At 61.7% G+C, this 55,766-nt stretch carries 57 protein-coding genes, 7 pseudogenes and 1 riboswitch (1 of these 65 running past the window's edge); of the genes and pseudogenes, 34 read left to right on the top strand and 30 right to left on the bottom strand.

Features of this window, described 5'->3' with window-relative positions; translation table 11 throughout:
* Together MLD63_RS03825 and MLD63_RS03820 are read left to right on the top strand one after the other, a co-directional pair.
* Positions 1 to 230, top strand: partial view of an amino acid ABC transporter permease gene (locus MLD63_RS03825; RefSeq protein WP_255328562.1) — the end only. Its footprint begins 445 nt before the window's first position; 230 of the gene's 675 nt are visible here — the last part of the coding sequence; the start codon falls outside the window, past its left edge; the stop codon is at positions 228 to 230.
* The gene (locus MLD63_RS03820; protein ID WP_255328561.1) at positions 227 to 958 is read left to right on the top strand and encodes an amino acid ABC transporter ATP-binding protein; all 732 of its coding nucleotides are present in this window, start codon (positions 227 to 229) and stop codon (positions 956 to 958) included. Before MLD63_RS03825 ends, MLD63_RS03820 begins: the two co-directional genes overlap by 4 nt.
* A gap of 142 nt (positions 959 to 1,100) precedes the next feature.
* Here the strand turns inward: MLD63_RS03820 and MLD63_RS03815 are convergent.
* Positions 1,101 to 1,411 (bottom strand): annotated as a pseudogene (locus MLD63_RS03815) (tyrosine-type recombinase/integrase); the annotation flags it as partial.
* Between the two features lie 117 nt (positions 1,412 to 1,528).
* On the opposite strand from MLD63_RS03815, the gene MLD63_RS03810 reads away from it, so the two are divergent.
* Complete coding sequence (locus MLD63_RS03810; RefSeq protein WP_255328560.1) at positions 1,529 to 3,136, top strand: TonB-dependent receptor domain-containing protein; 1,608 nt, start codon at positions 1,529 to 1,531, stop codon at positions 3,134 to 3,136.
* Between the two features lie 20 nt (positions 3,137 to 3,156).
* Here MLD63_RS03810 and MLD63_RS03805 read toward each other — a convergent pair whose 3' ends face one another.
* Positions 3,157 to 3,468 (bottom strand): DUF2218 domain-containing protein, encoded by a 312-nt coding sequence (locus tag MLD63_RS03805; RefSeq protein ID WP_255328559.1) that lies wholly within the window; start codon positions 3,466 to 3,468, stop codon positions 3,157 to 3,159.
* 113 nt (positions 3,469 to 3,581) lie between these two features.
* On the opposite strand from MLD63_RS03805, the gene MLD63_RS03800 reads away from it, so the two are divergent.
* The 4 genes from MLD63_RS03800 to MLD63_RS03785 are packed head-to-tail and all read left to right on the top strand — an operon-like array spanning position 3,582 to position 7,039.
* Positions 3,582 to 4,469 (top strand): siderophore ABC transporter substrate-binding protein, encoded by an 888-nt coding sequence (locus tag MLD63_RS03800; protein WP_255328558.1) that lies wholly within the window; start codon positions 3,582 to 3,584, stop codon positions 4,467 to 4,469.
* Between the two features lie 2 nt (positions 4,470 to 4,471).
* Positions 4,472 to 5,425: an ABC transporter permease gene (locus MLD63_RS03795; RefSeq protein WP_255328557.1), complete on the top strand. Its 954-nt coding sequence runs from the start codon at positions 4,472 to 4,474 to the stop codon at positions 5,423 to 5,425.
* Entirely contained in the window at positions 5,415 to 6,359 is a 945-nt protein-coding gene (locus MLD63_RS03790; protein ID WP_255328556.1) for an iron chelate uptake ABC transporter family permease subunit, read from the top strand. Before MLD63_RS03795 ends, MLD63_RS03790 begins: the two co-directional genes overlap by 11 nt.
* A complete protein-coding gene (locus MLD63_RS03785) occupies positions 6,356 to 7,039 on the top strand; it encodes an ATP-binding cassette domain-containing protein (protein ID WP_439957623.1) in 684 nt (227 codons plus the stop codon). Before MLD63_RS03790 ends, MLD63_RS03785 begins: the two co-directional genes overlap by 4 nt.
* Positions 7,040 to 7,329: 290 nt before the next feature.
* Here MLD63_RS03785 and MLD63_RS03780 read toward each other — a convergent pair whose 3' ends face one another.
* From MLD63_RS03780 to MLD63_RS03735, 10 genes are all read right to left on the bottom strand, one after another.
* Positions 7,330 to 7,689, bottom strand: a complete 360-nt coding sequence (locus MLD63_RS03780) for a recombinase family protein (RefSeq protein WP_255328555.1) — start codon at positions 7,687 to 7,689, stop codon at positions 7,330 to 7,332.
* A gap of 126 nt (positions 7,690 to 7,815) precedes the next feature.
* A complete protein-coding gene (locus tag MLD63_RS03775) occupies positions 7,816 to 8,202 on the bottom strand; it encodes an EamA family transporter (protein WP_255328554.1) in 387 nt (128 codons plus the stop codon).
* Between the two features lie 69 nt (positions 8,203 to 8,271).
* Positions 8,272 to 8,688 (bottom strand): EamA family transporter, encoded by a 417-nt coding sequence (locus MLD63_RS03770; RefSeq protein ID WP_255328553.1) that lies wholly within the window; start codon positions 8,686 to 8,688, stop codon positions 8,272 to 8,274.
* Between the two features lie 552 nt (positions 8,689 to 9,240).
* Positions 9,241 to 10,446, bottom strand: a complete 1,206-nt coding sequence (locus tag MLD63_RS03765; RefSeq protein ID WP_255328552.1) for a hypothetical protein — start codon at positions 10,444 to 10,446, stop codon at positions 9,241 to 9,243.
* Entirely contained in the window at positions 10,440 to 11,093 is a 654-nt protein-coding gene (locus tag MLD63_RS03760) for a hypothetical protein (RefSeq protein ID WP_255328551.1), read from the bottom strand. Before MLD63_RS03760 ends, MLD63_RS03765 begins: the two co-directional genes overlap by 7 nt.
* On the bottom strand, positions 11,090 to 12,025 hold the full coding sequence (locus tag MLD63_RS03755; RefSeq protein ID WP_255328550.1) for a vWA domain-containing protein: 936 nt from the start codon (positions 12,023 to 12,025) through the stop codon (positions 11,090 to 11,092). The genes MLD63_RS03760 and MLD63_RS03755 overlap by 4 nt, the downstream gene beginning before the upstream one ends.
* Positions 12,022 to 12,978 carry a VWA domain-containing protein gene (locus MLD63_RS03750; RefSeq protein ID WP_255328549.1) on the bottom strand — a complete coding sequence of 319 codons (957 nt, stop codon included), beginning with the start codon at positions 12,976 to 12,978 and terminating at the stop codon, positions 12,022 to 12,024. Before MLD63_RS03750 ends, MLD63_RS03755 begins: the two co-directional genes overlap by 4 nt.
* Entirely contained in the window at positions 12,975 to 13,346 is a 372-nt protein-coding gene (locus MLD63_RS03745; protein WP_255328548.1) for a hypothetical protein, read from the bottom strand. The genes MLD63_RS03750 and MLD63_RS03745 overlap by 4 nt, the downstream gene beginning before the upstream one ends.
* On the bottom strand, positions 13,343 to 14,188 hold the full coding sequence (locus MLD63_RS03740; RefSeq protein ID WP_255328547.1) for a DUF58 domain-containing protein: 846 nt from the start codon (positions 14,186 to 14,188) through the stop codon (positions 13,343 to 13,345). Before MLD63_RS03740 ends, MLD63_RS03745 begins: the two co-directional genes overlap by 4 nt.
* Entirely contained in the window at positions 14,185 to 15,165 is a 981-nt protein-coding gene (locus tag MLD63_RS03735; RefSeq protein WP_255328545.1) for an AAA family ATPase, read from the bottom strand. The genes MLD63_RS03740 and MLD63_RS03735 overlap by 4 nt, the downstream gene beginning before the upstream one ends.
* Before the next feature lie 141 nt (positions 15,166 to 15,306).
* Here MLD63_RS03735 and MLD63_RS03730 point away from each other — a divergent pair, with 141 nt between their 5' ends.
* From MLD63_RS03730 to MLD63_RS03715, 4 genes are all read left to right on the top strand, one after another.
* Entirely contained in the window at positions 15,307 to 16,644 is a 1,338-nt protein-coding gene (locus MLD63_RS03730) for a HAMP domain-containing sensor histidine kinase (protein WP_255328544.1), read from the top strand.
* 14 nt (positions 16,645 to 16,658) lie between these two features.
* A complete protein-coding gene (locus MLD63_RS03725; protein ID WP_255328543.1) occupies positions 16,659 to 17,018 on the top strand; it encodes a response regulator in 360 nt (119 codons plus the stop codon).
* Positions 17,019 to 17,029: 11 nt separating this feature from the next.
* A complete protein-coding gene (locus MLD63_RS03720; protein WP_255328542.1) occupies positions 17,030 to 17,302 on the top strand; it encodes a response regulator transcription factor in 273 nt (90 codons plus the stop codon).
* Between the two features lie 706 nt (positions 17,303 to 18,008).
* Positions 18,009 to 18,353, top strand: coding sequence for a thermonuclease family protein (locus tag MLD63_RS03715; RefSeq protein WP_255328541.1), 345 nt, complete (start codon positions 18,009 to 18,011; stop codon positions 18,351 to 18,353).
* 177 nt (positions 18,354 to 18,530) lie between these two features.
* On the opposite strand, the gene MLD63_RS03710 is transcribed toward MLD63_RS03715, so the two are convergent.
* From MLD63_RS03710 to MLD63_RS03690, 5 genes are all read right to left on the bottom strand, one after another.
* On the bottom strand, positions 18,531 to 18,740 hold the full coding sequence (locus MLD63_RS03710; RefSeq protein WP_255328540.1) for a DUF4287 domain-containing protein: 210 nt from the start codon (positions 18,738 to 18,740) through the stop codon (positions 18,531 to 18,533).
* A gap of 246 nt (positions 18,741 to 18,986) precedes the next feature.
* A complete protein-coding gene (locus MLD63_RS03705) occupies positions 18,987 to 19,286 on the bottom strand; it encodes a hypothetical protein (protein WP_255328539.1) in 300 nt (99 codons plus the stop codon).
* Between the two features lie 170 nt (positions 19,287 to 19,456).
* Entirely contained in the window at positions 19,457 to 19,768 is a 312-nt protein-coding gene (locus tag MLD63_RS03700; RefSeq protein WP_255328538.1) for an H-NS histone family protein, read from the bottom strand.
* Between the two features lie 157 nt (positions 19,769 to 19,925).
* A complete protein-coding gene (locus MLD63_RS03695; RefSeq protein WP_255328537.1) occupies positions 19,926 to 20,096 on the bottom strand; it encodes a hypothetical protein in 171 nt (56 codons plus the stop codon).
* 475 nt (positions 20,097 to 20,571) lie between these two features.
* Positions 20,572 to 21,054, bottom strand: coding sequence for a hypothetical protein (locus tag MLD63_RS03690; protein ID WP_255328536.1), 483 nt, complete (start codon positions 21,052 to 21,054; stop codon positions 20,572 to 20,574).
* Between the two features lie 700 nt (positions 21,055 to 21,754).
* On the opposite strand from MLD63_RS03690, the gene MLD63_RS03680 reads away from it, so the two are divergent.
* Positions 21,755 to 21,979 carry a hypothetical protein gene (locus tag MLD63_RS03680; RefSeq protein ID WP_255328534.1) on the top strand — a complete coding sequence of 75 codons (225 nt, stop codon included), beginning with the start codon at positions 21,755 to 21,757 and terminating at the stop codon, positions 21,977 to 21,979.
* A gap of 144 nt (positions 21,980 to 22,123) precedes the next feature.
* Here MLD63_RS03680 and MLD63_RS03675 read toward each other — a convergent pair whose 3' ends face one another.
* Positions 22,124 to 22,939 (bottom strand): SDR family NAD(P)-dependent oxidoreductase, encoded by an 816-nt coding sequence (locus tag MLD63_RS03675; protein WP_255329492.1) that lies wholly within the window; start codon positions 22,937 to 22,939, stop codon positions 22,124 to 22,126.
* A 101-nt stretch (positions 22,940 to 23,040) separates the two neighbouring features.
* Here MLD63_RS03675 and MLD63_RS03670 point away from each other — a divergent pair, with 101 nt between their 5' ends.
* On the top strand, positions 23,041 to 23,967 hold the full coding sequence (locus MLD63_RS03670; protein WP_255328533.1) for a LysR family transcriptional regulator: 927 nt from the start codon (positions 23,041 to 23,043) through the stop codon (positions 23,965 to 23,967).
* 615 nt (positions 23,968 to 24,582) lie between these two features.
* Here the strand turns inward: MLD63_RS03670 and MLD63_RS03665 are convergent.
* Positions 24,583 to 25,680 carry an alkene reductase gene (locus tag MLD63_RS03665; RefSeq protein WP_255328532.1) on the bottom strand — a complete coding sequence of 366 codons (1,098 nt, stop codon included), beginning with the start codon at positions 25,678 to 25,680 and terminating at the stop codon, positions 24,583 to 24,585.
* Between the two features lie 45 nt (positions 25,681 to 25,725).
* A complete protein-coding gene (locus MLD63_RS03660) occupies positions 25,726 to 26,199 on the bottom strand; it encodes an AtaL-like protein (protein ID WP_255328531.1) in 474 nt (157 codons plus the stop codon).
* Between the two features lie 325 nt (positions 26,200 to 26,524).
* Here MLD63_RS03660 and MLD63_RS03655 point away from each other — a divergent pair, with 325 nt between their 5' ends.
* Positions 26,525 to 27,415: a LysR family transcriptional regulator gene (locus MLD63_RS03655; RefSeq protein WP_255328530.1), complete on the top strand. Its 891-nt coding sequence runs from the start codon at positions 26,525 to 26,527 to the stop codon at positions 27,413 to 27,415.
* Positions 27,416 to 27,529: 114 nt separating this feature from the next.
* On the opposite strand, the gene MLD63_RS03650 is transcribed toward MLD63_RS03655, so the two are convergent.
* On the bottom strand, positions 27,530 to 27,934 hold the full coding sequence (locus tag MLD63_RS03650; protein WP_255328529.1) for a winged helix-turn-helix transcriptional regulator: 405 nt from the start codon (positions 27,932 to 27,934) through the stop codon (positions 27,530 to 27,532).
* A 103-nt stretch (positions 27,935 to 28,037) separates the two neighbouring features.
* Here MLD63_RS03650 and MLD63_RS17960 point away from each other — a divergent pair.
* Positions 28,038 to 28,549 (top strand): annotated as a pseudogene (locus tag MLD63_RS17960) (SDR family NAD(P)-dependent oxidoreductase); the annotation flags it as partial.
* Positions 28,550 to 28,958: 409 nt separating this feature from the next.
* Here the strand turns inward: MLD63_RS17960 and MLD63_RS03635 are convergent.
* The gene (locus tag MLD63_RS03635; protein ID WP_255328528.1) at positions 28,959 to 29,897 is read right to left on the bottom strand and encodes a DMT family transporter; all 939 of its coding nucleotides are present in this window, start codon (positions 29,895 to 29,897) and stop codon (positions 28,959 to 28,961) included.
* A gap of 1,219 nt (positions 29,898 to 31,116) precedes the next feature.
* On the opposite strand from MLD63_RS03635, the gene MLD63_RS03630 reads away from it, so the two are divergent.
* On the top strand, positions 31,117 to 31,590 hold the full coding sequence (locus MLD63_RS03630) for a GNAT family N-acetyltransferase (RefSeq protein ID WP_255328527.1): 474 nt from the start codon (positions 31,117 to 31,119) through the stop codon (positions 31,588 to 31,590).
* Between the two features lie 70 nt (positions 31,591 to 31,660).
* On the opposite strand, the gene fnrL is transcribed toward MLD63_RS03630, so the two are convergent.
* The gene (gene fnrL / locus MLD63_RS03625; RefSeq protein ID WP_255328526.1) at positions 31,661 to 32,398 is read right to left on the bottom strand and encodes a transcriptional regulator FnrL; all 738 of its coding nucleotides are present in this window, start codon (positions 32,396 to 32,398) and stop codon (positions 31,661 to 31,663) included.
* Between the two features lie 270 nt (positions 32,399 to 32,668).
* Here fnrL and MLD63_RS03620 point away from each other — a divergent pair.
* Positions 32,669 to 33,814: pseudogene (locus MLD63_RS03620) on the top strand (radical SAM protein); the annotation flags it as partial.
* Positions 33,815 to 34,064: 250 nt separating this feature from the next.
* Here MLD63_RS03620 and MLD63_RS03615 read toward each other — a convergent pair.
* Entirely contained in the window at positions 34,065 to 35,117 is a 1,053-nt protein-coding gene (locus MLD63_RS03615; RefSeq protein WP_255328525.1) for an alpha/beta hydrolase, read from the bottom strand.
* Positions 35,118 to 35,594: 477 nt separating this feature from the next.
* Between MLD63_RS03615 and MLD63_RS03610 the strand changes: the two genes are divergently transcribed.
* From MLD63_RS03610 to MLD63_RS03565, 10 genes are all read left to right on the top strand, one after another.
* Positions 35,595 to 35,789 (top strand): helix-turn-helix transcriptional regulator, encoded by a 195-nt coding sequence (locus MLD63_RS03610; RefSeq protein WP_255328524.1) that lies wholly within the window; start codon positions 35,595 to 35,597, stop codon positions 35,787 to 35,789.
* 625 nt (positions 35,790 to 36,414) lie between these two features.
* Entirely contained in the window at positions 36,415 to 36,585 is a 171-nt protein-coding gene (locus MLD63_RS03605) for a hypothetical protein (protein WP_255328523.1), read from the top strand.
* Positions 36,586 to 37,008: 423 nt separating this feature from the next.
* Positions 37,009 to 37,677, top strand: a complete 669-nt coding sequence (locus tag MLD63_RS03600; protein WP_255328522.1) for a Crp/Fnr family transcriptional regulator — start codon at positions 37,009 to 37,011, stop codon at positions 37,675 to 37,677.
* 249 nt (positions 37,678 to 37,926) lie between these two features.
* Complete coding sequence (locus tag MLD63_RS03595; protein ID WP_255328521.1) at positions 37,927 to 39,225, top strand: PRC-barrel domain-containing protein; 1,299 nt, start codon at positions 37,927 to 37,929, stop codon at positions 39,223 to 39,225.
* 132 nt (positions 39,226 to 39,357) lie between these two features.
* The gene (locus MLD63_RS03590; RefSeq protein WP_255328519.1) at positions 39,358 to 39,864 is read left to right on the top strand and encodes a DUF421 domain-containing protein; all 507 of its coding nucleotides are present in this window, start codon (positions 39,358 to 39,360) and stop codon (positions 39,862 to 39,864) included.
* A 204-nt stretch (positions 39,865 to 40,068) separates the two neighbouring features.
* Positions 40,069 to 40,767 carry a YciE/YciF ferroxidase family protein gene (locus MLD63_RS03585; protein ID WP_255328518.1) on the top strand — a complete coding sequence of 233 codons (699 nt, stop codon included), beginning with the start codon at positions 40,069 to 40,071 and terminating at the stop codon, positions 40,765 to 40,767.
* Between the two features lie 110 nt (positions 40,768 to 40,877).
* Entirely contained in the window at positions 40,878 to 41,426 is a 549-nt protein-coding gene (locus tag MLD63_RS03580; protein WP_255328517.1) for a hypothetical protein, read from the top strand.
* Positions 41,426 to 41,824 (top strand): phage holin family protein, encoded by a 399-nt coding sequence (locus MLD63_RS03575; RefSeq protein ID WP_255328516.1) that lies wholly within the window; start codon positions 41,426 to 41,428, stop codon positions 41,822 to 41,824. The genes MLD63_RS03580 and MLD63_RS03575 overlap by 1 nt, the downstream gene beginning before the upstream one ends.
* The gene (locus tag MLD63_RS03570) at positions 41,814 to 43,016 is read left to right on the top strand and encodes a DUF3618 domain-containing protein (protein WP_255328515.1); all 1,203 of its coding nucleotides are present in this window, start codon (positions 41,814 to 41,816) and stop codon (positions 43,014 to 43,016) included. The genes MLD63_RS03575 and MLD63_RS03570 overlap by 11 nt, the downstream gene beginning before the upstream one ends.
* Positions 43,017 to 43,088: 72 nt before the next feature.
* Entirely contained in the window at positions 43,089 to 44,030 is a 942-nt protein-coding gene (locus MLD63_RS03565; RefSeq protein ID WP_255328514.1) for a YihY/virulence factor BrkB family protein, read from the top strand.
* Between the two features lie 480 nt (positions 44,031 to 44,510).
* On the opposite strand, the pseudogene MLD63_RS03560 reads toward MLD63_RS03565, so the two are convergent.
* A pseudogene (locus MLD63_RS03560) lies at positions 44,511 to 44,835 on the bottom strand (YnfA family protein).
* The gene (locus MLD63_RS03555) at positions 44,835 to 45,263 is read right to left on the bottom strand and encodes a MerR family transcriptional regulator (protein WP_255328513.1); all 429 of its coding nucleotides are present in this window, start codon (positions 45,261 to 45,263) and stop codon (positions 44,835 to 44,837) included. The pseudogene MLD63_RS03560 and the gene MLD63_RS03555 overlap by 1 nt, the downstream one beginning before the upstream one ends.
* Before the next feature lie 134 nt (positions 45,264 to 45,397).
* Here MLD63_RS03555 and MLD63_RS03550 point away from each other — a divergent pair, with 134 nt between their 5' ends.
* Both MLD63_RS03550 and MLD63_RS03545 read left to right on the top strand, forming a co-directional pair.
* Positions 45,398 to 47,683, top strand: a complete 2,286-nt coding sequence (locus MLD63_RS03550; protein ID WP_255328512.1) for a heavy metal translocating P-type ATPase — start codon at positions 45,398 to 45,400, stop codon at positions 47,681 to 47,683.
* Between the two features lie 13 nt (positions 47,684 to 47,696).
* Positions 47,697 to 48,161: pseudogene (locus MLD63_RS03545) on the top strand (DUF411 domain-containing protein); the annotation flags it as partial.
* 192 nt (positions 48,162 to 48,353) lie between these two features.
* On the opposite strand, the pseudogene MLD63_RS03540 reads toward MLD63_RS03545, so the two are convergent.
* Positions 48,354 to 49,280, bottom strand: a pseudogene (locus tag MLD63_RS03540) (LysR family transcriptional regulator).
* A gap of 4 nt (positions 49,281 to 49,284) precedes the next feature.
* On the opposite strand from MLD63_RS03540, the gene MLD63_RS03535 reads away from it, so the two are divergent.
* Complete coding sequence (locus tag MLD63_RS03535; RefSeq protein ID WP_255328511.1) at positions 49,285 to 49,428, top strand: hypothetical protein; 144 nt, start codon at positions 49,285 to 49,287, stop codon at positions 49,426 to 49,428.
* Positions 49,429 to 49,507: 79 nt separating this feature from the next.
* On the opposite strand, the gene MLD63_RS03530 is transcribed toward MLD63_RS03535, so the two are convergent.
* The gene (locus tag MLD63_RS03530; RefSeq protein ID WP_255328510.1) at positions 49,508 to 49,975 is read right to left on the bottom strand and encodes a sigma-70 family RNA polymerase sigma factor; all 468 of its coding nucleotides are present in this window, start codon (positions 49,973 to 49,975) and stop codon (positions 49,508 to 49,510) included.
* Between the two features lie 402 nt (positions 49,976 to 50,377).
* Positions 50,378 to 50,878 (bottom strand): YciE/YciF ferroxidase family protein, encoded by a 501-nt coding sequence (locus tag MLD63_RS03525; RefSeq protein ID WP_255328509.1) that lies wholly within the window; start codon positions 50,876 to 50,878, stop codon positions 50,378 to 50,380.
* 171 nt (positions 50,879 to 51,049) lie between these two features.
* Between MLD63_RS03525 and MLD63_RS03520 the strand changes: the two are divergent.
* From MLD63_RS03520 to MLD63_RS03505, 4 genes and pseudogenes are all read left to right on the top strand, one after another.
* A pseudogene (locus tag MLD63_RS03520) lies at positions 51,050 to 51,709 on the top strand (integrase core domain-containing protein); the annotation flags it as partial.
* A gap of 322 nt (positions 51,710 to 52,031) precedes the next feature.
* Positions 52,032 to 52,130: riboswitch (TPP riboswitch) on the top strand.
* 372 nt (positions 52,131 to 52,502) lie between these two features.
* Positions 52,503 to 53,375 (top strand): ABC transporter substrate-binding protein, encoded by an 873-nt coding sequence (locus MLD63_RS03515; protein WP_439957622.1) that lies wholly within the window; start codon positions 52,503 to 52,505, stop codon positions 53,373 to 53,375.
* 79 nt (positions 53,376 to 53,454) lie between these two features.
* Positions 53,455 to 54,174 carry an ABC transporter ATP-binding protein gene (locus tag MLD63_RS03510; RefSeq protein WP_255329489.1) on the top strand — a complete coding sequence of 240 codons (720 nt, stop codon included), beginning with the start codon at positions 53,455 to 53,457 and terminating at the stop codon, positions 54,172 to 54,174.
* A complete protein-coding gene (locus MLD63_RS03505) occupies positions 54,174 to 54,905 on the top strand; it encodes an ABC transporter permease (protein ID WP_439957634.1) in 732 nt (243 codons plus the stop codon). Before MLD63_RS03510 ends, MLD63_RS03505 begins: the two co-directional genes overlap by 1 nt.
* Before the next feature lie 667 nt (positions 54,906 to 55,572).
* Here the strand turns inward: MLD63_RS03505 and MLD63_RS03500 are convergent.
* The coding region (locus MLD63_RS03500; RefSeq protein ID WP_255328508.1) for a metallophosphoesterase family protein at positions 55,573 to 55,766 on the bottom strand (194 nt) is incomplete at its 5' end.

The following is a 55,766-nucleotide window of genomic DNA, read 5'->3' as shown; positions in this document are numbered from 1 at the left end:
CGGCGCCGACGCTGGTCAACTACTTCATCGACATGATCAAGAGCACCTCGCTGGCCTTCACCCTCGGCGTCACCGAGATGATGGGCGCCACGCAGAAGGAGGCGTCGGGCAGCTTCCTCTACTTCGAGGCCTTCCTCGTCGTGGCGGTGATCTACTGGGTGATCGTCGAGGTCCTGAGCCAGGGGCAAAAGCAACTCGAAATCCGGCTGGGGAGGGCCTTTGCCCGATGATAAGGGTTCGCGGCCTCACCAAGCGGTTCGGGACGACCACGGTGCTGGACGATATCGACCTCGACATCGCTGATGGCGAGCGGGTGGTCGTCATCGGCCCCTCGGGGACCGGCAAGTCGACCTTGCTCCGCTGCCTGAACTTCCTTGACCGGCCCGAGGCCGGGCTTATCGAGATCGGCAGCGTTGCGGTCGACGCCGCCCGTGCCGGCAGACGCGACATCCTCGCCTTGCGTCGGGCGACCGCCTTTGTTTTTCAGAACTACGCACTCTTCGCGAACCGCACCGCGAAGCAGAACATCATGGAAGCCCTCGTCACCGTGCAGGGCCGCCCGAAGGCCGAAGCCGAGGCGCGCGCGATGGAGGTCCTGGCCGAGACCGGCCTGGCCGACAAGGCGGACAGCTATCCCGCCGCCCTCTCCGGCGGTCAGCAGCAGCGCGTCGGGATCGGCCGGGCGATGGCAATCGGCGCAGACCTGATGCTGTTCGACGAGCCGACCTCGGCGCTCGACCCCGAATGGGTGGGCGAGGTGCTGGACCTGATGCGCCGCGTCGCCGAACAACTGCAAACCATGCTGATCGTGACGCACGAGATGTCTTTCGCCCGCGAGATCGCGGACCGCATCCTCTTCATGGAAGGCGGCCGCATCGTCGAACAGGGCACACCCGAGCAGGTGCTCGGAGCCCCGAAGGACGAGCGGTTACAGCGCTTCCTGCGACGTGTAGGCTGAAGAGGCCATCTGGACTCACATAAGGATCGACAGGCAGGCGAAAGGCTGAATGCGCACGTTCGCTGCGCATGAGCCGAAGGTCGCGAAGGCTCAGGCGGATCGAACGTCGGCTCTCGGCCGGCCTCCGACTGAGCCATCAGCGTCATATGTCGACAGCTTCGGCGATGGCGAGCGCGTCCTCAAGCTCGACGCCCAGGTAGCGCACCGTGCTGTCCATCTTGGTGTGGCCGAGCAGGAGCTGCACCGCGCGCAGATTACCATGTTGCAGTAGATCTGAGCGATCTTGGTGCACCGCACCGAATGCGTTCCGTATGGCGAGGATTCCAGTCCGATGGATGAGACCCACGCCCGGACCAGGCGCGCATATTGCCGAGTCGAGATGTGCAGCCTTTCGTGAAACCGCCCCGGCCATAGATGCTCCGATCCGATCATAAGGGGGTCTTCGAGCCACGCGGCAATCGACTTCCGCTCACCATATCATGACGCGCGCCTTGCGATGGTCTCCCCATCCAGGCTCGGCAGAACAACCGCATCTTCCATCACAGTGCGACGACCTACGTCGATCCTGAGTTGCTCAAGGCCGTGCGGGTCGATCCGGGCGTGGCGCCTGCGGACGCGGGGCCGGGCGCCGTTGCCGGCGCGATCGCGTTCGAGACGAAGGATGTCGACGATTTGCTGGCCTCCGGCCTCAGTTTCGGCGGCCTCCTGTCGACGGAATATCAAAGCCAGGGCGACACGATCGCGAGCAGCCTCGCATTGTTTGGCCGTCGTGGCGGATTTGAGTATCTTGCCTATGGCAAAATCGCCGACGGGGGCGTGCGCGACGACGGCGATGGCGTCGACATCGTCGGTTCGGGAACGGACGTCGTCAGCGGCCTTGCGAAGGTTGCCTATAACGGTGCCGACGGCAGCCGGGTCGAGTTGTCCTACGAACGCGTCGAAGATGATGCGCAGCGACCGTTACGAGCAGATTTCGCCGGACTGGAAGATGCCTTCGAGACACGCACCTACGCGCTTGAACGCGAAAACCTCGTGCTGAGCTATACTGGCGGTGGTGGAAACGCGATCTGGAACCCGCGCGTGCAGCTCGCCTTCAACGCGACCGACCTCTACACGGCACCACTTCCCGGTCGCACCGACGCCTATTCCGGAACCAGCAACAGCCTGACAGGCAAGATCGAGAACGATTTCACGCTACAGGCGGGCTTGGTCAAGGCGGGGATCGATTTCTACCTCGACAAGACCGACATCACCGGGGAGGACGGGACCGAATTCTTCGCCGAGGAAAAGGCCGACAACCTCGGGCTCTATGTGCAGGGTGAGTTCGACGTTGCAGATCGAGCCCGCGTGACCTCGGGCCTGCGCTACGATTTCCAGACCTTCGAAGGCGTGGACGGCACCGAATACGATAACAGCGGCCTCTCGGTGAACCTGGCGGGTGATTACGACGTCACTGATCAGGTCACACTGAGCGCCGGCGCATCGCGCGTGTGGGGCGGCATCGCGCTGGCCGAAAGCTTCTTGTTCGATCCCGGTTGGGTCTATCCCGATGAGATCGAGCCGGTCACGTCCGAGAACTACTACATCGGAGCGACGGCTCAATTCGGGGCTTTCGACCTGAACGCCAAGGTCTTCCAGACCAATGTGGAGAACGCCCGGACGCTTTACGATTCCACCACCGACCGGTTCGGCGCATCGCCCGGCTTGACCTCGGCGCTGGACACGAAGGGTTTTGAGATCGGCGGTCGCTACAATTGGAACGCCGGATTCGTGCGGGTGGCCTACGCGAAGGTCGATTCCAAGATCGACGGCAACGACGCCGACAGCTACGCCGGCCGCTACCTGACGACCCCATTGGGCGACAATCTTGTGATCGAGGCGGTCCACAGTTTGAGCGCGATCGACATGACGCTGGGCGCGACAGCACAAATCACCTTCGACGAAGAGGTGGACTATCGGTTTGGCGAGGCGCGGACGCTCGAAGGCTACAAGGTCGTCGACATCTTCGCCGAATATCGCCCCGCAGGCTATGATGGGCTGACCATCCGCGGCACGATTGGCAACCTCCTTGATGAGACCTACAGCCAGCGCGCCAGCTACGGTCAGGAATTCGAAGGCGTCGCGGCACTGAACGAGCCGGGCCGTAACGTCAAGATCTCTGCGTCCTACGAGTTCTGATGACGGCGCTTTCGATCACGTCAGGGGGTGTCAGCCCCCTCCGGTCCCGTTTCTGTCCAGATCAGCCCTTCGATACCCTCCCGATGGGCGAAGCGGGCGAGATGTCTGTCGATGACCGACTTGGCGTCTTCGACGTGACCAAGGTCATCGACATCGAAGCGAACCGTCAGCCCCAGTGGATCGGCCGTCATCACGGCCGGTCCATAAACGAAGTCGACACGGCCGTGGTCATCCGACCAACTTGCTTCGATCTTGTGCGCGAAGTGCTTGCACAGCTGCACCAGATATTTCTGACCGTGCTCGGTTTCGAGACGGCCGATAAGGATTGGCATGACGTAGATCCTGTCTTGTCCGCCGGGACTGACGGCCCGCCGGTTGATGTAGCATCGCCCCATCACGGAAACAAATCGCACGGCGCACTGCCCGGACCACAAGGAAGACCGACATGCTGAAAATCCTTTGCGCAGCGCTCGCCGCGTTCGCGGGACCCGCATTGGGCGAAGCGATCCAGATCGACACCTATCGCGGCCCGGTAAGCGTGACAGCAATGCCGGAAACGATCGCTGTCCTCGACATGGCGGCACTGGACAGCTTGCAGGCGCTGAACGTGGAGGTCGCTGCCACCACGGCCAACGTCTATCTCGACTACCTGCGCGAGGGTCATGCGGACGCAGCGCACGTGGGCACGCTCTTCGAACCCGACTTCGAGGCGCTGAACGCGCTTCAACCGGATCTCATCATCGCGGGTGGACGCTCGCAGGAGGCGGTTTCCGATCTTGAGCGCCTTGCCCCGACCATCGACATGACCATTTGGGACGATGTGATCGGTGAGGGGCTAGACCGGCTTGCGGCCTATGGCGCCCTCTTCGGCAAAGTTGCCAAGGCTAAGTCACTTGCGTCGGAATTCGAGGCAAAACTGGAAGCCGCGCGGACCGCCGGTGCGGAACAGGGCCGCACCCTGGTCCTGATGACGAACGGACCCAAGGTCTCGGCCTATGGACCTAGCGGACGGTTCGGCTGGCTCTACACCGCCTTCGGTCTTGATCCGGTCATCGCGGATGTCGAAGCCACGACCCACGGTGAGGCGATCAGCTTCGAATTCGTGCGCGACGCCGATCCTGATTTCCTGATCGTGATCGACCGTGCGGCCGCGATCGGCGAGGCGACCAGCGCGCGGGCCACGCTCGACAACGCGCTGGTTCGCGAAACGACGGCATGGCGCGAAGGCAAGGTTGCGTTTCTCGACAGCGGGCCGATCTACATCGCCGCCGGGGGCATCCAGTCGATGAACAGGACTGTTGACCAGCTGATGGCCGCATTCCAAGGCAATTGACCGTGTCGCGCCGTCTGATCGCGCCGCTGGCGCTGGTCACGCTGTCGATCCTGTCGCTGTTCGTCGGTGTGACCGAGATCGGCACGGGCGATGTCCTGCGCGATCCCGAAGCGCGCGCCTTGATGCTGACCAGCCGGCTGCCCCGGCTGTTCGCGGTGCTGATCACCGGCGCCTCGCTCGCCATCGCAGGTGCGATCATGCAGATGCTGGTGCGCAACCGTTTTGTCGAGCCGATGACCGTCGGCACGGGCCAGGGCGCAGCCCTTGGCGTCCTGATCGTCACCATCGCCGCGCCGGGCGCGCCCCTGCTGGTGCAGATGACGCTGGCCGCCGCGACGGCCTTCGGGACCAGCCTCGGGTTCCTGGCCATCGCGCACCGGATGCCGCCGTCTCAGCCCTTTCTCGTCGCGCTGGTAGGGCTGATCTATGGCGGCATCATCGGCGCCGGCGTCACCTTCGTCGCCTATCAGGCCGACCTGCTGCAATATATCGACATCTGGACGAACGGTGAATTCTCCGGGATCCTGCAGGGCCGCTACGAGACGTTGTGGCTGGCCGCCGCCGTCGCCGGTCTGGCGTATCTCGCCGCCGACCAGTTCTCGATCCTTGGCATGGGGCGCACGGTCAGCATTGGGCTGGGGCTGAACTACGGACAAGTGATGCTGTTCGGGCTGGCGGCGGTGTCGCTGGTCAGTGCGATGACCGTGACGATCGTCGGCATGATCCCCTTCGTCGGGCTTGTCGTGCCCAACATCGTGTCGCGGATCATGGGCGACGACCTGCGCCGCACCCTGCCGCAGATTGCGCTGTCGGGCGCAGTGCTGGTCCTTGGCGCGGATATCCTTGCCCGGGTGCTGCGCGCACCCTACGAGATGCCGGTCGGCACCGTGCTTGGCATCATGGGCGCAGCGCTGTTCCTGTGGCTTCTTTACCGGCCCGCCCCCCGTGTTCGCTAGACGCCTGACCTTTCTGGCCGCGGGTCTTGGCCTGTCCTGCCTTGGCTACATGACCATCGGCTCGCGCGGCGGATGGGATTTCCTGCTGCCGTTCCGGGGGACGCGGCTGGCGGCGCTGCTGCTGGTCGCCGTCGCGGTATCAACCTCGACGATCCTGTTCCAGACAATCGCCCGGAACCGCATTCTGACACCCTCGATCATGGGATTCGACGCGCTTTACCTCCTGATCCTCAGCGTCAGCGTGTTCCTGCTGGGCGGGGCGGGCCTGTCCGAGACTTCCGCGCTCGCCCGTTTCCTCGTCTCGCTCGGGCTGCTGATCGTCGCCTCGGTGGGGCTATTCGGAACGCTGCTGCTGCAGCGGCGCGAGGACGTGATGCGGATGCTTCTGACGGGCGTGGTTCTGGCAACGCTGTTCCGGTCGCTGTCGAGCCTGATAGCCCGGATGATCGATCCCAACGAATACAGCACGATTCAGGTCGCATCCTATGCGCGCTTCAGCCGGATCGAGACCGATCTGCTGGGCCTCTCTGCCGTCCTGATCCTGGGCGTCGTCGGCATCGCGTGGCGGATGCGCCACCGGCTCGACATCCTCGCCCTCGGGCGCGACGCCGCGATCAATCTGGGCGAGAACCCGCGACGCCGGACGATCGAGGTCCTGATCCTGGTGGCGGTGCTTGTCGCCGTGTCCACCGCCTTCGTCGGGCCGATCGCGTTTCTAGGCCTTCTGGTCGTGAGCCTCGCCCATCTCGTGACGCCGACCGGCTCGCACGGCACGCTGCTCGTGTCGTCGTCGCTCATCGCCGGGATCGCACTCGTCGGCGGGCAGACCGTTCTGGAACGGGTGCTGGGCCTTTCGACTCCGCTGGCCGTCCTGATCGACCTGCTGGGCGGGCTGGTCTTCCTGATCCTTGTCCTGAAAGGCGCGCGCCGATGATCCGCATCACCGATCTTTCCCACAATCTGGGCACGTCGCGGGTCCTTCACGGGATCGACCTGACTATCCCGAAGGGACAGATCACCGCGTTGATCGGTCCGAACGGTGCCGGCAAGAGCACGCTTCTGTCGCTGATCGCGCGGCTGGACACGCCGCTTTCAGGGCGCATCGATGTGGACGAACTGCAGGTCGGCGCCTGCCCCACCGATGTTCTGGCGCGGCGGCTGGCGATCCTGCCGCAAACGCCCGAGATCGCGCCCCGACTTAGTGTCGCCGAGCTGGTGGGATTCGGGCGCTATCCGCATCACAAGGGCCGCCCGACGCCCGAGGACCGGGCCAGGGTTTCCGACGCGATCGCTCTACTGTCGCTGGACGGGCTGGCCCACCGGTCGCTGGACACCCTTTCGGGCGGGCAGCGCCAGCGCGCGCTACTGGCGATGACGGTGGCGCAGGACACCGATTACCTGCTTTTGGACGAACCGCTCAACAATCTCGACATCGCTGCTTCTCGTTCTCTCATGACCCTGCTGCGCCGTCTCTGTGAAGATTTCGGTCGAACGGTCGTCGTCGTGCTGCACGACATTAATTATGCCAGTCGCTATGCCGACTGGAAGATATTGTCGACGCCTTCCTGTCCGCTCGGTTCGAGGGCGGGCGCCATGCAGCTCGTGTGGAGATGATCCAGGCACTGGAGAAGTAAAGCGATCGATCAGCGCCGGACGTTCAAGGCAACAATGTCCTCATTGTGGTCGTCTAAGCGGTGAAAATGGTGCGCGACGACACAGATGGCAGGCTCAATGAACCTTCACCGCAATGAAGGTTGACCCGACGAGCGGAAATGCATTGGTTGGTCGCGGCTCACATGAGTCTGGCTTTTTCACGGTGAGCATCGGCCCCATACCCTGGTGCTACCCAGATGCGGGTCAATGAAATCAACGTTCTGCGTGCGAATGTCCTGTTTTCGGCCCAGCTAGGTTTCAAACGAGAACACTCGTAAAACGTCCAAGAGATTCTTGGTGCTATCCCCAATAAATTCTGCCCCGTCCAATTCAGCAATGACCACGCGAACGCCTATATCATTTAAGCTTTCAATAAGTGAAATGATATCGCTGATCGTTCGACCAAGGGCGCTAAGCGTCCTAACGTGAATTGCGTCCCCGCTTTCAAGTTTTTTCTTCAAGTCGACGAACAGATGACACGGATGTCGGCAAAGTTCGGACCTGTCGATCACCACAGGCTTTACGGATTTTCCCTCAATCACCTCAATTTCAGTAATGAAATCAGACAGCTCGTCGATTGTCGCTCGGTCTAAAATAGCAAAGATAGTCACTCAATGGTCGATCTTCTTTAGGTCACTTTCTTAATATGCGGACTTCAATAGGGAGGCAAGGGTTGCAAGGGCCAAGTTTATCTTATTACTCATCTGAAACTAAAATAACTTGATCTTCAGAAGGCATCAGGCTGCCGAAAGTAGGATCACCCCTGCAATCAGCACACCGCAGCCAGCCAATCGCCAACGGCCAACCGCTTCGCGCAGGATTAGCATCCCCATAATCGCCCCTACCATCATCGACATCTCCCGCATGGGCGCGACGAGGCTGAGTGGCGCGCCTGTCGTCAGCGCGGTCAGCACGAGGATATAGGAGAGCGGCGATAGCAGCCCCACGCCGAGCGCGGCCCACCAGTGTCCCCGCATAGCGGAGACCGCGCGGCGCGGGTTTGCAGCGAACAACGGCAGCAGGAGAAAGAACCGAAGCATATTCGTAAACCAATCTAGCATGACAGGCGCGATGCCGAGCGCTTTGACTGCATAGGCGTCAACGACCGTGTAGGCCGCGATCAAGCCCCCGGTTGCGGTGCCCCATCGTATTCCCGCCTGCCCGCCGGGTTTGGCAAACGAAGAGAGCTTGCCCTATGTGGCAATCATCAGGATGCCGGCTACGACCAGCAAGAGTCCAACCAGCCCGGTGCTCGTAGGCGTTTCCCCAAGGATCACGATCACTCCCACCGTCGAGAGCATCGGCCCAGTCCCCCGTGCCGCGGGATAGACCACCGAAAGGTCCGCGACCTGATAGCCGCGTTGCAGGAACAGGCTGTAGGCCAGGTGGATCACTCCGCTGAGCAGGATGAAGCTGATGCCCGATCCGGTCCAGCTGATGCCCTCCTTGATCAGCACATACAGCACCCACGGTGCATAGGCGACGCAGGCGAACACATTATAGGCAAAGACGAAGACGGGCCCGACCGACGCCGCTCGCTTGGCGAGCAGGTTCCAACTGGCATGAATGAAGGATGCAAGAACGACAAGAATCAGCGAGGCAAGCGTCATTGAGACCCCCTAGTGCGCCTATTTGGCACGGTTGATCTCGACGTCTCCTCCCCTGGGCTTTTATCCCTTGGGTGCTGGCCCGGGGAACTCCCCCGGTCTTTGCAACGCTCGGTCCTGCGGCGGCTATTGATAGCAGCCCGGAACCCTAGTCACCACTCAGTCGATGTGACTATCATAAGCGTCCTTGGTCGCCGGCATCAATATCTGACCGCTGACGACGAAATGCGGAGACGCCTCTGTGCGATGGATTCCACTTGCATGAGAACGGATTAAGGGTTTGGAGATCGCATACCTCTAAATCTGGTGGCAGTCGAATGTCTGATGAGCGAACGTGCCGAGGATGCACTCAGTCGATGTCGTAGGCTTGGTTGCTGCAGAGCCCGGGGTCCACTTTGAGCCTCATTTCTCGCGTCAGAGGCTGACTCTCGAGGTTTCCGTCACCCAAGGCGGCAGATCACCGTCAAAATACGGTAGGCCTTCGCGGCCCGGTAGGTTTGATGAGCGTATGTCCGACTTGACAATTCAGCATCCGATGGCGGCTGAATCCGTCTCTCAGCAAACATGAGCGCTAACAGTCTTCACCTGCAGACACGCTTGCCGAACATCAAGATAGACCCTGTCTAGATCCGCAGGATTGGCTTGAGGCGTGGGACCAAAGGCAGACGCATCCAATTTCTGAAAGACCGGGTGAGGATCCGAATTTGGTCTCGCTTGCTGAAGGAGACGCCGCGCAAGCGACCGAAACCGATATACGTCACCGGCCTTGGCATACCGGCGCAAACGCAAAAGGTCTTGTCGCCTTCGAAGTTGTAACAATACCCGTGTAGCGATCACCCTGTCCGCCGTGCGGTCGCGCAGTGCTATCGTCAGGGTCAGCAGCATCGTCGCGACGAAGATCGCAAGATGTGCGGCGCCGAAGCCAAGGTCCGCGCGCCAGCCGGAGACCGCGTTGTCGGCGAAGCTGCCATAGCCGATCTGCGCGGCTGGAATGGTCGCGCTCCTTGGCGTTCGCGTATGGGTGTCGAAATAGGGGATCGTCACCGCAGGGATGACGCCCGGCTGGCCGGTTATCGGGCGCAGGCTCCAGGTCCAGACGAGCGTCGTGACCGGCCCCTGCGCGGTCACTTGAAAATCCCGCTCCTCGGGCGGGGTGAAGGCGATGAGCCAAGGCTGGCGCAGGGTGGGCTGAAGGGGCATCATTTCGGGCGTGGCACCAAGCGCACGCAGGACCAAGCGCCGGGTCACGCTTTGACCGTCCTCCAGCGTGGCGGGGTCCACGCTCCAGTCGTCGGACAATTCCAGCGCGCGGACCGGCAGCCATGCATCGCCTGCGCCTTGCGGCTTCGCCTCGATCCTTAACCGCACCGGCGGCGAGCGGACGATCACGATCTCGCGGCGACCCTCGCCGTCCAAAACCTGAAGCTCATGCGCAATCGGCAGGATTTCCAGCGTCCCTTCCCGTTTGGCGTAGAACGCGATGCGCCGCTCGAAGACGCGCGCCGCGCGGCCGTCGATGCGCTGGTCGCTCCACGCGTCCTGACCAAGGCGCGTCCAGTCGAAATCGGTCATCGCGCGCAGCTTCAGGTCCTCGTTGGTGATGGTTTCGCGATAGATCCCGCGGAGCGTCGCTAGGATCATCTCGCCTTCCAGCGGCGCCACATCGCGGGGATCAAGGATGAGTTCGAGGCTCAGCGTATCGCGTTCCTGCGCGGCGATCGGACCGGCGAGCAGCAGCATCAGCAGCAGCATCCTCACCATCGACCCGGCTCCTCAGAATGCGCCTCGCCGGTCTCGCGACGGCGGTCCATTTCCGCCGCGAGGCGACCCTTGAGATATTCTCCGGGTGCGTCGGATAGGGAGTCAAGCCACCCTTCATCGGCTGCCGTCGTCCGTTCGCCCGCGACCGAGCGCTTGACGTTTGCCTCCTTCGGGTTGCGTTGGACGGCCTGGATCGGCTGCGCGGGATCGTCGGGGTCGAAAGCGCCGACAGCGACCCCAGCCTCGGACAGGATCGTTTCGATCCGTCCGTGTCCCATGGCCTCGCCGATCACCGGCTCGACCAGCGTCGCGACGATCTCGCGGTTGTGGCGGGCGTCGGCATCGTAGCGATTGGCGAACAGGACGGCATCGAAATAGGCGACCGACAGGGCATAGTCCCCCGTCACCGCAAGTGTCAGTCCGCGATCGTAGGTGGCACTGCGACCGATGTCCGCGAAGACAGCATCGGCGTCTTCATAACGGCCAGCATCGTAGAGCGCCGCGCCGCGAGCGCCGGGTTCTTTGATCAGCGGCAGCGCAAGATCCGGAAACCCCGCGCGCCAGATCAGCTTGGCCCATGCCTCTGGCCCAGCGGCGACGGCGCAGGCCAGCGCGGCGGCAGAGATCACAAGCGAACGGTGCCTCATGCCTTGTGCTTCCGCCTGAAAACCAAGGCTAGCGGCAGAAGGGCAAGGAAGATGACCCATCTGCCGTAGTCCGCATACCGCAGGCTTCGCAGAGCCGGATCAAAGGCAGCTCCATCCTGGCGACGAGCAAGAAAGGTCTCCAGCGGCGCCGGATTCGTCGCCTCGACGGTCACGCCGCCGCCGGCATCGGAAAGCGTGACCAGACCCTCCCGATCTGCTGGGGGCAGACCGTAGGGCGGCCGGTCCGGGGCGACGAAAACGGCCGAGACACGCCACCCGTCTGCTGCCATCCGACGGGCCCGATCCAGGGCATCGGGGCCGATGCCGCCCCCGTCCGAGATAAGGACGACGTCGGGCTGCGCGGCCGTCGCGTCTGCCAGGGTCTGCCGCGCCAGATCCAGCGCGCGGTCGGGACGGCTCCCGCCGACGGGCATCGTGGTCGCATCCACCACGGCCACGACAGTCTGCAGTGCGGAAGGATCCTCGGTCGGAACGCTGACGAGAAAGCTTTCGGCGGCATAGACGCCAAGTGCCAGGGGCCGCGTGCCGTGGGTGTCGATCAGCCGGGACACGGCGGCCTGCGCGTCGTCAAGGGCACCGCCCTCGGTGACCGAAGGGGAAAGATCCAGCAAGATCATTACCGCATCAAGGTTTCGCAGCACCGGCGCGTCGGGATCGCGCGTCGCGGGTCCGGCAAGACCAAGGCACGTGAGCGCGGCCGCAAGCGCCAGCAGCCACGGGTCCCGGCTACCGCGCGCCTCGGTCACTTTTCCGAGCTTGCGCAACGCTGCCAGAAGCTCAGCATCAATGATCCGGCGCCACCGGGCGAGCCCGCCAGTGGTGGCAGCGACCAGCCAGCCGGCAAGCAGCGCCAAGGGCACCCCGATCAGCCAGAACGGGCGCAGCAGCACGATGTCGGACAGCTCGATCATGCGACCTCGCGCCTGTGAAGAAGCAGCGAGCATGCGAGAAACAGTAGCGAAGCCGCCGACAGCCACGGCCAGAATTCCTGCCAGGCCCGAATGGGCGGCGCGTCGGCCAGACTCGGCTCCAATCGGTCGATCGCTTCGGTTACCGCCTGCAGATCATCCGTATTGCGCACGCGGAAGGTCTGGCCGTCTGCCGCGTCGGCGATGCGTCGCAGAGTCTCGCTGTCGACAGCGTCGCGGGCCGAAGGGTCGGTTTCCAAGTCGGCGGGGCCAAGTGCGATGGTGTAGATTCTGATCGCAAGTCTGCTTGCGGCGGCCGCCGCGGCGACGGGGTCCACCGCGCCGGTGGTGTCCTGACCGTCTGATAGAAGCACGATCACCCGGCTTTTGGCGTCCCGATCGCGCAAGCGCCTGATTGCCAGACCAAGACCGTCTGCGATGGCGGTTGCCTTTCCGGACACACCTACCTGCGCCGTCTTGATGACCTGAGCGACAGCGGCCGTGTCATGGGTCAGCGCCGCGGCGACATAAGCACGGTCGCCGAAGACAACCAGCCCGACGCGATCGCCGGTCCGACCCCGCACAAAGCGCGCGCCAACATCCTGGACCGCAGCGAGGCGAGAGACCTGTCTATCGTCGAGGTCGAAATCCTCACGCTCCATCCAGCCCGACAGGTCCAGCACCAGCACGATGTCACGGCCCGATGCCGGAACCACGGTCAGCACCCGCTCCACACGCGGACCGGCCAGTGCCACGACGAGCAATGCCCATGCAAGAAACAGAGTGACCGCGCGCGCATCGCGTCGGGTGTGCACCGCGTCCGCCGGCCGAAACGCGGCCGCGATCGCCGGGGGCAGCGCCACAGCACCGCCATCGGCCGAACCCGCGGGCAACCAGTGCCACAGCAGGATGGGAAAGGGCAACAGCAGGACCGCCCAGGGCGCCGCGAAGCTCACGGGCGTTTCCTGCGCCGGGCGGCTGAAAGAACCGCGGCCTCCAACGCGATGGGATCGACCGTCTCGCGGGGGTCGTAAAGTGCCCGCTTCAGCCCCTCGACCTGTTCGCCACCCTGATCGCGCAGCAGGATCGCGAGGCCGGTAACCCTGACCTGAGGATCGGGATCGGCAAGGGCGTGGATCGCACGTCGTGCCTCGTCGACCGGCCTTTCGCGGCGGAGTGTAACCAGTCGCAAGACAGCCGAGATCATCAGCCCAGCGACAAGCCCAAGGGCGACGATCGTCAGGGCGTCGCGGACCCCGACCCGTGCAAAGCCTTCGGGAATGCGAATGCCAGCAAGTTGGCTAACAAGATCCTCGGGGCTCATGCCGCGTCATCTTCCATGGACGTCTCGGCGCGAATCAGCCGGTAGGGTATGCCCTGGCCATCCAGCAGATCCGCTGAACGCGACGACGCGAAGCGGCCCCGGGCGACACGACGACCGATCCGCGCGAGCACACTTCCTTGCGGAGGATCGGTCTCGACTGCATCCTGCACCAGCAGCACCTCGAGCGTGCAGAACCGCATCAGTGCCAACGCTGTTGCGCGGAAGCCGGTGTCGAGATCGTCCAGCCCGGTCGCCAGCACAACGGCGCTTCCGGCCGCTACCCGCTCTATCACAGCGTCGAGAAGCGCAGACAGGCTTTCCTGTCCGGCTTCGGCACCGCCAAGCGCCGTGGCGTGACACTCGGCCAACGTGGCGGCGACGCGCAGCATCGCCGCTTCGCGCGGCTGCGGCGACACCGTAACGATGGTGCGGTCGCCGACCACGACGACGCCCACCCGGCCACCCGCTCGGACCGCACGCCAGCCTTCCAGCGCCAGCGCCTCTGCCCCGGCCACCGAGCGGAACCGACCGCGCGTGCCCCACAGCGTTGAACGACGGAAATCCGCCACCAGCATCAGGGTGCGCTCAACATCTTCGTGGCGGCTACGCACCTGCGGCCGGCCGCTGCGCGCCGTCGCGGCCGGGTCGATCCGGCGAAGATCGTCGCCCTGCTGCCATGGACGAAGGTCAAAAAGATCGCCCCCCTCGCCGCGGCGCGGGCCTGACAGGCCGCCCGCCGGTCCGCGCGCGCGACCGGGTGTGGCGCGTGCCGCGGCCAGATTGCCCAGGGCCACCAGCCGATCCAGCGAGAGGACCGCCCCGGATGCCCGCGGCAGGCTCACAGCGCCTCGACGCCCGACAGGATGTCGGCAAGGATCGCACGGGATGTGTCGCCCGCGGCCTGGGCACGCCATGTCGGCGCCATGCGATGGCACAGAACATCGGGCGCCAGCGCCGCCACATCCTCGGGCACGGCGTAATCGCGGCCGCGCAGCCAGGCGCGCGCCCGAGCGCTGGAGGCCAGGGCAAGGGTGCCGCGCGGGCTGACCGCATGTCGGACCCGGTCGGTCACGTCAACGCCATCCGCGGCGCGGCGCGTCGCCATCACCAGTCCAACGATATAGTGCTTGAGCGCAGGGGCGAGATGCACCGTCAGCACCTGCGCCTTCATCGCGGCCAGCGCATCTTTGTCCAGCACTGGCGCCTCACGTCCGGCGCGGGTGCGCAGTTCGGTCTCGACCAGGTCCAGGATCGCCATCTCGTCGTCCTCGCCGGGCAGATCCAGGATGACATGCATCAGGAACCGGTCGAGCTGGGCCTCGGGCAGTGGAAAGGTGCCTTCCTGTTCGAGGGGGTTTTGCGTTGCAACGACCATGAACGGATCAGGCAGCGGCCGCGTCTGGCTTCCGGTGGTCACCTGCCCTTCGCCCATAGCCTCCAACAACGCCGACTGGACCTTGGGCGGTGCGCGGTTGATCTCATCCACAAGGACGAGATTGTGAAAGATCGGGCCGGGCAAGAAATCCATCCGCCCGCTTTCGGGCCGAAACACCTGCGTGCCTGTCACGTCCGACGGCATCAAGTCCGGCGTGCATTGGATGCGCGCGAAGCTGCTTTCGATCCCATCGGACAGCCGCCGGACCGACCGCGTCTTGGCAAGGCCGGGTGCGCCTTCGATCAGCACGTGCCCGCCGGTCAGCAGCGCAATCAATAATCGCTCGACCAGAACACCGTGTCCCACCAGTCCGGCCGCCATCCGGTCCGCCAGCGCGGTCGCGGGGGCCGTTCCGTGGGTCCCTCCCGCTCTCACATCCTCCATCGCCGCCTCCCTGATGGCCAACGTCACAAAAGCATGGGTGGCAGCGGTGTTGAAGACTATCGGGTAAGGTCGGGCAAATTGCCCGAGACATCGGGGCGGGTTTGCCCGATCCTGAAAGGAAGAGGTCAGGAGGAAGCGGACATGAGCCTGCGGTTGCGACTGGTGATGATCCTGTGGTTGTTCACGGCGCTTGTAGGGAGCATGACCCTGGTTCTGGCGGTTGCCGACGCCTATCGGACCGCGCGAAGCGACACGCAGAAGACGCTGATACGCGCCAGTTACGTGCTTGAGCGGAACTATCAAATGGAGCCGCGCGCGCGCGACCCGCTTTACGCCAAGATGACCTCGATCAAGCTACTCGGGGTGATGGCGCCAGGAAGCTGCATCCGCTTCCAGCAGGGGTCGATCACTGAACGGCGATTATGCGCAGGCTGGCAGGTCTTCGGCCAGATCGCGCCCGACTGGTTTCGCACAGGCATCGAACGTCTGATCGAGCCGCCGCAGGCCGTCGCCCGATCGGGATCGGCCTCGCAAAGCAGGACATTCAGCATCGAGGCGTCCTTCGATCCTGTCGCCGCGGCGACGCTGGCCTGGCAGCGCACGCGCCTTGCCCTGTGGCAGACGCTGGCAATGGCGACCGGCGTTCTGCTCCTGGGAACGGCCGCGATCATCTGGCGCCTTGGCCCGGTGGGCGGCATCGTGTCGGAACTCGACCGCCTTTCTCGAGGCGATCTCGCTGCCCGCGTCGAGCCGGGCGGCGCGCGGGAATTCCGCCGGATCGCGCAGGCCGTCAATCACCTTGCGGAACGGCTGCGCGCCAGTGCGGAACAAAGCCGCTTGCTGACTCGAAAGCTGATCGAGGTCGAAGATGTTGAACGTCGCCACCTGGCGCGCGACCTGCACGACGAATTCGGACAGATGTTGACGGCGACAGCGGCGCTGTCTGCGTCGATAGCCTGCGCAGCGCCACGCGATCGCCCGGACATCCTGCAGGACGCCCGCGCCATCGCCAGTAACATCCAGCGCATGATGGAATGCCTGCGCGGCGCCTTTGCGCGGTTACGGCCACCTGATCTGGATGCGGTCGGACTTGCCGCGAGCCTGCGCACGATGCTGGCGGGATGGGGCGCGCAGCGCAGTGCTCGGGTGTCGCTTGACTGCGATATCGACGAGGCCAAGATCAACGACGCCGCAGCGCTGGACCTTTACCGCATCGTGCAGGAATGCGTGACCAATGCGATGCGGCACGGCGCGCCGGATCGGGTCCGCGTTCGCCTTCGCCAGAACGCAGACTGGATCGCACTGCGGGTCGAGGATGACGGCGGTGGAGCGCTGCTGCTGCCGCGCTCGGGACACGGTATCCTTGGCATAACCGAGCGCGCCAGCGCGATGGGTGGAACGCTGCGGGTTCGCCAGACCGAAACCGGTATCCGGATCGATGTCTCGCTACCCACGCGCGACGGCCGCGGCACCGCATGATCGAACGGCGTATCATGATCGTCGATGATCATCCTGTGGTCCGCGAAGGCTACCGCCGGCTGATCGATCTGCAGCCCGGCCTTCGCATCGTGGCCGAAGCAGACGACGCCCGAAGCGCCTATGCGCGTTACCGCGACACCGCGCCGGATGTCGTCGTCATGGACGTGACGATTCCTGGCGCGAGCGGAATAGAAGCGATTCGTCACATTCGCCAATATGATCGCCACGCGCGTATCGTCGTCTTCACCATGCATCACGGCTCGGCCTATGCGCTGAAGTCGTTCGAGGCGGGCGCAGCTGGCTATGTAACCAAAAGCAGCGAACCGCAGTATCTGATCAGGGCGATCCTGGGGGCGCTGTCGGCCGCACGGTGATTTCGCCCGACGTGATCGAGGCCATTGCCCGAGATCGGGTCGCCGGAGCGAGCCACAAGCTGAGCGAGCTTAGCACGCGGCAGACCGAAATTCTGCGGTTGTTCGCCAGTGGCTGGTCGGCCGAGAGGATCAGCGACGCGCTTTCGATCAGCACGAAGACCGTTCGCAACAACCATTACCAGATCAAAAGCAAGCTAGGCCTGGAAACTGATGCGCAGATGGTCTGGTTCGCTTTAGATGCGGGGCTGGTGCAGGCAAGGGTCGGCGGAAAGGAACCCCCCTGATATCCGCAGGGGCGTTATCGGTCGAACCACCCTTGCGCCCATATACTGAGGATCCATACAGCGTGGCTGCGGAACTCCCGCCTGAGGTGCGCGTCACCCTTTCCCGTGCGGTGTCAGAATACACGAAAGATCTCGGCGACGCCGAGCGCTGAGAAGTGTTTCATGAGGGCGATGCGAATGGGAGCTTCGGCAGTCCGACGGTCGGAGTTTCGTGCAGCGATACGCCCGTAAAACCTCGAGACATCGCATCTTTACTTCGACCCATCTTGCAAGTGGTAGTCGCGTTAATTTTTCCAAAAAGTCCTGCCCGATTAACGCGTCGCGCACTGGGCTTCGTTCCGAACCCAGGCTACCAGACCGTTGTCCCGCCAAGGTCGGCCGTTCTTCCGGATCCCTGCCATGGGGACGGCGTTTCGCTCGATGATGGTTGTTTGACAGCGCCGGCTAACGGCACTTTCGAGGCAAAGTGAGGAGCGCGACACTATGGACCTGACCATTTCCTCGAACGTGAGTCAGGAGGCGGTTTGTCGGGTTCAGTTGGGCCAACTTAGCACGGAACATCAAAAGAATGTAACATCGCAGTCAACCGGTTGCGCTAGCGCTGGTCGCGAATCGGCTTCCGAGCTATTGCTCAGAGATGATCACACTTCTTACGGTCGCATTCATTTCAGCCGGGACCCCGGTTCAGGACGGCGCGACCCTGGGTGTGGCGCCCGATCTGATCAGACTTTGGGGGATCCATGCACCGGAAGTATTTGAAGAAGGCGGGATCGAAAGTCGCGACTATCTCAGCACATTGATAGAAGGCAAACGTCTGACCTGCGACGTCATCCAGTCTGACGACGGTGATCGCCGCGTGATGCGCTGCACCCTTCCGAACGCTGCGGACATCGCCTGCATTATGGTCGCAGCCGGCCACGCCGATGACGCGCCGCTGATAAGCCACGGTGCATACGAGAACTGCCGGCGCAAGAAAACCTCGCCCACATCGATCTTCTCAGGATATCAGAACCTGAGCGCGAACATGGGTCGCGATCAGCGAGGCGAGTGATGAGCATGGAGCGACTTGAGACGGCCAAGGTTTGAATTTTCGAAGCGATGCCGCACAGAGCGCGGCTCCCGCGCAGAAGCCCTCGCCACGGGCCAGCATGCTGCGGGTCAAACACCCTCCCCTTCACCGTCCGCAATCACCGTTGCCGGATCAAGGTAGGAACGGATCACCTTAACCCTACCTATCCGTTTGCTTCAGGGTATCCGCAACCAAGGCATTGGCATGTCCGTGCCCGAGGCCATACTCGTCCTTCAGCCACGTGACGATCTCCATGTGCTTCAGATCCGCCCGGGACCGGATCAGATCCTTCCATTCCGCAATGGGCCGACCATACTTGGCTTCGATGGCCGGAAAATAAGAGGCCGGGCCCTTGACGCCGCTCGCCATGTCGTCTGCCTCCGATCGCTAATGCGATACGACGACGGTCGATCACAACCGAGGTTGTGTCAAGATCGACAGCGGACGGAAGCGTCAGCGCTATCGCATCGCCTCCACGACAACGATAGCCGGCCGCCAAGGAAGGCAGTTAAGGAGATCACGGCGCCGGCGGTTGTCGTTCCTGGCGGTCTTGAAAAGCAAGGGCGACGTCGAGCCGAGCCTAAGAGCCCAGGTGGCTCGCTGGTCACCAGCGATCTACCGGGACCGTCGACCATAGAGGTAGGCAGAAACCACCTCGATCAACCGCCGAAGGACCTTAAGCTCCTCTATGCCGGGGGTCGCCAACACCAACAGCGCCGGGTCATGATCGAAGTCGAAATAGGCCGCCTTCAGGTCGTCAACCGACATGTCCCCTGACGTGTGCGCTCTGACGGCGCGTGCCAGAGCGAGGAGCTTGCCTGCTTCGATTCCGACATGCGAACGATAGGCCTCCAGCGCCTGCTCACGATCGACCGCCAACAGTGCAACACGCAACTCATTCAATGACACCGTCAAGGGGGGCCTTCCGAAACCGACCAGCAGCGGAGAGTCGCTGCGCGTCGTGCGCGATGCTAACCGGTCAATCTAAGCGTGTATATGCCTGAACTTCGGGCTCTCTCGGAAATACGCAAATGTCGGCGAGAGCGTCGAGGCAGTGATCGCCGAGCGCGATTGCAAGATTTGGCCTAGATCGCCAGATCCTCGAGCTGCTTTCCCTGCTTCAGGTTTTCCTGCACCCAGCGAGGCTTCCTGCCGCGACCGGTCCAGGTCATTGTCGGATCAGCGGGATTGGCGTATTTCGGAGCGACAGGACCGCCGCGAACGGCTCCCCCACCCGTCAGATCGCCAAGCCTGTATCCGTGCTCACGCGCGACATCTTCGATGGCCTTCAGCGCCTCGCGCCGTTTGCGTCCTTCATAGGAGTTGATTGCGCGATCAAGCTGATCTCGCAGAGTGCGCATCTCCTCGAGGCTGAGCTTTCCAAAATCAATATCCATAAATGAAATTCCTTCACGATCGGATGAGAGTTGAGCGTCCAGTTATGTGAGTTCACCAAATCCTTCAACACCGGACCGTCAGATAGACAGGTGGCAGGCATGTTTCCGCGCCATTCGCGCGCGCCGCCTGCTGGATTGATTGATAAATGTCCGTTTTCTAAAAAATGTTCGCCGTGATAATCTCGATCATTCGATTGGGCAGCTCTTCCTTCGTGAGACGTCCTGTCATCATTGCCAGAATGACCACTGCGGCCGAAAGCGCATCGCCAGGGTCGCAACCCCACACCACCGGGCTGCAAACGTCAAACACATCGGCTTCCTGTTGCACTCGGCGTGGGCCAGATCAAAGGTGATTTCAGACAAGGATTGCTTCATGCCTCGTTTTGCGGAGAACAGCGTCATGGCTGACACACAACCCTTCGAATAACGTCACAGGGATGGCAGCATCTGGGTCGTCGGAAAGACCCTGGATGGCCAACCCTCCGGCTATTGGGAGTGGTTCCGCAAGGACGGATCGAAACTCCGGTCGGGCCATTTCCGAGCGGGTGAGCAAATCGGCGAATGGACCACCTATGATCGTGCCGGAGAGGTCTACAAAGTCACGACGATCAAGACGAACCCGTGATGTGGATGTGCCGACCGGCAGGCCGCAAATCCAGTGACGCCGTGGTGAAGTTCCTACGCAGCTCGCGATGCTCATTTTCATTGACAGGACGGCAAGGTCAGCGGACCGGAGCGATGCGCTTCCCCACAGGCTCCTGGTCAAGAGTCGCGCAATCAGGTTGTCTGAAGCCTTGCCCGCTTCAATCGTCCTGGGCCAGCCGCAACGCGATCTTCCTCGCATAATCGCTCAGACGTGCGGGCGAATCCTCTGGCAAGTCGGCGCGAACGTCTCGCGCCAGACAGCAGACCATCCCGAAGACACTTCCGTCGACCAGTGTCAGGGGAACACTTACATGGCTTCGGATGGGGATCATCTGGGTCACCGGCAGATCGATCGCGATCTGGTGGGTGGCCGTATCGACGATCAGCGGAGGCAAGCTGCCATCAAGAACATATTTGCAGTAGGTTTCCTTCAGATCGAGTGAATTACTGGTCTGGATCACGCTCTCGAACCCGGGCGACCTGACGGCCCGAAAAACCAGATAATTGTCGACGATCTCTGAAAGATAGGCGATATCCATCCCGAGTTCCTGCCGGGCGCCCTCGAGGAAGCCATCAATGTCGGCCCTGGTCTCGGCGTCGGCCAGAATGGCCTTGAGCCTGGATGGAAGAGTATGTGGCATTCTGATCGCTCCTGGTTGGTGCGACGAGATAGCCGCTAAATATGGGGTGGCAAAATTCCATCGCTCGACCGAAGCGGTTCAGCCTGAAGCCGGCACATTGGATGGAGATCAACCCTGGGTAGATCATGAGGCCCGGTCGATCAACTCAACAAATTGTTGGTGCGTGTGCCCGCATTATGCGGCGGCGCACCTTTCTCGAAGAGTCGGAGCGTGAGAATCTCGCCGGCTGCTAGGGCTTCACGTCATGGGCAAGAGCAGCGCACCCTCGCCTGCTCGTAAGCGCAAGCGTAAGCGGCGAGACGTCTTGCGGATGTTGCAACAGCGCTTCGAGGCGAACCACTCCGCGTTGCGGCAGTGCCGACCTTCCGTTCACACACCGGCCCTCAGCTGGTATGCGTGCCTGCAGCCAGTCACCGCTCTCCCTCTGGGCGGTCTTGGCTCAAGCTGGCGAGGTGCGGAAGCGCCTTGTCAGCCCATTCGCTTTCTGCCGTCAGAAAGTCAGCAGGAGCTGGTCATTCTGATGGTGAAACGTCTGACGCGACGCATTGGCAGACCGCCGGTCGACACGGAGGCCGTCACCGTTCGACTGCCGCGCTCCACACTGGAATGGCTCGACCGCGAGCGAGCGAAACATGAGCCGGTGCCATCGCGTCCCGAGATGATCCGGCGTCTGATTGATGAACGAAGGACATAGACTACATTGGCTGAAAAACACGACGGCGAGCTTGAGCAGATTATCAGCTTACTGGTTGGGATCTGTCTGAAGGTGATCGGAACCGAGAGACTGATTGAGGAACTTCGCTTGCAACGGGGGAAAGCGGGTGACGATACGCCCGTGCACGACATCATGATCAAGGCGATTGAAGAAGATTTCGCGCGAAAAAATTTTGGTCGCGGTGAGAACATCCTTCTGTTCCCACGGTGAGCCACAGACTGAGGTTTCGAATTTCGTTACCGACAGGCTATGAGGCACAGCGTGCTCGAGATGGAGCATGACCTGGGCGTGGAGTTCCCATCGCGTCCTCTCCCACTTGCGTCGTGCCTATAAGACTTCAAAGCAATCGGTCTCTCAGTGGCGAGCGGCAGACGCTTCGATCTCTGACGAGAGCTGTCGGCACTTGCCGCGCGCCCACTCGTGCGCATCGGCGCCGAACAGCAAACGTCGAGCAGGGTTCTCGGCTGAAGCCTCGGCCACGATCAGGGAGGCGAGCGTGGCGGGGTTGTTTTCCTGCATACCATTCGCCTCGGCAATGAACTGGCGGAATTCCGCAACGGCCTCGTCGTAATCCTCGATACGCAGATTGCCCTGCCGTGCTGTGGACGGGTCGAGAAAGTTCGTCCGCATCATGCCCGGCTCTACAATGAGCGATCTGATCCCCAAGGGTGCGATCTCTGCAGCGAGGCCCTCCATCCAACCCTCCAGCGCAAACTTGGATGCGGAGTAGACCGACCCGCCCGGATTGGCGACGAGACCGTTCACCGATGAGATGGTGACGATGAGACCTGATCTCTGACGCCGCATCGAGGGCAAGACAGTTCGTGCGACATTCATCGCACCGAAGAGGTTGATTTCAAATTGGCGGCGCACGTCAGCGTCCGAGATCGTCTCGAACCAACCGAGCTGCGCCCGGCCAGCGTTGTTGACCAAGACGTCAATTCTTCCGAACGCTTTGATAGCGACTTCATGAGCATCCTGTGCCGCCTGTAAGTCCGTCACGTCCAGTGGCAGCACCAGCAGCCTGCCATCTTGCGCAGAGAGATCGCGCTCCAGTGTCTCGATACTCCTGCCCGTGGCCACCACCGTGTCACCAGCAGCCAATGCTTCGCCCGCGATCAGACGACCCAGACCCTTGCCGGCTCCGGTTATGAACCATACTTTTCTCATCATCCTCAGCTCCGAGCTATTGTTTGATGATGTATTAGCTCATCTACGGAGGCATCTAGTAGCGTGTGGAGGATTGTTGCGCCCAGTAGTATGATTAATAGATGGACCCCCGTCGGTTTTCCGATCTCGTCGTCTTTCATCGTGTCGCAGCCGCGCGAAGCTTTACCGCCGCCGCGCAGAGCCTGGGTGTGACGCAGTCCGCGGTGAGCCAAACCGTGAAGCGGCTCGAAACCGAGTTGGGTCTCAGGCTTTTGTCGCGTTCGACACGCAGCCTTGCGCCGACGGCTGCAGGTGAAAGGCTGCTGGATACGCTCTCACCCGTCATTGCCGAGGTCGACGCCGAGATCGAAGATTTGGAAAAGCTTCGCGAGCAACCAGGAGGGCGACTGCGGGTGACCTGCGGCAAGCACGCCGCTGACACGCTGGTTTGGCCTGCCTTCTCGCGGCTGCTTTCATGCCATCCCGAAATTGAGGGAGAACTGTGCGTGGAGAACCGGCACGTGGACATCGTGGCCGAACGCTTCGACATCGGGATCCGGCTTCGGGAGGACCTCGAAATGGACATGGTCGCGGTGCCTGTGGGACCGGATATGAGGGCCATCGTCGTGGTGGCCCCCGACTATCTGGAAGGCCACCCGGCGCCTCGCATTCCACGTGATCTCTCGTCGCACCGGCTCATCTGCTACCGGAACGCCGGCGGTGTGTTGTCGCCCTGGACGTTCGAGAAAGACGACCAGGTGGAAACGGTGAAGATCTCTCCGGCGGTGATCGTCAACGACGCAGCCGCGCTTGTCGAGGCGGCGTGCGCGGGGATGGGTTTCGCCTACATGCTTGAAGACCTGGCCGCTCCAGCCTTGAAGAGCGGCCGCCTTGTCGAAGTCCTCGCCGACTGGAATCCTCCTTTTGCGGGATATCACGCATTCTATTCGAGCCGGCGCCAGCCGACCCGTGCCTTTACCCTGTTTCTGGATTATCTGCGCCGCGAGGGAAAACGAGCTTCAGCTGATTGCTTGGGCTCTGCGCGTTGAGCCTAACATGATGTGTCGAAAGGGGTGCAGCGGTGGCGCCACCGCCTTCTTCGACACGTTGATGCGCAGTAGGTCCGGCTGGCTTGGATTCGCTCACGTGATGGGGCCTGGCTTAGTCCACAATCTTTGTCGAATTCGGGTGGCCGGCCACCCTATCCTGCCCGGCGTCGCTGCAAGACTTCTGTTTGCAAAAATCTATACGCTATCCGGAGCGATCATAAGGCCAATGGACCTTTCGCAATCGCCCCCTAAGTGCGCTCAAGTGCCGCCAGATGGTGCTGTCCGGGAAGAGCGCGTTCTGGCCGTGATGGGCAGTCTGGCATCACCCCGAGCGCCCGGGGCCGTTCAGAACGTCTCGTGCAGCTCCCGGACCGCAAGGTCGGCAGCTTGCGATCGAGGATCGAGGGTAGACCGGGCGGCCACCACTTAAAACGGCAACCAACTAACTCACTACGTCACACGACAACAAAACAACTGCCGCCCGGTGACGCCTATCTGAACCTCTCGAGACCGAATGTCACCCTGTCCTTTGGGATAGTGACTGTTCGGTCAATCATACACCTTTAGGTTAATACTTTCAGCGAGTTATCCCGGCCTGCCGCCGCTCAGCGAGCGCTATTTCCTGCAGAAAATCGTGCCTGAAGGTCGATCTCGAGGTAGCGCGGGATAGTCGGTGTAACCTTCAGCGCCGCCACCAGCGTAGAACAGATCCTTGCGGGCATCGTTCAAAGCCGCGCCGGTCTTCAGCCGATATGGCAGATCCGGATTGGCCAGCGCCATCACCCCGAGCGCCTCGATATCGGCGAGGCCGGCATCGATGTCGTTGCCAATCTGGTCGCGTGGACGGCCAGGTCGGTTCAAGATTAGAACCCCATCGAAATTTCGGCGGATATCGCCAAGCAGTGCCTCGTTTCCGATCGAAAGAATATGCAGATAGGCAAGGCCGATCCCATTCAGTTCCGAGGCCAGATAGCGATAGAGATCGTCGTTCTGATCCCCTTCGGCGATGCCGCCTGTCGGAACGCCGGGAGAGAGACGAATCGCGGTTCTGTCTGCCCCGATGGCATCCGCCACCGCTCGCGTAACGTCGAGTGCGAACCGCGCCCGGTTCTCCATCGCTCCGCCATATCTGTCCGTCCGCTGGTTGGCGTCAGGCGCCAGGAACTGATGAACGAGATAGCCGTTGGCGCCGTGGATCTCGACGCCGTCGGCCCCCGCGTCCATGGCGCATTTCGCGGCGTGGACGAAATCTTTGACAGTCTGGGCGACCTCATCGGTTGTCAGGGCGCGCGGCGTTGGAACTGTCTGCATCCCGGCCGCCGTGAACATCTCTTCGCCTGCTGGGATTGCCGAGGGGGCGACGGGCTGGCGATGACGCGGCGTATTGTCGGGATGCGAGCGTCGACCGACATGCATGAGCTGGATGAAGAGGTGACCGCCGGCATCATTGACGGCAGTTGCGACCTTGCGCCATTTCTCCACATGATCGTCGGTGTAGATCCCCGGTGTCGCCATGTAGCCTTGACCGTCATCGGAGGGCTGCGTGCCTTCCGTGATGAGAAGGCCCATCGACGCACGTTGTGCGTAATAGAGCGCGGCGAGATCGCTCGGCGTGCCGTCCGCCCTCGCGCGACTGCGGGTCATCGGCGCCATGGCAAGGCGGTGCGGAAGCGTGAACCCGCCGAGCTTGATCGGTGTCCAAAGAGCCTTCATGGGCTTAGTCCTTTCTTCATTCCTCAGTTGTTGAGCATGACGGCATCAAAGCCGTCCCTGGGCGACAAGCGCGCGGGTGCGCTGCAGGGTGGACAGGAGCGCGGCGCGATAACCCTGTTCGCTGTCGAACTGCGCCTGCTCGGCACGCTCCTCAGGACCGTCAGGCGCCAGGTCGCGCAGCCCGAGATAGCAATAAAATCGCAGCTGAAGCGCTTGCTCGGCATCCTCGACGATTTCATTGATTATGGCGCCCTCGCGCGGGCCGGTGGCCTGGAAGAAGGTGACCTTGCGCAGCGCTTCAAGCGTGATGATCTCGCGCAGCTCTTTCCCGCCAATGGTGGCGTCCCTGACGAAGTGGGTGGGGCTCTCCTCGGTCACGTCGCAACGCGTGCAAAGACCAGCGGGCAGGAACTCACGGGCGTCGCGCGCCTTCAGCACGAGCCCGGCCCAGACCTGTTCGCGGGTCAATGTGACTTCGCCCTGAGGGTTTACCGGCACGGTGGCGGTCGAATAGATCATTGGCTTTATCCTTTTGTTGGACCTGTCGGCCCGGGTTGCGAAAGGCAGCAATTTCGGCGTTCAGCGGCCTTATCTCGGTCGCGCACACTGCCTGGACAAACGTCTGCATCGTGCTGAAGAGCTGTTCTCCGATCGTGTGTTTCATCTTCCCGGCTGAACCATCGACGGGACTGGCCATGGAGATCTCCGCTGCCGAACCGCGGCTTCGTTGCTGCGGTAAGACGGAATGTATCGATCCATCAGGATGCGAATAGTCATCGAGTATGGACACACCGTTCCACTGTTGAGACACTGACGCGCGCTCAACCTGACCGGATACGGAACGATGGATCTACTCGCCCTTGCCGATTTCACCCTCGTGGCACGCCATGAAGGCTTCGGTCGCGCAGCTCGTGAAAGCGGACGGCCCAAGGCGACCTTGTCACGCCGGGTCTCGGAGCTCGAAACAGCCTTATCGACGCGGTTGTTCGAACGCGGCGGCCGGTCGCTCAAACTAACCGAGGAAGGGCGCGTCCTCTATGCGCGCACAAGCCGGCTGCTTCTGGAAATGGAAGAGGCGACCGCCGCCGTCGCTTCGGGAGGCGAGAAGCCGCGTGGCCGGCTGCGCGTCAGCGCGCCACTGCTCTTTTGCCAGATCGCGATGGGAAAGATCGCCGCAGAGTTCGCGCAGGAATATCCGGAGGTGCGCCTCGAGGTGACGAGCGAAGACCGACCGGTAGACATGATCGAGGAGGGCTTCGACGTCGTCATTCGGGTCAACCCAGGTCCGGACGAAAGCCTCGTCGGGCGCGCGTTCTTGCGTGATCGGCTGGTCATCGTTGCGTCATCGGAACATTCGCGACCCGAAGAGAATGATTTGGTCCCCGCCGTCGTGCGAACCGAGGCGGAGCTGTCCGACTGGTCGATGAGGTCCTCCGAAGGGTTAAAAAGCTTCAGAATCGATCCAGTTCTGTCCCTATCCTCGCTGGTCATGGTCCGAGATGCGGTCCGCGCCGGCATCGGCGCGGGCCGCTTGCCGCTCTCGCTCGTCAGCCATGACCTCCTGGCCGGAAACCTGATCCTCTGGGGAGACGCGGACGCTCCCGACATTGCGCTCTGGGTGCTATATCCATCCCGTCGCTTGTTGAGTTCGCGGGTGTCCGCTTTTCTGAATAAGTTGAAGAGGTCCTTCCCGAGCGGCGCGCCTGAAGAGCTCGCGGCGTTTCTCTTGAGGTAAGCTGCCTGCATCCCATCAGGAAATATGCGCCCCCTGCCCTGATCGAGCAAGAGATGTCGTGGTCCCAGAATAATCCGACCTTCCATCGTGGCTTAGATCGTCATCCCGGTATCGCTAGCTTTCCTGCGCTGCTCTCGCTGCATAATCACAGCGGGCACGGTCTATGCGTTCTCGATTTGCCTCGGCCCAGAGCCACACGCCGCAGAAGGCTTCACTCAGGCTCAGTCCGAGCTCGGTCAGACGATACTCCACCTTGGGTGGGACGACCGGATAGACCGTTCGCGTGACAAATCCATCCCGCTCCATCGCCCGCAGCGTCTGCGTCAGCATCTTCTGGCTGATTCCCTCGCAGGCCCGAGCCAGTTCTCCAAACCTGCAGCATTTACGTTCCGTGAGGATCTCGATCAGCAGCATCGTCCATTTGTCAGCGACCCGTCCGATGATCTCCCGCACGAGACGGTCGACCGAGGGATCGGTCTGCGGGAGATCGCGGAGCTGCTGTCGCAGCGAATCGCCCATGCCTCACTCTCCGTGTGGTAAGTATGAATATTCCGGGTGCCTATTTTCGAATGGTTAGCCGACGGAGCATGGTTGCACCAGCTATTGGAAATGAACGCCCAGCATGGCGTTTCACGATCGAACCATCCTGATCACGGGTGGCAATTCCGGCATCGGCCTTGCGCTTGCCGCCGCGCTGCACGCAATGGGCAACCGCATCCTCATCACCGGTCGCAAGCAGCACAGCCTGCAGGCGGCGCTGGACGATCACCCGGCGATGACGGGCTACGCCCTCGATGTCACCGACGGTGACGCGCTCAACGCTTTCGCCGCCCGCGTGATTGCCGACCATCCCGACCTCGACACGGTGATACTGAGTGCCGGCCTCATGGAGGCGGAAGACTACACGGCCGAGCCAGTGCAGCTCGACGTGGCCGAGCGCACCATTGCCACCAACCTGATGGCACGATCCGTCTCGCGGCGGCTCTGCTGCCGCACCTGCGAGGTAGACCGCAAGCCGCGGTCGTCACCGTATCATCGGGGCTCGCCTTCGTGCCCAAGGCCGCCAATCCTGTCTATCCCGCAACGAAGGCCGCGATCCATTCCTGGACGCAAGGCTTGCGCCACCAGGTGCGAGACACGCCAGTCAGCGTCCGCGAGATCGCGCCGCCGCTCGTCGCAACGGAACTGACGCCCGGCCAATCGCAGGTTGCGGCGGCCATGCCCTTGCAGAAGTCTATCGGCGAGGTTCAGGGCATCCTGTCGCAATTGATCGTTCCCGATGAGATCCTGGTAAGCCGTGTCGGTTTCCAAAGGCGAGCCGAAGCGGAGGGGCGCTAAGAAGCCGCCTTTGCCGCGATCAACGGGTGAGGCATCGAGCGCGCGTCGACCGAGAATCAAAGAGCGGCCTCGCGGCTGCGCCCGGATTGCGCTGTTCGTGGAGTTCTCGTCAGACCATTCGGCATTTCCGAGCCATCTGGCCACCGGAGGCCTTTCCTCTACTGCCGCACGGTGCGATCCGATCCGGTGCGATCCGGTCCGTGCATCACCGCCGGTCTGCCTTTTCGACCAACGGTTCCGCCGGCAGTGCGCCGGTCAATCTGCCGTGGCGTTCGGCCAGCACGGCCTGAAGGTTCGACAGCAAGATGATGCCTCCTCCCAGAAACACCCACAGGTCGATCGCCTCGCCGTAGGCATAGTAGCCGACGACGGCCGCCATCGGCACACGAAGGAAGTCGATCGGAATGACCACCGATGCTTCCAGCCGCTTCAGCGCCTGCGCCTGGCAAAAATGCGCACTGAGCGCGCCGATGCCGGCAAGCATCATCCACGGCATGTCGCCTGCCTGGACCGGCCGCCAATCGGTCATTGCAGCGATCAGCCCAAGGGGAAGCTGGATCAGGATCATCCACACCACGATCGCGCCTGGAGAGCACTGCCGTGTCAGACGCTTGACCATGATCAGCGACAACCCGTATCCAGCGGCCGCGATCAGCACCAACCCTGCGGCCGGATCGATCATGCCGACACCTGGCCTGACGATGACGAGAACCCCAATAAATCCGCCCACCGTCGCCAGAAGGCGTGCCCGGCTGATCCGTTCGCCGAGCAGGATCCAAGCAAACAGCGTCACCCACATCGGCATGGTAAATTCCAGCGCGAAGACCGACGCGAGGGGCAGCAGCACCACCCCAACCGTCCAGAAATATTGAGCGGTAAAATGCACGATGTTGCGCAACAGGTGCAGCGGCACCCTGCGCATCGCCGGGATTTCCGGGAACACGGACCGGCCTACCGCCAGTATGACGAACAGCCCGACCAACGCCCGGAAGAACAGCACCTGCCGGATCGACAGCGTCGCGGCGAGTTCACGCGAACCGACCGACATCGCGATGAACGAGGCCATGCTGAGGCCCATCCACATCAGCCCCTGATTGAAGGACGATCCGGAAAGCGACAGAAAAACGGGCAGTTTCGGGTTCAACGGTCAGGTCCTGGGGGTCAGCGATGGTTTGCGCATTTGCGCCGGATCGATGTCGAAGGTAAAGCGCCCTGCGGCTGACCCGCGCACAGCAATCCTCAACGCGACAGCATCTTCGAGGCAGACGGCGCACGCGGTCGAGACCGGCACAACACGTCAGACCTCTCCGAGACGGAGCCTTCGTGGCGAGGCAGCCGCCACTCAGCGCGCTTCAAACGATCGAGATCGGCGCATGGTCGGGCAAAGATGGCGATGATCGAACCCCGTGACCGCGAATGCAATTCGCAATCCATATGGGGCTGCGCTCGGCGCTTTGGTAACTCGACCTCGCGCGCGGTGGTGGCCATATGCTCAGGGGCCAGCGGTCTCGCGACGTGACCGGGGAATGATCCCACACCAAAGCCAGCGTTTCCCGCCTGAGACGTGACTCCATTGGTTCCGTAAATTGACACGGCCGGCATTTCGGTTACCATTTTTCCAATGGTGACACGTCCTATCCTGTTTCGGTTCAGACTTCTGAACCGCCCGCATTCCCGGGCATCCGGCGTCTAGCACGCTCGGATCGCTCGGGATTGTCCATCGACGCAAGTTTCGGGCTGCAATTCAGGATCTCCAATGCCTCATGAAGAACGTTCGCGCGAAGTCGCGCGCATCGACCGACGATCGACGTTTCGTCGCTCGAGACATCGGTTTCACCTCACTGTCGCTGATCGCCTCCGCATCGAGCTTCTGCTGAAGAGCGGGTTCGGCGGTGCGGCGCGGAGGAACGTGTTACTGACGGGTCTGCTGCGACACAAACTTCGGATATCGTCTGGCGCACCAGAGCCGGCACCCGATGATTTGATCGTCTCGGGCTCTGTGGTGACATATTCGATCAACCACAAAGAAGAGCGCACCGACAAGCTTGTCTTCGACATCCATCCGAGAGCGGACGAAGTTGCAGTCTCCTCGCTGCTTGGAGCGACCCTCATCGGGATGCGCATGCTTCAACGAAGCCCCCTTCTTTGCAGAGATGGCCAAATCGTCTCGCTATTTGTCCTTGACGTGAGACCGCCCACTTCGTCAGCAAGGCGTTTTAAAGTGATCCCTAACCGCTCTTAGGCTACAAAAACGTGACGATCGTGATTTCCGACTAGCACCCGGACATGATGCAAACCAGCCTCTTATCAGGGGTTGCCTGCGCGTCCCGCCCAGAGAGGTCGCACGGATGGCTTGGAGTCCCATGCTAACAATCAGACTTGCTACACCCTCAGACGACGACGTTCTCGTCTCGCACTATGTGGCACTGTGGCGCAGCTACGGCACGGCGGATCATGAGTTTGAGCCGGATGCGCGCGAACGGACATCGCACTTCCTCCGTGAGGGTCGGGCGCGTCACCATTTGAAGGCTTTCATTGCGACATTCGACGGAAAAATAGTCGGCTCCGTATGCTGTGAAGAGCCGCGTTCGCCGTATCCGATCGTGCTTCGCAAACCGGTTAGCCGCGTTGGATATGTCGGCTCGATGTTTGTGGAGGACGACGCGCGCGGGCGAGGGATCGGGAAAAGACTTCTTGAGCGAGCAATTGGTCACCTGCGCGAGATCGGCTGCACACAGGTGGTTTTGCACAGTTCAACGGCTGGGCGGCCTCTCTACGAAGGGTTCGGGTTTGGGCGAACCGGAGAGATGAGCCTTTCCCTCAAGCCCGGATCCTGACCATTTAAGGCATAGCCAACGAGTTCTGACGTCGTCTCGGTAGGCGATTGCGCAACCAGAGACACTATGGTCAGGCGATGGGCCCACCGTCTTCGTCCATCGCTTCCGGCATGAGGTTCAAGAGGTCGGGCACGACGATTGTCCGCGCCGTCGGCGTTTCGATCAGGCCATCCTTCCTCAGCGCCGTGAACTGCCTGCTCGTGGTCTCGATCGTCAGGCCGAGGTAATCGGCGATCATTTCGCGCGACAGAGGCAGTTCCAGACGGACCGGACCGGATCGATGCGCCGCACCCGTCTCCGTCGCTTCGCGGCGAACCAGACTGAGCAGGAAATGGATCACCCTTTCCCGCGCGGTAAGCCGCCCGAGCAGCACCTGCCAGTCCCGCGCCACGTCCAGCTCATCCAGCGTCATCGTCAGCAGACGACGCGCGACATTGGGTGACGACCTGATGATCGCTTCGAACGCGCGGCGCTGAAAGCGGCACAAGGTCACGTCGGTCGCCGCCTCGATGTCGAAGGACAGCGTGGCACGGCCCGGACGGCCGATGAAATCGGACGGCAGCAACAGCCCGACCATCTGCCGGCGGCCATCGGCCAGCGTCTTCGAGACCGTCGCGCATCCCGAAACGACAGAGGACAGATGGTCCAGCGACTCTCCAGCTTCCGCGATACGGCCGCCCTTCGGGACGGTCACATAGCTCTTGATGCCTTCCAGCACGGCAAGCTCGGTGTCATCGCATTCGGCACAGACCGCGCGGTGGCGGATCGGACATTCGATGCAGGACGTTCTGGCAAGCCGCAGGTTCATCCCGAATGTGTATTTCGCGCCTTGATCTGCATCAAGGCGGCAAGGCTGCGGGAGGGCAAAGCTTCACTGATGAGCCATGATCCCCTGTCAAAAGCGCTTCGAGACGCGCGCGTGCCGCGTTATACGAGCTACCCGCCCGCCAATCGTTTCACCTCGTCCATAGGACCGGAGGACGCTGAGCGCTGGATCTCGGACATCCCGGGCGGTTCCTCCGTCTCGCTTTACGTCCACGTGCCGTTCTGCCGCCGTTTATGCTAGTTTTGCGCCTGTCGCACGCAGGGAACAAGCACCGACGCGCCGCTGGACCGGTATCTGCAACACCTTCGCAAAGAGATCGCACGTGTCGGGCGCATCCTCGCCCCCGGTGTGTCCGTCGGACGCCTGCATCTGGGCGGCGGCACGCCGACGATCCTGTCGGCCGATCGGATCGACCGGCTCGCCGGATGGCTGGAGCAGAGCTTCACACTCGCGCCCGGTCACGAGGTGTCGGTCGAAATCGACCCGTGCGATTGCGACACGGCCCGCCTCGACGCGTTGGTGCGCATGGGTCTGTCGCGCGTTTCGGTCGGTGTCCAGGACTTCGACCCGCTCGTTCAGAAAGCCATCGGGCGGCTTCAAAGCCTTGAGGTGACCCACTCTCTGGTGGGAAACGCGAGGATGCGGGGTATTTCGAGCATCAATGTCGATCTGGTTTACGGCCTGCCGTTTCAGACCGAGGATACGATGCGCCGGACGCTGGACCACATTGTCGCGATGCGCCCTGAAAGACTCGCGCTCTTCGGCTACGCCCATGTCCCGTGGATGGCGCAGCGTCAGCGTCTCATCAGCGAAAATGACCTTCCAGACCCCGAAGCGCGACTGCACCTGGCGGCTGTGGCCCGCAACGTCCTTGTCGCGGAAGGCTACGAAGAGGTCGGCATCGATCATTTCGCGCTGCCCGAGGATGAGCTTGCCATCGCCGCGAGCCAGGGCACCCTGCGACGGAATTTTCAAGGCTACACGACGGATGACGCGCGAGCGTTGATCGGGCTCGGACCATCTGCGATCTCGTCGTTTGCTCAGGGAACCGCACAAAACGTCGCTGCAACGGGAGAGTGGCAGCGACGAACCGCCGCGGGACAGCTCGCCACCGCTCGGGGCCATAGGTCCTCACCGCTGGACAAGGTGGCCGCCAGCGTCATCGAGCGTCTGATGTGTGATGGCCGGATCGATCTGAAGAGCGTCGCAATCCGACACGATATCGACATCGAATACCTCAAGCGGCGTGCGCGGACCGCGATCGATGAGCTTCCAGGGATCGGGAGCCTCGACGAAAATATGCTGCGGTCTGGCAGTCGAGAAACCGTTCGGATCCTCGCGGCCTATTTCGATCCAGGTTTCGCGCACCATGAAGGAGCCTATAGTCAGGCGAGCTAGCTGCCCTGATTGGGCGCTTCACGACGGTGATATTGGATGCTGAAAGCTCGTCACTGGAAGCTTCAAGATGGCTGACAACTCAAGGTTCCTCCTAATCGCCCTCCCCCTGTAATCAACACCTACGATATTTATGCTCTCTGAGCGCTATGCCTCTGAGCCTTGCGCTAGACGTTTGCCTCGGAAGCTCAGTGCGGCGCCAGAGCATCCTCAAGCACCTCGAAGGGAACGCTCACGATTGCACCGAGCGTATTCACGACAAAGGCGCCTGCTTCACGCAGTTGGCTGAGTTCACCATGGTCACCGTCGTTCTGCCGAGGCCGGAATATCGGGCGTGACGCAGTCCGTCCGTTGTCGGCAACTCCGAGATATCCACAATCGCGATATTATACTTCGCCGAATTGTCTCTCACGCGCCTGTCCGTCACGTCCAGAGCCCCCAACCTCGCGTCCCCACTGAGGCGTCCTGAAAGCATCAGCGCACGGTCATCTGGCGCGACAAGAATTTTTACCGGACGGCGCATCGGACCGATTACCGCCATCTGCGCCGCAAAAACATCGGTGTCGATGTCAGGCCCCGCCAAGGTTACGGACAGCTGGTCAAGCACATCTCCGCGGCCGGTCAGCCGGAGCTGTCGCATGGCCTCTACCGTCAAGAAAGCACCCATTGAGTGCGCCAAGATGTCCACCTCGTTCAGGCGCCTGTCCTCAACGAGATCGATCAGCAGTTGGACCAAAGCATCGCGCGAGACCAAGACCGCGTCACGGTCATGCAAATAGCCCTGCAAGCGTGCCTCGGATGGCCAGGCAAAGAGCACAGGATACCCGTCAATCACATCGTCTGCGGAGAGCTGCGCCGTGCGCATCACGGCCTCCGGGAAATTGAGGTTGAATCCATGGACGAAGACGCTGACCTTGCGAGGCACTGGCCTGTCTGCAATTTGGTCGAGCAGAGCCCGCCGCGATGTGATGATCGCCTGTCTTTCGACAGCGAGACCCGACACCGTTTCCGAGCCGCCCATGTCACCAGGCTCCCGATCGGATGATGAGACAATCTCAAACAGAGCGTGGTTCGGCTCAAAGCTCCGATTTGTCGTGAAGATATTGCTGGTCGGAGTCTGCCTTGCGCGTGTGGTAACAGCCACCATGTCGAACCGCTCAGCTTCCTCCGGCCCGGCGGAAACCGGCGGGTTCATGAGCGAGAGTTCTGCACGGGGCGCGCAGGCGGCCAATCCCATTGAGATCGTTAGAAGCGCGGTGCCAAACACCTGAATCGAGATGCGGGTTGCTATGGATGGCGCGGGCATGGCGCGTAATTATACCACGCAACGCCATCAGCAAGATCAAGCCCAGGCGATCCGCCACACGCAGTGTCACAGCGATCCGTCCCAACTGCTGCACAGCATACTGTTCGAGTCGCAGGAATGCACCGTTTGGCCGGGGGCGCACACCAATGCTAGGCATTTGTCGTGCTGATCGACGAGGAAAAATGACCAAGCTTCTTGGCACACACGCGATCTCTCGCTCGGTGTCTCAAGAGGCACCGTCGTATGCAGTGCTGAACCAAGATTAACCGCTTGCCCCCAGGGTGTAACGGGAATCACCGGAAGCTATCAAAGTCAGCGTGATGGACCCACTCGCACGGCGGAGCAGCCGTTACGGACAGTCCGAGGTTTGTAAAGCGACCTTGACGCTTTTGGTAGCCATACCGTATGTAAAGCAAACTGGCCTCTCATGACAGCTTTTTGGTTTGCCGGAATGATGGTGGGGATTTTGCGTCACCGATGAATAATCTCATTCAGGAACTGCGGCAGCGGCGAGCATGGTCGCAGCAAGATCTTGCGCTTCGGCTTGGCGTATCAAGGCAAACCGTAAACGCTCTGGAGCGCGGGCGTTATGATCCAAGCTTGCCTTTGGCTTTCAGCATCTCACGTCTGTTCGCCCTCTCGATCGAGGACATCTTCCTGCCCGACCCCTGAACGCGAACAATCCGCTTTGGGCATTAGTCTCAATCGAGTTCACCGAGTGAAGGGACAGGTGCGGGGTAACCTCTGATTTACATCCTCGGCCCTTAGCCGAAATTTCCGGACGCTGCTATCGGGGGCAGCGCGATCTCTCCAGGTAGCGTGAGCGGGACGAGGACAGCATCAGGACCTGATGGAGGTCTCCAAAACGGACGCAATGGACCCTCCTTCCATAGCTTAACGTTTCACTCACGATCCTGCGCAGGTCATGAACTTCGCCGGCGAGGGTCGAGCAGTTCGGCATGAGGTTGGCAGAGATCGGGCGCCGGGCGCCATTGATTGCCTGCACCTTCCCGTGAGGTTAGACAGGACCCGACAATGATCGGAAGGGACAGACGCGATGAAAACGATTTACGGGGCGGGACTTTCAGGGCTTGCGCTCGCAACATTTATCGCTGCCTGCGCACCGCAGGGCACTGGCCGAGAGCAGGCACGCAACGATTTCAACACTCTTTGCGTGGATTGTCACGGAGAGCGCGGCAGGGGCGACGGTCCCGCAGCTGTGGGGATGGTCCCACCCCCCGTCGATTTGACTCGCGTTGCAGCGAACAATGGTGGTGAGTTTCCACGCTTACGCGTGATGAGCCACATCTATGGCTTCACGCCGGGTCGCAGCGAAACTCCTATGCCGCAATTTGGCGATGTGCTGGACGGCCGGACGGTCCTCTACGACGCCGGCGACGGCATCCCTACGCCCACGCCCGCACGTCTGGTCGCGCTGATGGAATATGTCGAGGCCATGCAACGTTAGGTCGGCGCAACGGTGGGTCGGCGCCGCTCCTTCCGGTCGATTGTTCCTGCTGAATGCTGAGTTGAGACAGGCGCGTTCAACCGACTCCTAGGATCACAGGATGAATTCATTCTTATGCGACCCCGGCAACGGGAGCGGTCTTGTGCCTATGCGCTGCGGGCATGGCGCGCGGTGGGTTCTGCCGGCCTGATCGATCAAACATTGAACTCCTTTCGTGCTCTTGCGATGATGCCAACTGAGGACCGAACATATGCAGACAGATAGGGCCAAACTCGGACTTCAGTGCAATCAAGTACGCGGATTCCGGTTTAGCTCAAGGCTTTTGGAGATACGCCTTTGCAAACCGTCGAACAAAGCTGTCTCGTCAGCCGACTTTCGCGCTTCGTAGACCTTGATCGCGGAGAATGTGAGTTCATAGCGCAGATGGAGCGGGATGAGCGAAGCTATGCGAAAGGACGCGCCATCGCCGCCTTGGGCGGTAGGACAGACAGCATCAGCGTTCTCAAGACCGGTTGGGCCGTGGTTCGGTCCGAAGATCAGACCGGAAGCGGCCAGATTCTACGGGTCTACATTCCAGGCGAGGTCATCGGCCTGGCGGAACTCGGTGCAAGAGAAGCGCACCATCGCATCGTCATGCAAACTGACGGTGTGGTCTGCCCTTTCCCTCGAGACCGTTTGTCGACACTGCTAACGGACTTCCCCCGACTGGCGGCTTTGCTGATCTCGATCGGAAGTCTGGACCAGATAGCGCTGAGGCATCACGCGACTGCCTTGGGCAGCATGAAGGCGTCCGCGCGCTTCAAATTCTTTCTGCTCCAGTTGCGCGCCCGCCTTGAGGTAGCGAATGTGGGACTGGGCAATCGGATACAAGTCCCCTTCAGTCAGGCCGAACTGGGCCAGATCCTGGGATTGACCCCCGTCTACATCAACAAGTTGCTGAACAATTTTCGGAAGAACGGCGAGCTTGAAGTGGAGCGCCCTTACTTCAGGTTGCTGGCACGCGAGGAATGGGAGCAAGAACTCGGCTTTCGCGATCCGTATCTGTCGATGGATACCACGTGGTTTCCACAGCCTGGTGCGTCTGGTGGCTAAACCCTATCGCCTCGACCGTCTTGAAAGGAAGTGCCTTTGGGGGCTTTGGGTGGAGAACCCGGAAAGCTCATGCCAGAAGATCGCCTGTTTCCTAAACCAGTTTAGACTCTGCGCTGCGCAAGGCGCCTGACACGGAGCTACGCTCGACCCATCGAGACAAATCAGGGAGACGAGACCGTGCAACTTGGAAAACATGCCAACATCTTGGCCATCACGACGGCACTGACAGCATGCGTGCCGTTTGCTGCGATGGCACAAGGCATCCGGATCAACGAAGGCGGTTTGGAAGGCAAGACGCAGGAATGCGTGACCCTTGCCGAGGCCGTCGAAGCACGCGAGGAACCGTTCGACGCACCGTCGCGAGAGCGCATCATCACAGCGATCAACAGTGACGATCAGGCGGAATGCGCCGCGATCGTAGATCAGCTTCAAACCGGGTCGACCGAGACAGCTTCGCAGGAGAGCAGCGAGACGCTCACCGAGGAGGTCGACCTTTCCGAACAGGTCGAGATCGAGGGTGACGCGCGCGTCACCGTTCCCGAGCCTGACGTCGATGTTGAAGTGCCCGCGCCGAATGTTCGCGTGACAGAACAGCAACCGCAGATCGATGTCACGCAGGAGCCGGCGCAGATAGAGCTGCGGCAGGCGCGGCCGCAGATTGAGGTCGAAATTCCCGAAATCGTCGTCCGCGTCGATATTCCGGCGCCGGAGATCTACATCCTGCAACCCAACCCTGACGTTCGCATCAGCCAAGCCGATCCTCAGGTTGAGGTATCGCAGGGCGAGCCGGTTGTTTCTGTTCGCCAAGGCGAGCCACAGCTTAACGTCGACATTGATCTGGACGAGGATTCGGATCAATCCGCGACGGCTCAGACAGACGAGAACTCGTCAGAAGCCCCCGTCAGTAGCGATCAACAATCCGTCGAAGGCGATGTTGAGACAGCGGGTGCCGAGCCTCAGGTCGAGATTGTCGAGGCCGAGGGTCAGCCTCAGATGAGTTATGAATCCGGCGATCCTTCGCTGTCGTTCGAAAGGGCGGAGCCACGCATTGCGGTCATGATGGCCGAGCAGCCGACGATTGAAGTTGGCACCTCTGGCGAGCCCGTCATCACCGTAGAGACGCCCGAAGAGCGCGAGCAGCGCCGTCAGGCGCAGGCTGAACAGCAGCAAGATGACAATAACGCCGAAGAACAACCCGCCTCTGCCGAAGGCCAGACTGATGCAGCTCAGCCGCAGTCACCCCAAGGAGAGACAATGACTGTCGGCGACCTCTTGGATATGGACGTCGTCACATCGGGCGGAGAGGAGCTCGGGGCGCCAGATGCCGTCGTCGAGATCAATGGACAGCCTCACCTGGTGGTCGCAGACGGTGGCTTCTTGGGGATCGGCGAAAAGCAGGTGCCGGTTCCGATCGCTCGCGTCAGCGTCAGGGAGGATCGCCTCGTCCTGTCTGACCTAACCGAGGAGGAAATCGAAGCCGCGAATGACTTCGATTACGACAGCAACCTCGAACTGGCCGACGATCAGACTGTGAATATCGGTCAATAGCTCCACAGTGCGCAATTCTGCAGGGTCGGCCGGAATGGTCGGCCCTGCTTTCTGTCCCGCCTGCAGTGATCGTTCCGGTGTTTCGGCAGCGAAGAATTTGAGGAAAGACTCGTGTTCGGCTTACCCCTGCTCATGGATGTTGTCGTCCGCGGCATTGTTCTCGGCGCAGTTTCACTCACGACCATCATCGTGCTTGTGCGAATTGTCGGGCTGCGCACATTCTCGAAGATGACGGCTTTTGACTTCGTCATCACTTTGGCCACTGGGTCGCTTCTCGCGACCTCGGCGGTGTCGACAAGCTGGCCAGATTTCCTTCAGGCATTGGTCGCGATCTCGGCTTTGATCGGTCTTCAGGTGGGGCTCGCACTCTACCGCAAATCGATTGGCGGGATCCGAAGTCCTCTGGAAAATGAACCGGTCATCCTCGTGCGTGACGGTGTGTTCCAAGACCATGCCATGGCGCGGACAAGGGTTTCCCGCGACGACGTTATGGCAAAGCTGAGAGGCGCGAACGTTCTCGCGATGCAAGACGTTCGGGCAGTGGTGCTCGAGACGACGGGTGACATCAGCGTGCTCTCCGGTGATAGGCTCGAGGCAGAGATATTGCGCGGCGTGAACACTGCCGACGTTGAAACCTGAAAACTGCGGCTCAGACAATCGTCGTGTGTGGCGCCATCGTGACAACCTTGCAGCCCTGTTCGATGAATACCGTGTGGTCGCCGCGCTCTCTGGCCACGCGTATCCCGGCGGACCTTAAACCAGATCAATGCGCGAAGCGTCATTCGATATGATAATGATCAAGAGACAATCGGCGCTTTTCACGTTCAGACACGGAACTCGATCATGCGTGACGCTGTTGTTTTCGAGAGACAGACGATCAGCGCTAAGTTGGTGAATGTTAATCGAAATACGAAGCGGAAGGTTTCGGTGCCGCCGCGCCCGTCAGGGCTGCAGACGCGGTCATCCTCTCAGATACGACTTATTTGGCAAAGTTTGGGAGGCAGGGCCAATGCGAGCCTGCTCGTCAGCCGACGCAACATGGAAGGTTCCAACATGACGACGTTAAACGACCTTTTTCTTGAAGAGCTGCAGGATCCCTGGTCCGCGAATGACCAGATGTCCGAGGTAGCATCCTCGATGGCTGACGAGGCATCGGACGACAGGCTTGCTCAACGGCTGAATACGGCCAAAGACGGCATCGACAAGCATGTCGAACTTTTGAAATCGCTGATCACCGACACTGGCGGCGAAGAGAAAAAAGAACACTGCAAGGGGATGGAGGGCCTCGCGAAGGAAGCTCGTAAACACGCGATCGACGCAGACCTTGACGATGCAGCACTGGATGTCGCGATTATCGCCCAATATCAGCGTATGTGCCATTACGGCATCGCTGGCTTCGGCACGACGAAGGCGTTCGCCGAGGCTCTTGGCGAGGACGAGGCTGCACGGAAACTCGATCGCGCCCCCGACAAGATCTACGGCTCGGACGACTTCATGATGGAGCTGGCCGAACGTTCCCGCAACGTCGACGCCAAGGCCTGACGGATCACCGGCAGGTCCGCTGCCTGCCGGCACCCTCCCTTTGCCGACGACGTGAATTCCCGGCGCCGCTGACAGGCGCTTTCGATTTCAGGCTTTCAAGGAACACACTCATGGAAGACGACAAGAAGCAGTCTGCGACCCAGCAGACGACCTCATCGCAAACGGGCGACAAGACCGCCGTCGAGGACATCAAGGATCAGGCGCGCGACGTCGCCAGCCAGGTCTCGGACCAGGCCGTGTGTTACGCGGATCAAGCAAAGGCAAGCGCCGCGGACGAAGTGCAGGGTGTCGCGTCAGCGCTACGAACTGCCGCGAACGAATTGCGCGACGGCTCGCCGCAAGCCAGAACCTTCAGCCAGATCGCTGATACCCTTGCCGACGCGTCAGATTCTTTGCGTGACAAGGATCTGGGCCAGATGATGACCGCGGCCAATGACTTCGCCAAGCGCAATCCGCTGATCTTCTTGGGCTCGGCCCTCCTGGTCGGCTTTGCCGCGACCCGGTTCGCAAAGGCGTCGTCGAGCGGAAACAGTCCAGTCACGTCGCAGATCGGGTCCCCCTATCGCGGTCCGGTTGGCGGTAGTGTGGATTTACGTGACAGCGGCCAGAAACCGTCGGGCGACCTAACGACGCTAACCGGGCTGGAAGGGAACATCTGATGAGCACGGATCCCAATCGGACGACCGGCGGATTGCTGAGCGACGCGCTGTCGCATGTCAGTTCGCTGGTGCGAAGCGAAGTCGATCTGGCGCGTGCCGAGGTCAGCGAAAACATCAAGGGCGCGGGGGTTGCGATCGGCATGATCGTCGGCGCGGCCATCCTTGCCCTGACGACGCTCAACGTGCTGTCGGCCGCGCTGGTAGCGGCCCTGACGGAGGCAGGCGTCCCCGCTGCATGGTCGGCCATCATCGTCGGCCTGTTCTTCGCGATCATCGCCTACGTCATGGCGCGCAAGGGAATAAGCGATCTGAAACTCACCAGTCTCGCGCCCACCCGCACGGCGAAAAATGTCAAGCGCGACGCGCAGGCCGTGAAGGAGGTCTATGATGACAAATGATGACACGAGAAGCCCCGAAGAAATCGAGCGCGAGATCGAGCGCGAGCGGGCCAGCCTCAGCGACACGCTGGATGACCTGCAAAGCCGCTTTTCGGTCGAGCATCTGGCACGCCAGGTGTCAGATCAGTTCCGCGAACACGGCGGCGATATTGGCCGCTCAGTCTCGGACGCCGTCAAGCGCAATCCGATGGCGCTTGCACTGACGGGCGTCGGGCTGGCTTGGCTGATGCTGTCCGACAAGAACAGCGGGCCGGGCCGCAGCAGCATCCCTGCCCAGCGCAACGCGTCCTATGGCAACACCATCGACGATCATGATCTGGCGGAAACCGGCGCCCCCCGCGTGACCGCCGGGACCGATCGCGGCTTTTCGTATGGCAGCAGTCGATCGCGCAGCCAGACCGGATCCGATGAATGGTTGGGACGTCCGTCCAGCTATGTAACCAAGCGCCGCGATCTGCCGGCTTGGGCGCAGCGCGACGATCGAGGCGGCGGGGCGGTCGGAAAGGCGCGCGATCTCGCCTCGAATGCAGGACATGGCGTCCAGGACGCCGCATCCTCGGCGACCGATGCGGCACGCAATGCCGGATCGACCGTCGCAGGCAAGGCGCAGGACGCCGCGAGCGCTGTCGCGGATGCCGGCCGTTCGGCTGCGGATTCCGCGCGCGACATGGCCGGTTCGGTGTCGGACAGGGCGCGGGATGTGAGCAACCGGCTGTATGAAGGCACTGAGATGCTGGCGGACGATGCCCGCGAACGCGTCATCGCTGCGCGCCAGCGGGCCGTCGAGGCTAGGGAATCCGCAATGCAGTTTGCTCGCCGTGGCGGTGACCGTGCCGTGGACCTGTTCGAGGAACAGCCGCTGATCGGTGGTGCCATCGCGCTCGCCCTCGGGGCGGCCCTCGGAGCAGCCCTACCACGAACCCAGATGGAAGACGACTATCTCGGCGCGCAGAGCGATCAGCTGATTGACGAAGCCGAGCGTATCTTCGAGGACGAAAAGCAGAAGCTGTCCAAGATCGCCGAGGCTGCGACGGATGAGGCCAAATCCATGGCCGCGGACGTCAAGGACAAGGCGGAAAGAGTGGCCAAGACGGCCGTCGATCAGGCCAAGGAGTCTGGATCCAAGATCGCGGACGCCGTGCAGACCGAGGCCGACAAGCAGGACCTCGGAATCGTCAAGAAAAACAGCTGAGCCGTCTCTGGCTCATCTTCACAGCCCGCGCCTGTCGCGCGGGCTGAATTTCATCCGGAAGGAGACTACTCCGTGGCCCGTGGCAGACACGCCGACAAGCCGACACAGATCCCGGCAAAAGGCTGGAAGGACATCGCCCTTCGCGTGAAGGACGAGCTGAGTTCCGATCATGTGGGGCTGATTGCAGCAGGAGTCGCCTTTTATGCGCTTCTCGCGCTGTTCCCTGCAGTCACGGCCCTGATGGCCTTGGCGGGGTTGGTGCTGGAGCCGCCAGAGGTGACCGCGCAGCTTGAAAGCCTGACCGCGATGATGCCGAAGGACGCCGCGCAGATCGTGCTGGACCAGGCAGTCGCCGTCGCCGGGTCCGAACAGGCCGGCCTTGGTGTTGCATTCGTCATCGGTCTGGGACTGGCGCTTTATTCGGCTTCCAAGGGGATGAGCAGCCTGATGGAAGGGCTGAATGTCGCATATGACGAAGACGAGGAACGCGGATTCGTTTCGAAGACAATATGGACGCTGGGGCTGACGCTGTTTCTGATCGTGGGGCTGGTTCTGGGTCTTGTCGCCGCGGTGGCATTGCCTGCGATACTGGATTTCCTGTCCCTGCCCAATTGGCTCACGACGGTCCTCGCGCTTTCGCAATGGGTGATCCTGGCAGTGTTGACGGTGAGCGGGCTTGCTGTGATCTACCGCTATGGTCCGTCGCGCGAGAATGCCGAATGGCGATGGCTATCGCCCGGAGCAATCGCCGCCTGTATCATCTGGCTGATCGCGTCGGTGGCGTTTTCCATCTATGTCGGCAATTTCGGAAGCTACAACGAATCCTTCGGTAGCATGGCCGGGGTCATCATTCTACTTATGTGGCTTTGGATCTCGGCTTACATCATTCTCCTGGGTGCTGAACTGAATGCCGAGATGGAGGCCCAGACCGCCGAGGACACGACCAGCGGAAAGGACCAGCCGATGGGCAAGCGTGGCGCCGAGAAGGCCGACCATTTGGGCGATGCGGGATGATAGTCACAATCATCTACTCGGAGAGCCTGGAATTGGCGTAATTCGCAGGCGTGCGGTGTCCCGAGAAACATGCTGGTGCTGCACGGATCGAGCCAATCGCTCGGCGACTGCTCACATATCCGCCTTCTAGCCCGAGCGGTGACGCGCTCATTCGTTATCTCAAGCTGAAGCTGCGTGGATGCCTCATTTCAGCAGCAGTTGGGTCGCTATCTCGTCCAGCATGTTGCATTCACGCTCGAACGACGGCCTTTAACTAGCCCAGGCCCCTCAGAACTAGAGCGTCCATGTCCGGATAGGGCCGAGAGCGTCCCTCACTATAATTCACGCTCGCCTCTCGAAGCGCGTCCCTGCTCAGGTTTGAAGCGGAAGTCGCTCGCTGCTAGCGTTGGTCAGATCCGTTGGGGTGCCAGTCTGGGCTGAGAGGCGCAAGCTGACCCATCGAACCTGATCCGGGCAATGCGCATCTGCTTAGAGCCGCTATCAACCTGCGCGTGGTGCGAGAAGGATCACTGCGGCACCGATCAGGCACAGGCAGGCACCGGCGATGTCCCATACGTCAGGTCGCTGCCCCTCTGCGCTCCACATCCAGAAAAGCGACGCGGCGATATAGACGCCCCCGGTAGGCGGCATAGGCTCTACCGGCGAAACCCGCCTCGACCTGTGCCAGAAGCCAGCCGAACAGCACAAGGCTCGCAATCCCTGGCAGCAGCCAGAAGATCGACGCGCGCCGCCACCACGCCCAGATCGCAAAGCAGCCGGCAATCTCGGCGAGCGCAGCGAACGGATAGATCAACGCGGTCGGCATCAGGAAACGGGCCGGTGGTGATCGGAAAGGCACTCTTCGTGGTCGCGTAGCACCTCAAGGATGCGGCAGTTGGCAACCCGGTCGGACCTGCACTCGCTGATCATCCGTTGCAATTCCATCCGGAGCGCCTCAAGCCGAGAGATGCGAGCCTCAACCTCGCGGAGCTGTTTCTGAGCGATCGCATCGACCTGCGCACAGCGCCTTTCTGGGCTGTCAGATAGGTCCAGAAGCTCTCGTATCGCCTCCAATGAGAAGCCGAGTTGTCGAGAGTGTCGGATAAAGGCGAGCCGGTCGAGTTCCGGTGTCCCGTAGCGACGCTGGCCGCCTTCGCTCCTCCCAGGCTCGGGCATCAAACCTATCAGTTCGTAATAGCGGATCGTCTGCACCTTGGTGCCGGTCCTCCTTGCCATCGTCCCAATGGACAACATGACCGTCTCCTTTGTTCGTTAGCGTCGCGTCCCCGAGGCCAAAGATACGTAAAACCTCTTCGCGCGGCTTGAACCTACAGTTGCTGTAGGTCCTATATCGAGTTCCGATCGAAGAATCACGACGGAGAAACATCATGGCAGACGGGACCGCAGGACAACGCGAATGGCGCATCATAGGGATGGATTGCGGTTCATGCGCCGCCAAGGTCCGCGGCGCGGTTGAGCGTCTGCCTGGCGTCGAGGATGTCGACGTCGCCCTGATGGCCAGGCGGTTGCGACTGACGCTCGATGAGACACAGACATCGCCCGAGCGCATCGAGAACGCCGTGCGCGGCGTCGGCTTCGGGATCGCGCCTAAGGGCGCACGGCCAGAGAAGCCCAAAGGCGGCTTTGTCCTGCCGGACGGAGCCTTTCCGAATGCGCCGGAGGCCGTAGAAATCGACAGCGAGCCGGAGGAGATCGCTGGGCCCGACGATGATGCACAGACCTTCTGGTTGAAGACTTCCAAGGGTCGCCTTGTGTTCGGAACCGGCGCCCTACTCGCGGCAGCTTGGGCGTCACGGCTTGTCCAACCGGCTGAGATCGCGCATTGGGCGTTCGTCCTGGCGACACTGGTCGGGATCGTGCCCGTGGCGCAGCGCGCCTTTGCCATGACGCGGGCTGGCATGCCCTTCACCATCGAGATGCTGATGACCATCGCCGCTGGTGGAGCGCTGATCATCGGTGAGCCAGAAGAGGCGGCGCTCGTCGTTTTCCTCTTTGCCGTGGGCGAATTGCTTGAAGGAGCCTCTGCGGGCAAGGCGCGCGACAGCATTCGCGCACTCTCGAAGCTCGTGCCGAAGACGGCACGGCTCGAAGTGGGCGGCAAGACACGGGAGATAGCGGCCGAGAGGCTCCAGTTGGGCCAGATCGTGCAGGTCCGTCCGGGCGACCGCGTTCCCTGCGACGGCGAGGTGATCGATGGCACGTCGGGTGTGGATGAGAGCCCGGTGACCGGCGAGAGTGTCCCGAGCCTCAAGGAGCCGGGCGCGGAGGTCTTCGCCGGATCGATCAACACTGAAGCTCTGCTGCGCGTGCGGGTGTTGAGGTCGGCCGAGGACAACACCATCTCCCGCATTGTCCGCCTCGTGGAAGAGGCCGAGAGCGCCCGTGCGCCGACCGAGCGCTTCATCGACCGGTTCAGCCGGGTCTACATGCCCGCTGTGGTCGGGGTCGCTGTTGTTGTCGCTATCGTCCCTCCGCTGGCCTTTGGCCAGGCATGGGGCGAATGGGTCTACCGGGCGCTGGCGCTGCTGCTTATCGGCTGCCCTTGCGCTCTGGTCATCTCGGTGCCGGCGTCGATCACCTCGGCCCTGTCTACGGGAGCGCGCAACGGTCTTCTGATGAAGGGCGGTGCGGTGATCGAGTCGGCGGCCCGCACGAGCCATGTCGCCTTCGACAAGACCGGCACGCTCACACATGGCAGGCCCCGCGTGACAGATGTCTCTGTGTTGAGTGGAACCGACGACGACCTCATGGCGCTTGCCGCCGGGGTCGAGAGCGGGGCAAGCCACCCGCTCGGACAGGCGATCTGCGTTGAAGCCGAAAGGCGGGGCGTGCAGGCGGCGACGGCCACCGGCGGCCGCGCACTTCCCGGCAAGGGGGCGGAAGCCTCCATCGACGGCGTGACCGTCAGCGTGGGCTCCCCAAGGCTGGCGAACGAGCGCGGCGCACTCACGCACGACCTGCGGACCCGCGTCACGGCACTCGAAGCCCAAGGCAAGACGGTGGTCATCGTGTTACGCGAAGACGTGCCTCAGGGCCTCATCGCGCTCAGAGACGAGCCGCGCGCCGATGCGGCGGACGCGGTCGCGCAGCTGCGCGGCCTCGGCATATCCTCAGTCATGCTGACCGGGGACAACGCACGCACGGCGCAGGCGATCGCCGAGGGGCTCGGGATCGAGCATCGGTCGGAACTGATGCCCGAAGACAAGGTGACGGCGATCCGCGATCTGACAGTGAATGCCCGCGTGATGATGATCGGCGACGGGATCAACGACGCGCCCGCGCTCGCCGCCGCGCATGTCGGCGTCGCTATGGGGTCGGGCACCGACGTGGCGCTGGAAACAGCCGACGCCGCGATCCTGCGCAACCGCGTGGCCGATGTCGTAGGCTTGGTCCGTCTCTCCCGCGCCACCATGTCAAACATCCGCCAGAACATCGCGATCGCGCTCGGGCTAAAGGCGGCCTTCCTCGTAACTACCGTTCTCGGCATCACCGGCCTCTGGATCGCGATCCTTGCGGATACCGGAGCCACGGTGCTGGTCACGATGAACGCGCTCCGGCTGCTGTTCTTCCGGCCCACCGGCACAGCGGAACCTGCGGGTTACGTCGGTCTGACCGCTGAGACACGCCCCGGTCAAGCAGCCTCAACGATCTGAGAAGGAGACACCGATGATCCTCACCCGCCGCGCCATGATGGCTTCCGCCGCGTGCTTCGCCGCGACAGCGCCAACCGCCGGACCGTCTCAAAGCTCTCCCGCGATCCACGTCCTGAAAGATCCAAATTGCGGCTGCTGCACGGCCTGGATCGAGCTTCTGAAGGAGGACGGCTTCACAGTCACCACAGAGCGCAGCTTCGGCACCCTCCTGATCCGGCACAAGCTCGAGAACGGCATTCCTCAGAACATGACCTCCTGCCACACCGGCGAAATCGAGGGCTACATGATCGAAGGACACGTGCCGACGGCCGACATTCGACGGCTGCTATCCGAGCGCCCCAATGCCGTCGGTCTCGCCGTGCCCGGGATGCCTTACGGATCACCGGGCATGGGACCAGAGGATGAGCGGGAAGCCTACGATGTGTTCCTGATCCTCGGAGATGGCAGGACAGAAATCTTCTCCAGCTACGAGGCTGCCCGAAGGCACCGATCTCAGGATCGCCGAGGGGGCACTACACAAATCTTACACCGCGCAGTCGCAGCGAAAGTCAGGAAAGTCCCGCACTGCTGACCTTCACCCTCCGAAAATGCCGCACGATGAATGAATGGCCGGTCTGGTGAAGCTGCGCCGCAGCGATGGCCAGCTTGGCGAACGGCAGTTCTGGGCCGTTTACTGACTAACTTCTACATAAAGCATCGACTGCATATATCCGACAAAAACCTGAGCGTCCTGCACTGCCTCCCAACGTATCTGACCGCAATTCAGGCGATCGACCAACACCCGAAGCGCCGAACTCAGGTTTCGACGGCCCATGTAGCACAGATGACAGCCGTCAAACGGCGGATAGAAGGTCGCGAGGACGCGCCCCAGTCGGCCTGTGTCCAGATCGGCCATGACCTCTGGCAGGGGCAGGAAGCCGATTCCGTGGCCGGCACGCGCGGCAGTCAGGACAACCCCCGGATCGTTGAGGATAAAGGGTCAGGCCAACTTCTTCACAACGTCGGCGCCCTCGATCTCGAACTCCCAATCATAGATCGGCCCGTTCAAGCGATGGCGCATCAGGATGCAATCGTGCCCGTCCAGGTCGTCCGGATGCGCGGGCGTCCTGCGGGTCGCGAGATAACCCTGTGAGGCAACGGCCGCCATCTGAAGCTGCGGCCCGATCGGCACGGCGATCATGTCGGGACCCAGATGCTCCCCAAGGCGGATGGCGCAATCGAACCGATCATCGGCTAGATCAGACAGCCTGCCTTCACTGCTGATTTCGACGCGGATGTCAGGATCGTCGCGGACCATCTGCGAGACGATCGGCCACAGGAAGTCGCGGGTGGCGGGAATGCTGGACGTGATCCGGATCAGGCCCGACGGTCTTTCCCCCATGGTCCGCAATTCTTCGATCCGCGCGCCGAGTTGCTGGAACCCCGGACTAACCGCGCCGAGCAATTGTTCGCCCGCATCGCTCAGGCTGACCTTGCGCGAGGAGCGGTTCAAGAGCCGCACGCCGATCCGGTCCTCAAGCCGCCGGATCACATGGCTAACGGCGGATTGCGAGACCCTGAGCCGGTGTAAGGCATTGCGGGTAGAGAACGTCTGCACGTGGGTGTCGGGACGCGTGCACGTGCCGGATTTCGGCGCCCTGCTGAAAGCCGATCACTTCGAATGGGACTATCTTTACCTGCCGAAGAAAATCGACGCGGCCTTGACCGAAATGACCGGGGCCGTGCCGTCGCCCGGTCGAACCTGAAACGGACGGGCTGCCGGATAAGCAGGGAATTGCAGATTACCTATCTTCGCGCATCGACACTCAGGGGTGGCCTTCAGAATTAAAGCTCAAGCTCCGTCCGCAGGATGCCGCGCGCGCGGTTCATACGGCTCTTGATCGTGCCGATATCGCAATCCAGCAGTTCCGCAGCATCGAGGTAGCTCACGCCCAGAGCTCCAACCAGGACGATGGTATTGCGATAATGAGACGGCATCTTGTCGAGCACGCCGCGAACTTCCAGCGCCATCATGTGCCATTCCTGACCCGGACCGACGCTGACACGCTCGGACGCGCAATCGATGCTTCCTGTCCTTTCACGTGCCGATTTTCGGCATTGGGTAAAGAACAGGTTGCGCATGATCTTGAACATCCAGGCGCGGAGATTCGTGCCGGGCCTGTACTGATGAGCGTATTCGATCGCACGAAGCAGGGTTTCCTGCACGAGATCCTCTGCATCGGACCTGTTGCGGCATAAAACCCGCGAATAGGCGCGAAGGGACGGTGTGAGGCTCAGAATGTCATCGGACATGGAACACCCTATTGGGTCACATTAAACTCGTCCGCAGCCTGCTGTATATAGCTGTAACCATAACAAATATCAGGGAGCCAACTGGAGAGTCGTCAGGCGTCGCTTGCGTTTGAAGCCTTGTCGAGCGCAGCCTGCAATGCATCGGCAAGGGCTTTCATTCTGTCGCTCACAGGTTCAGATCGAATCTCGTCCATTGTGCGAGACAAAGCCAAACCGACTTCTTTGTTTCCATTTCGGAGTGATATTTCTCGATCATGGTGTTAATTTTGCGATCGACCCACTGGATTGGCGGCTCGCGAGAGAACTTGGGTGTACCGTGTGTCCGAAAGCCTGTTAGGCGGGGAGGATTGACCGAGGCTGCGAGTGCCCTGGACCCTCGCCCGCAATGGTAAATTGTATCGTTCAGCCTGCGCGACGGTTGATCCGTTCCTGCGCAAGATCGTTCAGCGTCTGATCGGCGCCATACTCATCATCGAGGTTCTGACGCAGCAGGCTGGCCGCGTCGTCATGCCCAAGCTCTTGCGCCCAAGCTACGAGTGTTCCGTAACGCGTGATCTCGTAATGCTCGACCGCCTGTGCCGAGGCGATGATCGCAGCATCAAGCACATCGCCCTCCTCGACCTCGCCTGCCAGATGATCGGCTTCCTCAATGATGCCGTCGATCGCCGGGCATTCGACGGCCTCGGCCTTTTCACCGTGCAGGCTGAAGACCTCTTCCAACCGTTCGACGTGGGTTTCCGTCTCTCTCAGGTGCTTTTCCAGCCCTGACTTCAGTCGATCGTTCCGCGCGTTCTCGATCATCTTCGGCAGGCTCTTCACGATCTGCTTTTCCGCGTAATAGATGTCCTGAAGCCGGTGTGTATACAGCTCGTCGAGCGAGCTGATAATCGTCATCAACGCCATGTCGGTCTCCGTTTATGAGGATGGTCCGGCCCGACATCGTAGCGTGCCATCGCGCCCTCCTGAATTGGCTGCCCTCCAAAGAGGTGCGTCTCGTAAACAGGCGTTCGGACGAAATGTTCGAGAGATTAACGATTATTCTGCCGTGTCGCTGACGGGTGTCACGCCGGCCCGGTTCGGCTTCATGGCGGAACCGGCGTGCAAAGTCGGCACAGGTCGCCCAGCTCGAGGAGGCCGTGGTTACTGATCCCAATCGCGCCAAACGCTCGATGGTCTTTGGTCTTCGTCTCTGACCAGATGACGGACGGTCGGCGCTTCAGGGTGCTGACGGTGGTTGATGACTGCACACGCGAATGCCTGACCTTAATGGCAGACACTTCGCTGTCTGGTCTGCGTTTTGCCAGAGAGCTGGAGACCCTCATGGCCCGCTGACGGCAACCCAAGATGATCGTCAGCGATAATGGGACCGAGTTCACGTCCAACGCGATCCTGGGCTTCGCTGACCGAATGGGGATCGACTGGCACTACATTGCCCGTGGCAAGCCGATCGAGAATGCCTTCATCGAGAGCTTCAATGGCCGGTTGCGAGAGGAACTGCTCAATGAAACGCTCTTCCCATCGCTTGCTCACGACCGGGCCACCGTGGCGTCTTGGCGGGCAGGTTACAATCTGCAGCGGCCTCACTCGCGGCTGGGTTGGATAACCCCTGCCGAATATGCCGACACCTTTAATCCGCGACGGGATCTGCCGCTCCGCTAAATGACCAGCTCCGCGCCTGCCTCCACCGCTCACCCCGGCCAGCTCGACCAAAACCAACCGCCCGAGTCTACTTGACGCTGGATAGAAGTTGGGGGCGACGTCAGCCGAGAACAACAAATTTCATAGTTCCTCCCGTTTGCGATGTAACAGAGAACGGCATCAAGGTTCCCAGAGAGCCGCGTGCGAATGACAACTTCGTCCCGCACTGCGGCCTATTGACCGGTGAAATGCTGCGCGAAGCGATAGTGTCCAGTTCGGTGAAGCCGCGCTGCAACAATCGACCGACCGGCAAACGGCAGCAATGGGCCGGTAGCGTGCCTCACTATGATTCACGCTCGCCTCTCGAAGCGCGTCCCTGCTCAGGGTTGAAGCGGAATTCGCTCGCTGCTAGCGTCAGTCAGATCCGTTGGGGTGCCCGTCAGGGCTGAGAGGCGCAAGCTGACCCATCGAACCTGATCCGGGCAATGCCGGCGTAGGGAACGGAGCACGATGAAGCCCTTGGCTGGCAGCCGGTTCTTTGTGTTTCCTCCATCCCTGCCGGAAGGAGGAATTGATGACGTCCCTTCCGCACTCCGACTACTGCAAGCTTCGCTTGATCCGAAGCATCTTGTCGCAATTATCCGTTTTGCGGCCTGCGCGCTTTACGGTGCCGATCTCATGGCTGACGAACCCTCTTCCCGACAATGATCAGCAGGCCGTGACCTTCAGGCATCAACACAGACACCTACACGCATCTGCTCAATGGCTTACCGAAATTGGAAGAGCATTCCTTTCCAGCGTCCACTGGCGACGGTGTCGGAGACCCCTGAACGTCGGCCTAACCGCTGTCGCGATCCTCACTGCAACCCCTGCCACCGCGCAGGACAAGATGACCGTCGTGCTCGACTGGTTCGTGAATCCAGACCATGGCCCAATCATCATCGCCCAGGAGGTGGGCTACTTCGCCGAGGCTGGGCTGGAGGTCGAAGTGATCGCGCCGGCCGATCCGGCCGACCCGCCAAAAATGGCCGCCACGGGACGCGCCGACATCGCCATTTCGTATCAGCCGCAACTGCACCTCCAGGTGGCCGAGGGACTGCCTCTGATCAGGGTGGGCACTCTTGTCGCGACGCCCCTCAACTGTCTGCTGGTGCTCGATGAAGGACCAATCGATGAGATCGCAGATCTGAGGAACCGCAGGATCGGTTTCTCGGTCTCAGGTTTCGAGGAGGCTCTGCTATCGGCGATGCTGGACCAAGCCGATCTGAGCACCGAAGATGTCGAGATGGTCAGCGTCAACTGGTCACTTTCGCCGTCGCTCATGTCAGGTCAGGTCGATGCGGTCATCGGCGCCTTCCGCAATTTCGAACTCAATCAGATGGAGATCGAGGGTGTCGCCGGCCGCTGTTTCTATCCCGAAGAGGAAGGCGTGCCGACCTATGACGAGCTGATCTACGTTGCCAATCCAGACACGATGGACGGCGATGCGATCCGCCGTTTTCTTTCTGCGACGGAGAGGGCGACCCAGTTCATCGTCAACCATCCGCAGGAAAGCTGGAAAGTATTTGCGGGCACCTCGGCCGAATTGCAGGACGAGTTAAACGAACGCGCCTGGATCGACACGATCCCGCGCTTTGCCCTGCGTCCCGAAGCTCTCGATCAGGGGCGCTATATCCGGTTCGAGGCGTTTCTCGAGGAGATGGGGCTGATCGAGGGCACGCGCCCGGTCTCGGCCTTGGCCGTCGATCTGGGGGCAGAATGAGCGTCACCGGTAAGGTCACTGGAGGGCTCGGACGTTCGGCGCAGATCGACAGCAGTCTCAGGGCCATGGTTCAATGGAGATGAGCGCTCCCGCGCTGCGAATTTTCGGACACGCGTCAATCGCTGGCGTGCCGATCTTCAGCTCCCTTTCGTTCGAGGTCCCCGCAGGTGGATGGTCCTGCTTGCTTGGGCCTTCAGGTGTGGGCAAATCGACGATCCTGCGTTTGCTCGCCGGCCTCGATGATGGGGTCGATTTTAAGGGCGAAATCGCGACAAGCGATGGCGCACCGCTTCATGGACGTGTGGCCCTGATGGCGCAAAACGACCTGCTGCTGCCGTGGCTCGATGCCTTGGGCAACGTGATCCTCGGCGCCCGTCTTCGCGGTGCGGCCCCTGATCGCGATCGGGCGCGCGAGATGCTGCGTCTGGTCGGGTTGACTGGTCATGCCGGAAAAAAGCCAGCTGCGCTTTCCGGCGGTCAGCGGCAGCGCGTAGCCTTGGCCCGCACCCTGATGGAGGATCGGCCGGTCGTGCTGCTGGACGAACCTTTCTCTGCGCTCGACGCGAGGTCACGTGGCTTGATGCAGGATCTGTCAGCTGAACTGCTGTCTGATCGAACGGTTCTGCATATCACCCACGATGCCGCAGAGGCGGCACGATTGGGTGACAGGGTGCTGCTGATGACGCGGGCCGGTATCTCCGCAATCACTCCGCCGCAGAGCGCGACGCCGCGTCCATACGATGCAGACGCCACCCTCCTGTTTCAGGGGCACCTATTGCGGCTGCTGATGGCGGCATGATGAAGCGGGTTTCGCGCATCTCCGTCATGGCACTGTCGGCGCTCGCTGTCTGGCAACTTGTCGTGACGCTTGGCGATCTCCCCGCTTTCATTCTGCCCGGCCCTGGGCGTGTCTTCGCAACCCTGTGGATCAGCCGGGAACTCATCGCGGAGCACGCGCTCGTCACGACGGTCGAGATCCTGCTTGGCCTGACGCTTGGCTCAGCCTTGGGATTTGCGTCGGGAATCGTGCTCGTTGCTTCTCCAGCGGTCAGATCGGTCATGCGACCGATGCTGGTCTTCAGTCAGGCCGTGCCGGTCTTTGCGTTGGCACCAATCCTGACCCTGTGGCTGGGTTACGGATTGTGGCCGAAGGTCGCGACAGCGCTGCTTATCATATACTTTCCCGTGACCTCGGCCTTCTTTGACGCTCTGATGCGGACGCCCCGCCCCTGGGTCGAACTTGCCCATGTGATGGGGGCGCGTCCAAGCAGGATCCTCTGGCGAGTCCAGGTGCCTGCCGCCCTGCCCGGCTTCGCGTCGGGACTTCGGCTCGCGGCGGTCTACGCCCCCATCGGCGCGATCATCGGCGAATGGGTCGGCGCCTCTCAAGGCCTTGGCTACCTCATGCTCATGGCGAATGGGCGTGCCAAGATCGACCTGATGTTTGCAGCCCTGCTGGTCCTGGCCGTTCTGACCCTGCTGCTTCACGCGACGATCGATGCGATCTGTCGGTGGCTTTGGCAGAGCTAGAGCGCCGGCCGCCGTGCCTCATCGTTCAAGAATGCATGAGCCATGCCGTGGAGCACGTGAACCGGAGTTTCTTCAACAGAATTCACAACAGGTCTCTGTCAGCTCCTTTGCCGAGACCGGTGCGCGGGCACCCCGGCTTCGAACACCAAGACCGTGAACCGAGCCGACGCGCGTGCTTCAGCGCCGCCCTTGTGCATCTGGATGGGCGAGCCCGCGAATATGATGCCGTCATATCGCTTTAGATCCGGATTGTCCCCGCTAATCAGGCATGAGACCATTTCTGCCGCGTTGCCGGGCCGGAGGCGCTGCAAGGTCGTGGCGTAGCTCTCGTGCGAGGTCTGTCCGGTATAGCTCCGCTCGTCTTGCTGTGCCGGCGTCTCGCTCGAGACGACGAGGGATCAATAATTGGCCTTTCCCAGAGCGCGTAGTCACACAACGCCGACGCGCGGAAATGAGTTCGCCGCTGCGACCATCGACGATGCGAGGCGTGATCTCGGTCCGAAAGGGATAGGCGCACCGGGAACAGCGGCCGCCGCGCCAGTGAAGTGGGCCAGTGTTGAGACCACGCTGGAATCAAGGCTCGGGGTCTGCGCGCCGATGCTTCCTTTATTATGCTGATGCTCTGATGACGGTCAACAATGGGCAAACATGTCCAGACGGAGGCGGATCACTCAGCTAGCGGATGAACGATGGCGCAGGGACGACCGGCTTCTTCCCAGAGAAAGGCGAAGGTGATCGGCAGGCGGAAGCGCCGAGGGCCAGCGGCGCCCGGGTTCAGCCAGAGTATGCCCCTGATTTCACCGATGCTAGGCTTGTGCGAGTGGCCCGAGATGACGACGTTCCATCCCTCGATTTTGAGAT

This window comes from Paracoccus albicereus (genome assembly GCF_024359525.1).
GTDB lineage: Bacteria > Pseudomonadota > Alphaproteobacteria > Rhodobacterales > Rhodobacteraceae > Paracoccus > Paracoccus albicereus.
This window is presented reverse-complemented; position numbering and strand designations above follow the sequence as displayed.

Coding starts and splice junctions, on each gene's coding strand:
- MLD63_RS03820 (WP_255328561.1), top strand. CDS start 227: ATGATAAGGGTTCGCGGCCTCACCAAGCGGTTCGGGACGACCACGGTG.
- MLD63_RS03805 (WP_255328559.1), bottom strand. CDS start 3,468: ATGCCAATCCTTATCGGCCGTCTCGAAACCGAGCACGGTCAGAAATAT.
- MLD63_RS03800 (WP_255328558.1), top strand. CDS start 3,582: ATGCTGAAAATCCTTTGCGCAGCGCTCGCCGCGTTCGCGGGACCCGCA.
- MLD63_RS03785 (WP_439957623.1), top strand. CDS start 6,356: ATGATCCGCATCACCGATCTTTCCCACAATCTGGGCACGTCGCGGGTC.
- MLD63_RS03770 (WP_255328553.1), bottom strand. CDS start 8,688: ATGACGCTTGCCTCGCTGATTCTTGTCGTTCTTGCATCCTTCATTCAT.
- MLD63_RS03765 (WP_255328552.1), bottom strand. CDS start 10,446: ATGGTGAGGATGCTGCTGCTGATGCTGCTGCTCGCCGGTCCGATCGCC.
- MLD63_RS03760 (WP_255328551.1), bottom strand. CDS start 11,093: ATGAGGCACCGTTCGCTTGTGATCTCTGCCGCCGCGCTGGCCTGCGCC.
- MLD63_RS03755 (WP_255328550.1), bottom strand. CDS start 12,025: ATGATCGAGCTGTCCGACATCGTGCTGCTGCGCCCGTTCTGGCTGATC.
- MLD63_RS03745 (WP_255328548.1), bottom strand. CDS start 13,346: ATGAGCCCCGAGGATCTTGTTAGCCAACTTGCTGGCATTCGCATTCCC.
- MLD63_RS03735 (WP_255328545.1), bottom strand. CDS start 15,165: ATGGAGGATGTGAGAGCGGGAGGGACCCACGGAACGGCCCCCGCGACC.
- MLD63_RS03730 (WP_255328544.1), top strand. CDS start 15,307: ATGAGCCTGCGGTTGCGACTGGTGATGATCCTGTGGTTGTTCACGGCG.
- MLD63_RS03725 (WP_255328543.1), top strand. CDS start 16,659: ATGATCGTCGATGATCATCCTGTGGTCCGCGAAGGCTACCGCCGGCTG.
- MLD63_RS03710 (WP_255328540.1), bottom strand. CDS start 18,740: ATGGCGAGCGGCGTCAAGGGCCCGGCCTCTTATTTTCCGGCCATCGAA.
- MLD63_RS03700 (WP_255328538.1), bottom strand. CDS start 19,768: ATGGATATTGATTTTGGAAAGCTCAGCCTCGAGGAGATGCGCACTCTG.
- MLD63_RS03690 (WP_255328536.1), bottom strand. CDS start 21,054: ATGCCACATACTCTTCCATCCAGGCTCAAGGCCATTCTGGCCGACGCC.
- MLD63_RS03675 (WP_255329492.1), bottom strand. CDS start 22,939: ATGAGAAAAGTATGGTTCATAACCGGAGCCGGCAAGGGTCTGGGTCGT.
- MLD63_RS03670 (WP_255328533.1), top strand. CDS start 23,041: ATGGACCCCCGTCGGTTTTCCGATCTCGTCGTCTTTCATCGTGTCGCA.
- MLD63_RS03665 (WP_255328532.1), bottom strand. CDS start 25,680: ATGAAGGCTCTTTGGACACCGATCAAGCTCGGCGGGTTCACGCTTCCG.
- MLD63_RS03660 (WP_255328531.1), bottom strand. CDS start 26,199: ATGATCTATTCGACCGCCACCGTGCCGGTAAACCCTCAGGGCGAAGTC.
- MLD63_RS03655 (WP_255328530.1), top strand. CDS start 26,525: ATGGATCTACTCGCCCTTGCCGATTTCACCCTCGTGGCACGCCATGAA.
- MLD63_RS03650 (WP_255328529.1), bottom strand. CDS start 27,934: ATGGGCGATTCGCTGCGACAGCAGCTCCGCGATCTCCCGCAGACCGAT.
- MLD63_RS03630 (WP_255328527.1), top strand. CDS start 31,117: ATGCTAACAATCAGACTTGCTACACCCTCAGACGACGACGTTCTCGTC.
- fnrL (WP_255328526.1), bottom strand. CDS start 32,398: ATGAACCTGCGGCTTGCCAGAACGTCCTGCATCGAATGTCCGATCCGC.
- MLD63_RS03615 (WP_255328525.1), bottom strand. CDS start 35,117: ATGCCCGCGCCATCCATAGCAACCCGCATCTCGATTCAGGTGTTTGGC.
- MLD63_RS03610 (WP_255328524.1), top strand. CDS start 35,595: ATGAATAATCTCATTCAGGAACTGCGGCAGCGGCGAGCATGGTCGCAG.
- MLD63_RS03605 (WP_255328523.1), top strand. CDS start 36,415: ATGAGCCACATCTATGGCTTCACGCCGGGTCGCAGCGAAACTCCTATG.
- MLD63_RS03600 (WP_255328522.1), top strand. CDS start 37,009: ATGGAGCGGGATGAGCGAAGCTATGCGAAAGGACGCGCCATCGCCGCC.
- MLD63_RS03595 (WP_255328521.1), top strand. CDS start 37,927: ATGGCACAAGGCATCCGGATCAACGAAGGCGGTTTGGAAGGCAAGACG.
- MLD63_RS03590 (WP_255328519.1), top strand. CDS start 39,358: ATGGATGTTGTCGTCCGCGGCATTGTTCTCGGCGCAGTTTCACTCACG.
- MLD63_RS03585 (WP_255328518.1), top strand. CDS start 40,069: ATGCGTGACGCTGTTGTTTTCGAGAGACAGACGATCAGCGCTAAGTTG.
- MLD63_RS03580 (WP_255328517.1), top strand. CDS start 40,878: ATGGAAGACGACAAGAAGCAGTCTGCGACCCAGCAGACGACCTCATCG.
- MLD63_RS03575 (WP_255328516.1), top strand. CDS start 41,426: ATGAGCACGGATCCCAATCGGACGACCGGCGGATTGCTGAGCGACGCG.
- MLD63_RS03570 (WP_255328515.1), top strand. CDS start 41,814: ATGACAAATGATGACACGAGAAGCCCCGAAGAAATCGAGCGCGAGATC.
- MLD63_RS03555 (WP_255328513.1), bottom strand. CDS start 45,263: ATGTTGTCCATTGGGACGATGGCAAGGAGGACCGGCACCAAGGTGCAG.
- MLD63_RS03550 (WP_255328512.1), top strand. CDS start 45,398: ATGGCAGACGGGACCGCAGGACAACGCGAATGGCGCATCATAGGGATG.
- MLD63_RS03530 (WP_255328510.1), bottom strand. CDS start 49,975: ATGTCCGATGACATTCTGAGCCTCACACCGTCCCTTCGCGCCTATTCG.
- MLD63_RS03525 (WP_255328509.1), bottom strand. CDS start 50,878: ATGGCGTTGATGACGATTATCAGCTCGCTCGACGAGCTGTATACACAC.
- MLD63_RS03515 (WP_439957622.1), top strand. CDS start 52,503: ATGACCGTCGTGCTCGACTGGTTCGTGAATCCAGACCATGGCCCAATC.
- MLD63_RS03510 (WP_255329489.1), top strand. CDS start 53,455: ATGAGCGCTCCCGCGCTGCGAATTTTCGGACACGCGTCAATCGCTGGC.
- MLD63_RS03505 (WP_439957634.1), top strand. CDS start 54,174: ATGAAGCGGGTTTCGCGCATCTCCGTCATGGCACTGTCGGCGCTCGCT.